Annotated in this window: 55 protein-coding genes and 1 pseudogene (1 of these 56 running past the window's edge); 20 read left to right on the top strand and 36 right to left on the bottom strand. The window is 40.7% G+C overall.

Annotation, left to right across the window (positions count from 1 at the left end):
- Positions 1 to 959, top strand: partial view of a LysM peptidoglycan-binding domain-containing protein gene (locus ACED29_RS17920; RefSeq protein WP_124018161.1) — the 3' portion only. Its footprint begins 595 nt before the window's first position; 959 of the gene's 1,554 nt are visible here — the last part of the coding sequence; its start codon lies beyond the left edge, outside the window; the stop codon is at positions 957 to 959.
- A 261-nt stretch (positions 960 to 1,220) separates the two neighbouring features.
- On the opposite strand, the gene ACED29_RS17915 is transcribed toward ACED29_RS17920, so the two are convergent.
- Positions 1,221 to 3,044, bottom strand: a complete 1,824-nt coding sequence (locus ACED29_RS17915) for an AsmA family protein (protein ID WP_371698279.1) — start codon at positions 3,042 to 3,044, stop codon at positions 1,221 to 1,223.
- Between the two features lie 25 nt (positions 3,045 to 3,069).
- A complete protein-coding gene (locus ACED29_RS17910) occupies positions 3,070 to 3,564 on the bottom strand; it encodes a putative 4-hydroxy-4-methyl-2-oxoglutarate aldolase (RefSeq protein ID WP_124018159.1) in 495 nt (164 codons plus the stop codon).
- 194 nt (positions 3,565 to 3,758) lie between these two features.
- On the opposite strand from ACED29_RS17910, the gene ACED29_RS17905 reads away from it, so the two are divergent.
- The gene (locus ACED29_RS17905; RefSeq protein ID WP_124018158.1) at positions 3,759 to 4,073 is read left to right on the top strand and encodes a hypothetical protein; all 315 of its coding nucleotides are present in this window, start codon (positions 3,759 to 3,761) and stop codon (positions 4,071 to 4,073) included.
- A gap of 84 nt (positions 4,074 to 4,157) precedes the next feature.
- On the opposite strand, the gene ACED29_RS17900 is transcribed toward ACED29_RS17905, so the two are convergent.
- Complete coding sequence (locus tag ACED29_RS17900) at positions 4,158 to 5,807, bottom strand: methyl-accepting chemotaxis protein (RefSeq protein ID WP_182756139.1); 1,650 nt, start codon at positions 5,805 to 5,807, stop codon at positions 4,158 to 4,160.
- A gap of 593 nt (positions 5,808 to 6,400) precedes the next feature.
- Here ACED29_RS17900 and ACED29_RS17895 point away from each other — a divergent pair.
- Positions 6,401 to 7,150 carry an SDR family oxidoreductase gene (locus ACED29_RS17895; RefSeq protein WP_182698545.1) on the top strand — a complete coding sequence of 250 codons (750 nt, stop codon included), beginning with the start codon at positions 6,401 to 6,403 and terminating at the stop codon, positions 7,148 to 7,150.
- A 460-nt stretch (positions 7,151 to 7,610) separates the two neighbouring features.
- Here ACED29_RS17895 and ACED29_RS17890 read toward each other — a convergent pair whose 3' ends face one another.
- The 3 genes from ACED29_RS17890 to ACED29_RS17880 all read right to left on the bottom strand — a co-directional run bounded on the left by ACED29_RS17890 (position 7,611) and on the right by ACED29_RS17880 (position 9,397).
- The gene (locus ACED29_RS17890) at positions 7,611 to 8,057 is read right to left on the bottom strand and encodes a YcgN family cysteine cluster protein (protein WP_124018155.1); all 447 of its coding nucleotides are present in this window, start codon (positions 8,055 to 8,057) and stop codon (positions 7,611 to 7,613) included.
- 61 nt (positions 8,058 to 8,118) lie between these two features.
- Entirely contained in the window at positions 8,119 to 9,087 is a 969-nt protein-coding gene (locus ACED29_RS17885; protein WP_371698276.1) for a lytic transglycosylase domain-containing protein, read from the bottom strand.
- A gap of 31 nt (positions 9,088 to 9,118) precedes the next feature.
- Positions 9,119 to 9,397, bottom strand: a complete 279-nt coding sequence (locus ACED29_RS17880) for a YcgL domain-containing protein (RefSeq protein WP_124018153.1) — start codon at positions 9,395 to 9,397, stop codon at positions 9,119 to 9,121.
- Positions 9,398 to 9,514: 117 nt separating this feature from the next.
- Here ACED29_RS17880 and minC point away from each other — a divergent pair, with 117 nt between their 5' ends.
- The 3 genes from minC to minE are packed head-to-tail and all read left to right on the top strand — an operon-like array spanning position 9,515 to position 11,280.
- The gene (gene minC, locus ACED29_RS17875) at positions 9,515 to 10,180 is read left to right on the top strand and encodes a septum site-determining protein MinC (RefSeq protein WP_182723661.1); all 666 of its coding nucleotides are present in this window, start codon (positions 9,515 to 9,517) and stop codon (positions 10,178 to 10,180) included.
- A gap of 27 nt (positions 10,181 to 10,207) precedes the next feature.
- A complete protein-coding gene (minD, locus tag ACED29_RS17870; RefSeq protein WP_124018151.1) occupies positions 10,208 to 11,017 on the top strand; it encodes a septum site-determining protein MinD in 810 nt (269 codons plus the stop codon).
- A 2-nt stretch (positions 11,018 to 11,019) separates the two neighbouring features.
- Positions 11,020 to 11,280 carry a cell division topological specificity factor MinE gene (gene minE / locus ACED29_RS17865; RefSeq protein WP_124018150.1) on the top strand — a complete coding sequence of 87 codons (261 nt, stop codon included), beginning with the start codon at positions 11,020 to 11,022 and terminating at the stop codon, positions 11,278 to 11,280.
- A gap of 91 nt (positions 11,281 to 11,371) precedes the next feature.
- Here the strand turns inward: minE and rnd are convergent, their stop codons facing one another.
- From rnd to ACED29_RS17810, 11 genes are all read right to left on the bottom strand, one after another.
- The gene (gene rnd / locus ACED29_RS17860) at positions 11,372 to 12,484 is read right to left on the bottom strand and encodes a ribonuclease D (RefSeq protein WP_124018149.1); all 1,113 of its coding nucleotides are present in this window, start codon (positions 12,482 to 12,484) and stop codon (positions 11,372 to 11,374) included.
- Between the two features lie 90 nt (positions 12,485 to 12,574).
- The gene (gene fadD / locus ACED29_RS17855; protein WP_182698541.1) at positions 12,575 to 14,248 is read right to left on the bottom strand and encodes a long-chain-fatty-acid--CoA ligase FadD; all 1,674 of its coding nucleotides are present in this window, start codon (positions 14,246 to 14,248) and stop codon (positions 12,575 to 12,577) included.
- A 198-nt stretch (positions 14,249 to 14,446) separates the two neighbouring features.
- Complete coding sequence (locus ACED29_RS17850; protein WP_182756129.1) at positions 14,447 to 15,340, bottom strand: alpha/beta fold hydrolase; 894 nt, start codon at positions 15,338 to 15,340, stop codon at positions 14,447 to 14,449.
- Positions 15,341 to 15,361: 21 nt separating this feature from the next.
- Positions 15,362 to 16,225, bottom strand: a complete 864-nt coding sequence (locus ACED29_RS17845; RefSeq protein ID WP_124018146.1) for a class I SAM-dependent methyltransferase — start codon at positions 16,223 to 16,225, stop codon at positions 15,362 to 15,364.
- Entirely contained in the window at positions 16,222 to 16,899 is a 678-nt protein-coding gene (locus ACED29_RS17840) for a M50 family metallopeptidase (RefSeq protein WP_371698274.1), read from the bottom strand. Before ACED29_RS17840 ends, ACED29_RS17845 begins: the two co-directional genes overlap by 4 nt.
- The gene (locus ACED29_RS17835; RefSeq protein ID WP_124018144.1) at positions 16,892 to 17,221 is read right to left on the bottom strand and encodes a hypothetical protein; all 330 of its coding nucleotides are present in this window, start codon (positions 17,219 to 17,221) and stop codon (positions 16,892 to 16,894) included. Before ACED29_RS17835 ends, ACED29_RS17840 begins: the two co-directional genes overlap by 8 nt.
- Before the next feature lie 59 nt (positions 17,222 to 17,280).
- Positions 17,281 to 17,982, bottom strand: a complete 702-nt coding sequence (tsaB, locus tag ACED29_RS17830) for a tRNA (adenosine(37)-N6)-threonylcarbamoyltransferase complex dimerization subunit type 1 TsaB (RefSeq protein ID WP_371698272.1) — start codon at positions 17,980 to 17,982, stop codon at positions 17,281 to 17,283.
- 74 nt (positions 17,983 to 18,056) lie between these two features.
- Entirely contained in the window at positions 18,057 to 19,982 is a 1,926-nt protein-coding gene (locus ACED29_RS17825) for an ATP-dependent DNA helicase (protein WP_182723655.1), read from the bottom strand.
- A gap of 397 nt (positions 19,983 to 20,379) precedes the next feature.
- On the bottom strand, positions 20,380 to 20,610 hold the full coding sequence (locus ACED29_RS17820) for a thioredoxin family protein (RefSeq protein WP_182723654.1): 231 nt from the start codon (positions 20,608 to 20,610) through the stop codon (positions 20,380 to 20,382).
- Between the two features lie 25 nt (positions 20,611 to 20,635).
- The gene (locus ACED29_RS17815) at positions 20,636 to 21,646 is read right to left on the bottom strand and encodes a permease (protein WP_371698270.1); all 1,011 of its coding nucleotides are present in this window, start codon (positions 21,644 to 21,646) and stop codon (positions 20,636 to 20,638) included.
- 212 nt (positions 21,647 to 21,858) lie between these two features.
- The gene (locus tag ACED29_RS17810; RefSeq protein ID WP_182698535.1) at positions 21,859 to 22,227 is read right to left on the bottom strand and encodes a Fis family transcriptional regulator; all 369 of its coding nucleotides are present in this window, start codon (positions 22,225 to 22,227) and stop codon (positions 21,859 to 21,861) included.
- Between the two features lie 186 nt (positions 22,228 to 22,413).
- On the opposite strand from ACED29_RS17810, the gene ACED29_RS17805 reads away from it, so the two are divergent.
- Positions 22,414 to 23,757 carry a hypothetical protein gene (locus ACED29_RS17805; protein ID WP_371698269.1) on the top strand — a complete coding sequence of 448 codons (1,344 nt, stop codon included), beginning with the start codon at positions 22,414 to 22,416 and terminating at the stop codon, positions 23,755 to 23,757.
- Between the two features lie 213 nt (positions 23,758 to 23,970).
- On the opposite strand, the gene ACED29_RS17800 is transcribed toward ACED29_RS17805, so the two are convergent.
- Positions 23,971 to 24,840, bottom strand: coding sequence for a diguanylate cyclase domain-containing protein (locus ACED29_RS17800; protein WP_347690048.1), 870 nt, complete (start codon positions 24,838 to 24,840; stop codon positions 23,971 to 23,973).
- A gap of 859 nt (positions 24,841 to 25,699) precedes the next feature.
- On the opposite strand from ACED29_RS17800, the gene hisG reads away from it, so the two are divergent.
- The 8 genes from hisG (at position 25,700) to hisIE (ending at position 33,065) form a co-directional block, all read left to right on the top strand.
- Positions 25,700 to 26,599, top strand: a complete 900-nt coding sequence (hisG, locus tag ACED29_RS17795; protein ID WP_124018136.1) for an ATP phosphoribosyltransferase — start codon at positions 25,700 to 25,702, stop codon at positions 26,597 to 26,599.
- Positions 26,600 to 26,604: 5 nt separating this feature from the next.
- Positions 26,605 to 27,891: a histidinol dehydrogenase gene (hisD, locus tag ACED29_RS17790; protein WP_371698267.1), complete on the top strand. Its 1,287-nt coding sequence runs from the start codon at positions 26,605 to 26,607 to the stop codon at positions 27,889 to 27,891.
- Positions 27,892 to 27,963: 72 nt separating this feature from the next.
- Positions 27,964 to 29,037, top strand: a complete 1,074-nt coding sequence (hisC, locus tag ACED29_RS17785; protein WP_371698266.1) for a histidinol-phosphate transaminase — start codon at positions 27,964 to 27,966, stop codon at positions 29,035 to 29,037.
- Positions 29,038 to 29,158: 121 nt separating this feature from the next.
- The gene (hisB, locus tag ACED29_RS17780) at positions 29,159 to 30,226 is read left to right on the top strand and encodes a bifunctional histidinol-phosphatase/imidazoleglycerol-phosphate dehydratase HisB (RefSeq protein ID WP_124018133.1); all 1,068 of its coding nucleotides are present in this window, start codon (positions 29,159 to 29,161) and stop codon (positions 30,224 to 30,226) included.
- Positions 30,227 to 30,235: 9 nt separating this feature from the next.
- On the top strand, positions 30,236 to 30,886 hold the full coding sequence (gene hisH, locus ACED29_RS17775; protein ID WP_182698530.1) for an imidazole glycerol phosphate synthase subunit HisH: 651 nt from the start codon (positions 30,236 to 30,238) through the stop codon (positions 30,884 to 30,886).
- Positions 30,883 to 31,620, top strand: coding sequence for a 1-(5-phosphoribosyl)-5-[(5-phosphoribosylamino)methylideneamino]imidazole-4-carboxamide isomerase (hisA, locus tag ACED29_RS17770; protein WP_124018131.1), 738 nt, complete (start codon positions 30,883 to 30,885; stop codon positions 31,618 to 31,620). The genes hisH and hisA overlap by 4 nt, the downstream gene beginning before the upstream one ends.
- On the top strand, positions 31,602 to 32,375 hold the full coding sequence (gene hisF / locus ACED29_RS17765) for an imidazole glycerol phosphate synthase subunit HisF (RefSeq protein WP_124018130.1): 774 nt from the start codon (positions 31,602 to 31,604) through the stop codon (positions 32,373 to 32,375). Before hisA ends, hisF begins: the two co-directional genes overlap by 19 nt.
- A gap of 51 nt (positions 32,376 to 32,426) precedes the next feature.
- A complete protein-coding gene (gene hisIE / locus ACED29_RS17760) occupies positions 32,427 to 33,065 on the top strand; it encodes a bifunctional phosphoribosyl-AMP cyclohydrolase/phosphoribosyl-ATP diphosphatase HisIE (protein WP_371698264.1) in 639 nt (212 codons plus the stop codon).
- A 151-nt stretch (positions 33,066 to 33,216) separates the two neighbouring features.
- Here the strand turns inward: hisIE and lpxM are convergent, their stop codons facing one another.
- The 13 genes and pseudogenes from lpxM to speA all read right to left on the bottom strand — a co-directional run bounded on the left by lpxM (position 33,217) and on the right by speA (position 48,376).
- The gene (gene lpxM / locus ACED29_RS17755; RefSeq protein WP_371698263.1) at positions 33,217 to 34,152 is read right to left on the bottom strand and encodes a lauroyl-Kdo(2)-lipid IV(A) myristoyltransferase; all 936 of its coding nucleotides are present in this window, start codon (positions 34,150 to 34,152) and stop codon (positions 33,217 to 33,219) included.
- Positions 34,153 to 34,720: 568 nt separating this feature from the next.
- Positions 34,721 to 35,020, bottom strand: coding sequence for an integration host factor subunit alpha (gene ihfA / locus ACED29_RS17750; protein WP_011637176.1), 300 nt, complete (start codon positions 35,018 to 35,020; stop codon positions 34,721 to 34,723).
- Positions 35,021 to 35,023: 3 nt separating this feature from the next.
- Positions 35,024 to 37,411, bottom strand: coding sequence for a phenylalanine--tRNA ligase subunit beta (gene pheT, locus ACED29_RS17745; RefSeq protein ID WP_182723646.1), 2,388 nt, complete (start codon positions 37,409 to 37,411; stop codon positions 35,024 to 35,026).
- 15 nt (positions 37,412 to 37,426) lie between these two features.
- Positions 37,427 to 38,410, bottom strand: a complete 984-nt coding sequence (pheS, locus tag ACED29_RS17740; protein WP_182698526.1) for a phenylalanine--tRNA ligase subunit alpha — start codon at positions 38,408 to 38,410, stop codon at positions 37,427 to 37,429.
- Positions 38,411 to 38,804: 394 nt separating this feature from the next.
- On the bottom strand, positions 38,805 to 41,648 hold the full coding sequence (locus ACED29_RS17735; protein ID WP_371698261.1) for an ExeM/NucH family extracellular endonuclease: 2,844 nt from the start codon (positions 41,646 to 41,648) through the stop codon (positions 38,805 to 38,807).
- A 206-nt stretch (positions 41,649 to 41,854) separates the two neighbouring features.
- Positions 41,855 to 42,739, bottom strand: a complete 885-nt coding sequence (locus ACED29_RS17730) for a RimK/LysX family protein (RefSeq protein ID WP_124018124.1) — start codon at positions 42,737 to 42,739, stop codon at positions 41,855 to 41,857.
- Positions 42,740 to 42,791: 52 nt separating this feature from the next.
- Complete coding sequence (locus ACED29_RS17725) at positions 42,792 to 43,142, bottom strand: DUF3802 family protein (RefSeq protein ID WP_124018123.1); 351 nt, start codon at positions 43,140 to 43,142, stop codon at positions 42,792 to 42,794.
- Between the two features lie 82 nt (positions 43,143 to 43,224).
- A complete protein-coding gene (locus ACED29_RS17720; protein ID WP_165870182.1) occupies positions 43,225 to 43,800 on the bottom strand; it encodes a YceI family protein in 576 nt (191 codons plus the stop codon).
- A 50-nt stretch (positions 43,801 to 43,850) separates the two neighbouring features.
- Positions 43,851 to 44,348: a YaiI/YqxD family protein gene (locus tag ACED29_RS17715; RefSeq protein WP_371698260.1), complete on the bottom strand. Its 498-nt coding sequence runs from the start codon at positions 44,346 to 44,348 to the stop codon at positions 43,851 to 43,853.
- Positions 44,348 to 44,986 (bottom strand): pyridoxamine 5'-phosphate oxidase, encoded by a 639-nt coding sequence (pdxH, locus tag ACED29_RS17710; RefSeq protein WP_124018120.1) that lies wholly within the window; start codon positions 44,984 to 44,986, stop codon positions 44,348 to 44,350. The genes ACED29_RS17715 and pdxH overlap by 1 nt, the downstream gene beginning before the upstream one ends.
- A 194-nt stretch (positions 44,987 to 45,180) precedes the next feature.
- Positions 45,181 to 45,264 (bottom strand): annotated as a pseudogene (locus ACED29_RS17705) (hypothetical protein); the annotation flags it as partial.
- 198 nt (positions 45,265 to 45,462) lie between these two features.
- Positions 45,463 to 46,392, bottom strand: a complete 930-nt coding sequence (locus tag ACED29_RS17700; protein ID WP_273059164.1) for an adenosylmethionine decarboxylase — start codon at positions 46,390 to 46,392, stop codon at positions 45,463 to 45,465.
- Between the two features lie 73 nt (positions 46,393 to 46,465).
- On the bottom strand, positions 46,466 to 48,376 hold the full coding sequence (gene speA, locus ACED29_RS17695) for a biosynthetic arginine decarboxylase (RefSeq protein WP_371698259.1): 1,911 nt from the start codon (positions 48,374 to 48,376) through the stop codon (positions 46,466 to 46,468).
- Positions 48,377 to 48,963: 587 nt separating this feature from the next.
- Here speA and ACED29_RS17690 point away from each other — a divergent pair.
- From ACED29_RS17690 to ACED29_RS17670, 5 genes are all read left to right on the top strand, one after another.
- Positions 48,964 to 49,797, top strand: coding sequence for a S1 RNA-binding domain-containing protein (locus tag ACED29_RS17690; protein WP_182698523.1), 834 nt, complete (start codon positions 48,964 to 48,966; stop codon positions 49,795 to 49,797).
- Between the two features lie 105 nt (positions 49,798 to 49,902).
- Positions 49,903 to 50,556: a YceH family protein gene (locus ACED29_RS17685; RefSeq protein ID WP_124018116.1), complete on the top strand. Its 654-nt coding sequence runs from the start codon at positions 49,903 to 49,905 to the stop codon at positions 50,554 to 50,556.
- 38 nt (positions 50,557 to 50,594) lie between these two features.
- Positions 50,595 to 51,428, top strand: a complete 834-nt coding sequence (locus ACED29_RS17680) for an ABC transporter permease (protein WP_371698258.1) — start codon at positions 50,595 to 50,597, stop codon at positions 51,426 to 51,428.
- Positions 51,425 to 52,324 (top strand): ABC transporter ATP-binding protein, encoded by a 900-nt coding sequence (locus ACED29_RS17675; RefSeq protein ID WP_371698257.1) that lies wholly within the window; start codon positions 51,425 to 51,427, stop codon positions 52,322 to 52,324. Before ACED29_RS17680 ends, ACED29_RS17675 begins: the two co-directional genes overlap by 4 nt.
- A 780-nt stretch (positions 52,325 to 53,104) precedes the next feature.
- Entirely contained in the window at positions 53,105 to 53,233 is a 129-nt protein-coding gene (locus ACED29_RS17670; RefSeq protein WP_371698255.1) for a hypothetical protein, read from the top strand.
- Between the two features lie 74 nt (positions 53,234 to 53,307).
- Here the strand turns inward: ACED29_RS17670 and ACED29_RS17665 are convergent, their stop codons facing one another.
- The 5 genes from ACED29_RS17665 to ACED29_RS17645 all read right to left on the bottom strand — a co-directional run bounded on the left by ACED29_RS17665 (position 53,308) and on the right by ACED29_RS17645 (position 57,074).
- Complete coding sequence (locus ACED29_RS17665) at positions 53,308 to 53,514, bottom strand: cold-shock protein (RefSeq protein WP_124018113.1); 207 nt, start codon at positions 53,512 to 53,514, stop codon at positions 53,308 to 53,310.
- 253 nt (positions 53,515 to 53,767) lie between these two features.
- On the bottom strand, positions 53,768 to 54,589 hold the full coding sequence (gene rlmA / locus ACED29_RS17660; protein ID WP_371698253.1) for a 23S rRNA (guanine(745)-N(1))-methyltransferase: 822 nt from the start codon (positions 54,587 to 54,589) through the stop codon (positions 53,768 to 53,770).
- 25 nt (positions 54,590 to 54,614) lie between these two features.
- Positions 54,615 to 55,418: a hypothetical protein gene (locus ACED29_RS17655; RefSeq protein WP_371698252.1), complete on the bottom strand. Its 804-nt coding sequence runs from the start codon at positions 55,416 to 55,418 to the stop codon at positions 54,615 to 54,617.
- Positions 55,419 to 55,692: 274 nt separating this feature from the next.
- On the bottom strand, positions 55,693 to 56,007 hold the full coding sequence (locus ACED29_RS17650) for a glycoside hydrolase family protein (protein WP_371698250.1): 315 nt from the start codon (positions 56,005 to 56,007) through the stop codon (positions 55,693 to 55,695).
- Between the two features lie 431 nt (positions 56,008 to 56,438).
- The gene (locus ACED29_RS17645) at positions 56,439 to 57,074 is read right to left on the bottom strand and encodes a hypothetical protein (protein ID WP_371698248.1); all 636 of its coding nucleotides are present in this window, start codon (positions 57,072 to 57,074) and stop codon (positions 56,439 to 56,441) included.
- Positions 57,075 to 57,671: the final 597 nt, after the last annotated feature.

Here is a 57,671-nt window from a genome sequence, read left to right as displayed (position 1 = left end):
ATTCAGGTGAAGGTCGAATTTTAAATGCGATTAAGCACAACCAAGCTCGCGGCAAATCAACAGATTTTTGGTCGTTATCGTTACCCAAAGAAACGGCACATTACGTCCCACAATTATTAGCATTGGCTGATGTCATTAAGCATGCCGATAAATATGGCATAACGTTAACGCCTATCGACAATGTGCCGCAAATAGAAGTTGTTCCTATTGAGAGCCAACTTGATATCAACCTAGCAGCCGATTTAGCTCAAATTGATATAGTAGACTTAAAGGCGCTCAATCCGGGTTTAAAGCGTTGGGCAACTGCACCACAAGGACCGCATCAATTAATATTGCCTAGTGATAAAGCAACAAACTTTAAACTTGCATTAGCCACTATAGAACCAGACTCTCGTATTAACTGGGTTCGCTATAAAATTAAGTTTGGTGACAGCATCAGTCGAATTGCTGACCAATTTGAAACAACGGCATCTTTAATTAGAAGCAGTAACGGTATTAAAGGCAATAACATTATTGCTGGACGATTTTTAATTATTCCGGTTGCTGCGAAAGACCCAGATTTAGCGACTATGACAGCAGACCAAGTTCTCGCTCGTAAAGCGGTTGTGAAATCTAGCCCCAACAAGCAAAGCTATACGGTAAAGTCTGGTGATTCATTATGGAAAATATCTCAGTCACAACAAGTGACAGTGGCACAATTAATGAAGTGGAATAACCTGACAAAACAGTCAACGTTATCAATAGGTAAAAACTTAGTTATTTATCCAAATGAAATGACAGCAAGCACCAGTAATAATGAAAAAACGGTTAACTACCGTGTTCAATCAGGTGATTCATTGGCGCGTATAGCAGTAAAATATAAAGTGACGGTGGCAGAGTTAATTGAATGGAATAGTTTGCAAAACAGCAAGTTAATTCAACCTGGTCAAATATTAAAATTGATTATGACCAATAGCTAACTAACAGTGCTTCTAAGATGATTATCATATAACAGTTTTCACCTTAGTACTGATTTTGGATTATAAAAAAGGACAAGTATGCACTTGTCCTTTTTTTATGTTTTAAGATTAATAGCCATGCTAACTTATTAGGCGCTTATATCTGTGTGGCAACAGATATTCTAGGCAAACTTCACCACCTAAGTACCTTGTAGCTAACGTTATAATTCAAGGCTGTAGTCACAATAAGCGACGACAGCCTTTATTCTCAACAAGAATGAATTAAATCCCTAACTTCTTAAATAACCCCTCTTTTAGCTTTTCTTTAGCTTTATCGGTTTCACCTTTAAGCTTGCCTTCCAATAATGCCTTCGTATCAATGCCAAACTTAGGCTCTTGGAATGTGCCTTTTATGGTTAGAGGAATATCAACACCTTTAAGCGACTCATCATTAGCGTCACCCTGTCCTGACAACGACCCAACGACACTCGTTGTTAATGCATAATCTAAGGTTTCTGACGCGATGTTTGCCGTCCCTTTACCCGCTAAACGAATTAAGGGGGCAGCCATGGCCAAATCAGGATTAGTCACAACGGCATCTTTCATGGTGAAACTGCCAGTCAGGCTGGTAAAGTCAGTTTTTAACTCTTCTTTATTGGATTCAGACAAGTCGCCTTTTAATTTTTGCTGAGCACTACGGATCATCTGTGGAATGTTAACCCCATAAAGCGAACCATCAGCGACTTCAAATTTACCAACGGCATCAAGGTTCTTTTTCAGATTATCAGCAATTAAACTCGAGCCGCTGCCTTTAACTTCAAAGCTTGCAGTACCTGAAATTAAATCCACTTCAGCCGCATCGGTTAAAAGTGGACGAATTTGCACACCAATCAATTTCTTATCAAATTGATATGTTGGCACTGCCTTGCGAGCATCCAATTTTGCACTTAGTGCTAACTTGCCTTGGTATAAGTCAGCGGTAAGCGACGACAAGTTCAAGATACCTTTATTGATAGCCATTTTCATTTGCCAGTTTTGCGTGAGCATATTGCTGACTTTAATTGATTTAGCCGTTAAACTTAGGGTGAGATCTACTGATTTAAGTGCTGACAGATCAGGCTCTTGAGTCGATACTGTGTCGGTCTTTGTGGCAGACTCTTCAGTATTACCTTCTTGCTTTGGGAACAGCGCATCAAGATCAATATCACCCACGTCTAAACTCATCGCAATTTTAGGAACGCTATTAGCATAGTTAACCTTAATGTCCCCGGTGGCAGCCAAGTCCATAGCAGACATTCTAGTCAATTGCAGATTGATAGTTTTGGCATCCAGTGCCATTGTCATTTGTGTCGTGAGCTCAGCGGTAACCGATTTATTCGGCAAGCTGTCACCTTTGGCGTTATGTACCATAGCAAAATCATTAATAGTGACATGATTCAATGCTTGATCAATTTTGACTTTACCTTGTCCAGATGATGCAAGCTGCATATCTGGCAATGTCGCAGAAAACTCATAAGCAAAATCAGCAAACTGACCCAGGCTAAACTGACCTAAGGTGAAGCTTTTTAAATTAAAGGTCTGCGTCGTATTGCTGGCCATATCAATGAGGTTAATATTGGTATTCGTCAGTTCAATACCACCTATATCCAATGTCTCTAATGACATAGGTTTGGCATCATTGGTTGCTGCAGTTTGTGGTTTATCCGCCGTACTTTTTGACACTAATCCATCAAAACTGGTTGTACCGTCTTTTTGCGTAACCAGATTCAGCGTTAAACCATCAAGCTTTAATAAATCTACTTCAATCTGTTGGCTAAATAATGGCATTAGCGCCACATTCGCAACAGCCTCATTCACATTGAGCATGGATGCAGGAGTAAAGCCATCTGGGTTAGTAAGAGTTATACCACCGAGCTTAATGCCTAAAGAGGGAAACACACTCCAGCTTAAGTCTTGGGTAATTTGTAAATCACGACCGGTTTGTTTTTTAACGGCATCAACTATTTGCGGTTTAAAGTTATTAAGGTCGAAAAACATTGTTAAGTAGACGGTCACACCTACTACTAGAGTTAGCACAATTGCTAATAACCATTTTACTACTTTCATTGTTGCTTCCTTGTCTGTTGATTGTTTACGCTAAAATAGTAAGATCTAATGCCTGCTTACTGACGGCAACACCATTTAAATCAGCATAGATCATCATTCCAGGAAAGATGCTGACACCCGCAATCTCAATAGCTACATTGACATCACCAACATCTTTTTTATCCGTTTTAATCGGATTTGTACCTAATGCTTGCACACCGATCTGCATAGTATTAATCGTACCTGCATCACGAATACAGCCATTAATAATGATACCTTCCCAACCATTGTCATATGCATTGAGAGCTATCATGTCACCTAATAGCGCACGTCTAGTCGAACCGCCGCCGTCCACAACCAATACTTTTCCTTGACCATTTTTGGCTAATTCAGATTTAACTTTGGAATTATCTTCGAAGCATTTTACCGTCACTACTTCACCGTAAAATATCGGCTTAGCACCAAAGGACTGCCATGGATTAGGCAATAAAACTAATTGCTCAGGGTAATGATCGAATAGATCAGGTAATAAATCTAGCATAAGTCCTCCTTGAAAATCAGAATCTTAGATTACTAATTATTAGGCAATTCAACAAGTTTTGTTAACGATATATTATTCACTTTAAAAAGTACTGCTAGTCCAGACTATCAAGCGCTGTACAAACCAAGTTAAAGAGTGACTTATACAATAAAAATGCATATAATTTCCGAAAAATAACGTAAACAATCATACTTATGAGTGACGATTTAAATTTACAGAAAATGATGGATGCGTTTGACGAGCTAGACTTCGAACAACGCACAACAACAAACCTTGAAAATGCACGTAATAAACAACAAATGACAGCGTATATTGATTCGTTGGATTTTAGTTTGCGTCGTTTATTAATATTGCAAGACACGGTCAATTCAATTGTTGAACAAAAAAAATTAGACCTGCTTAAACAAGAACATATCCAAACCTATAAAACAAAAATCATCAATCTATCTCGAAAATATAATATCTCATATCAAGATGTCATCGATATTATGGTGCAATTGCCACGTTAATAGTGATGCTCTGCCTCTTTCGCTTTGGTTGTAAAATATAAACGTTCAATCGGACTAAAAAACATTAGCCCGATTGACAATGTATTATTTTACTCTAAATTGCTCCACAAGCTGATGCAACTTGATCGCACCTTTTTCAATATCCATACTGCCTTTATTGATCAATTCATTTTGAGTTCTGTTATCTAATGACATGTCATTGATACGGGTAATATTCATATTAAGCTCTGTAATAACGGTACTTTGCTCCTCTGTTGCCGCCGCAATTTGAATATTCATTTGCGAAATCTGATCAATGGACGATTTAATGTTATTAAGTGCTCCAACGACTTGCTGAGTTTCATTAACGGTTTCTGATGATTTAGTTTTAGCTCTTTCAACAGAGGAATTAACGCTATCGATGGCACTTCTGATGGCATCGATAATAAGATTAATCTCACTTGTTGATGCTTGGGTACGACTTGCCAGCGTTCTAACCTCATCAGCCACGACGGCAAAGCCACGGCCAGCCTCACCGGCTCTGGCAGCTTCAATCGCCGCATTCAATGCGAGTAAATTAGTTTGATCGGCAATCCCAACGATAACATCAAGAATTTGCCCGATTTTACTCGAACTCACTTGCAAGCTTTTAGCAACCTCTTCTGTCGCGGCTAATTCTGTCGATAGCTCTGATATTTTTTGCATTGCATTATCGACAACGGCAGCGGATTTATCTGCTTCAGTATCTGCATTATGGGTACTTTCGGCTGCCAACTGTGCGTTAGAGGCCACTTCAGATGCCGTTACCGACATTTGGTTAATGGCAGTGGCAACATTAGTTGTTTCGGCTTGTACGTTGGATGAAATTTGATTAGCCTGCTGTGTAATCGTTGACATATTCTTCGCCAAGCGGCTTGATTCATCGACTGAGTCGCTGACAGAGATAATCACTTTTTGGACTTTTTCAATAAAAGTATTGAAATGATGAGCAATTTGTTTGAGCTCATCATTACCCTCTTCGGACAACCGTAGGGTTAGATCCCCCTCACCCTTAGCAATATTCTTAAACGCTGCAATGGTCTCAACCATTGGTCCTGAAATACTGCGAATGATAAAAAATAATAATAAGATGACCGGCAGCCACACCAGTGTCAGTAATAATAGGTATTGGGTTATAAATTGGTTTCTATCAGCTTGAATGTCATCAACATAAATACCTGTACCGATGATCCAGCCCCAGGGTTTAAATCGCTTAACTACAGACATTTTCGGACTTGGGTTTTCCTGCTGGGGTTTATTCCACATGTAATCAACCCGAGCAACATCTTTTTGTTCCGTACCTTGGATCATTTTTTGAAACAGTTTTACCCCATTTGGATCTTGCATTGCTAATACCTTGGTATTAACTAACTGTTTTGCAAAAGCATGCTGGATCATGGTGCCTTGAATATCAATAGTGAAATAATACTCGTTACCTGAATAGCGCAGTTTATCTATTGCAGCTAATGCTAAAGTTTTAGCCTCATCTTCAGCCATACTTCCAGACTGAACACCTTGATAATATTTATCAGTTATTGCGATTGCAACATCGACTAACGCATTTAACTTGGCTTCTTTTTCATTAATTAACACACTTTCAACTCGCGTTAATGAAAACCAGAAAACAATCACAGTAGCGATAATGGCTAGTGCCAACATGCCGAGTAAACGGTTAGAAATAGTGGTTTTACGAAAAAACATATTTGTTGGGTTCATACGGGCACCATGACATTATAATTAAAATGGTTTGAAATGATTATTAACTCAGACTCAGCAATAATATGTATAGTATAAAATCAATTGAATTAAGCTACTGTTTTGTAACTGTTGTGCCTTACTGGACAGTTGTCAATATTTTCACTTAAAAATCGCAAAAAAATAAATGCTTAGTGGTAAACAGTGATAAATAAACACTGGCGAAACTCTCACTTTACGAACGCAGATACTGAGAGTGCATTTGGGTAGTATTTTAGCCATCGAATGACGACTGGCTTAGCACAATTTATCGCTCAAACCAAACACATGACTCGCTATTGGTATTCGTCTCTTGCGGGAAAATAACTCCTACTATATATACAAATATAATCAATAAATGATCAACCAATATTTAGTCTTAATAAATCATTAGTCAGTTTCTGCCTGACTCAGTTACAGCGAAAGTAACAGTGCTTAAGCTTACTTAGCATTAATGAACATGGCTTTTTGATGGTTCGCTAAAACATTTACGTCGCTTAATGTAGGCTTGATGCCAGCGTAAGTGATCATTGTTTATCTCTATTATAAACAACGTATTAATAAAAGAGCACATTATGAAACGAACAAACATTCTCATAACAGGGGCAAGTTCAGGTTTAGGGCGCGGCATGGCAATTGAGTTTGCTAAACAACATCATAACCTTGCACTATGCGCCAGACGTATGGACCGCCTTGAAACATTAAAACAAGAATTACTCGTCATTAATCCTAATATCAAGGTGATAATTAAGTCACTTGATGTAAATGATCACCCACAAGTTTTTGAGGTATTTAATCAATTTAAGCAAGAGTTTGGACAGCTGGACCGAGTCATTGTAAACGCAGGCATGGGTAAAGGCGCATCTATAGGCACTGGCTTTTTTGCTGCTAATTTGCAGACTGCGCAAACTAACTTTATTGCCGCTATCGCCCAATGTGAAGCGGCGATGACAATTTTTCGAGAACAAAACAGTGGGCATCTAGTGACTATTTCGTCTATCAGTGCTGTTCGTGGATTTAGACGTGCAATGACTGTTTATGCTGCCACAAAAGCCGCCGTGACTTCATTGTCTGAAGGTATCCGCATCGATGTACTAAACACACCGATTAAGGTTACTTGTGTACATCCAGGATTTATTCGCAGTGAAATTAACCAAAAGGTAAAAACGGTACCGTTTATTGTTGATACTGAAACGGGCTGTAAAGCCATGGTGAAGGCTATTCAGAAAGAAAAAGCCAATGCATTTGTCCCTAGTTATCCTTGGGCCATTTTACACTGGGTATTACGTATTGCTCCGCTGAGCATGCTCCGCAACATGAGTTAAGTTAATCATAGTCACATAGCAACACAAGCACCTAGCGACGAGGGTAACTTAATCACTCATGATTAACTCATCATGGCCGAGTTTTATTTACCCAAAGAGAAATAAGCTCAGTTGGGGATAGAAGTGATTATCAAATCATTTTTTGTCTGGCTAACCTTATTGAATTAACCTGTAATGGACTCACATGACCCTGTTTGTAATACGAGAATCCGCTTTTATTAGCCGAAAAGGGCAAATCTGATACCAATAAGGACAAGTATGGTTACATGGCCTCATTTGTCCAATGTATCAAGCCAAGCAGGGTTAACCATCTTACACGCTTAAACTGTATAAGATTGTGGCCAAACATAACCATAAATTGATTCATTATAGATTGGATATGAACCACATTACTTTTCCATTAACCGATAATGCAATATCTTAATACATTGATTATTAATCACTTATACAGCAACGCTGACTATTCAACATCTAACATAGGCCACAAAACAATACAGTCTTCTAAGTATTTCACTTTCGTTTCGTTAACTGTTTTCCCTTGTACCGAAATCCCCGCCGCATGCATGGCATCTTTATTTCCTGTCAGTAACGGATGCCAACTCGGTAATCCTTTGCCAGCATATACGCGCCGATAAGCACAACTATCAGGCAACCAAGTCAACTCAGCGATATTAACGGGTGTAATTGCTGTACATTCAGGTACATAGGTGAAGCGTTCAGGATAACGACGACAACCACAACTGCTGTCATCCAGTAGATGGCATGCAGCATTAGTATAATAAAGCTCGTCAGTTTCATCGTCGATGATTTTATTTAAACAACACTTACCGCAGCCGTCACACAGCGATTCCCATTGTTCGGTGGTCATGTCTTCTAAGGGGGTAGTAGTCCAAAACTGAGTCATCATTGGTTATCTAATGTAGCTTTTATCGAAATTTGCCTGCATTTTACACCCAATGGGCCGCAATTTACTGCTTAATTTTTTCAGACAAATAAGTTATCGCCAAAGTATCATGCAAAGTCGGGTTAAATTGATGTAATAAAAGGAAGTTATCGTAGACTAAATAAAAACGCCCTTTCGATCCATCAGGTGCAATTAAGAATACATTCATGTCACTGCGTTGTGGTAAGTCTGCGCCATTAAAACGCCTAATACCATAAGCCTGCCACTGTACAAATGTGTGATTGACTCTTAAACCAAGCAAACCAGGATCGAGTGCCATAGTGGGTTTCACCTGTCTTCCCCATGTAGAACCGGACTGCCAACCTTGTTGATGCAACATATTCGCCAGCGATGAAAAAGCATCATCCATACTGTTCCAAACATCAATCCTGCCGTCTTTATCAGCATCAACAGCATACTTTAGCAACTGGCTCGGCATCATTTTCATCTGCCCCATCGCCCCAGATGAAGAACTCAGCAATGCATCTTCACTGATATTTTTTTGCTCAATTAACTTAAGTGCAGCAATAAATTCAGCAATATAAAATGCTTCTTCATCGCCTTTGTAGGCAAGTGAGGCTAAAACTGATAATCCAGGGAAACGCCCTGGCTGCTCACCAAAACGAGAATTCATCCCCCATAATGCCATCAAAAAACGCGACTGCACTTGATACGTGTTACTCAACTGTTCGAGTTTAGATTCATGCTGCAATAACATTGCTCTTGCAGTACTGACGGTGATTTCGGGTACAGCTTGTGGGATGAAGTCTTCTAATGTCTTAGGTTGATCGACTGAAGGGTTGAGATTGGCTTTCTTAAATATCTTAATCGTCGCAATATTGCGTTCTGCTATAGCTTGGTTAACGCCTGCAGCGATTGCTTTTTGTTGTAGCAATAATAGATAGTCATCAAAATTGTGATGGCTGTCTTCAGCCATCACAACATGAGAGCAAAAGAAGTAAAAAAAAACGCTTAGAATGATTCTGGGGATCATATTCGTGTTGATTACTCCTTTAAGATTATGCTTATTTCTTAAGCGCTAATTCTTGTTTATGCTGTTCGAGTAAATTAACCGGCGGTGGTGGTATTTGTAAGTAATAACCCTGTTCAACTAATGCAGACTTCACTTTATTAATATCTGCGATGCCCAAGTGATCTCGTTTAGATAGTGGGACAATCATGATTAATGACGGAGTACCAAACATTGCCATTAAAGGCTCAGGAACGTCATCAAATACATCACGTTTTTTGACAAAAAGGTAAGTATCCGCTCTTCGACCGCTTTTATATACTGCACATATCATTTTAGTGTAAATTTCCAAAGGTTCAAACTTGATAGTCAACTAAGCACACTATAACATGGTGACACAAAAAATAATTGTAAATCAGTTTATCGCTGAAGTATGGAGAATCACGCCGGGATGGCTAAACAAAATCTCGAATTAAAGGCTACGTCTTTTACATTATCAGTGCTGCATATTAATCATCACGATCTCGATATTATTGCTGCTGAATTAGACAACAAGCTGGCACAAGCGCCGCAGTTTTTTTTGGGCGCACCATTGGTATTAAATTTATCAGCCATTCAGCATATCCAAATTGATTTTAATGCCCTAAAACAATTATTGATTGACCGTAACCTTATTATTGTCGGCATTACCGACGCCACCCCAGAGCAAGTTGAACAAGCAAAACACATGGGGATTGCAGTGGTAAAGTCTGGCAAACAAGCGCGTAAAGCAGAACTTCCTGAACGAGCAACTAAAATTGTTAAGCAAAATGTGCGCTCTGGACAACAAATATACGCACAAAACGCTGATTTAATCATTTTTGGTGCAGTTGGTAATGGCGCTGAAGTCATTGCTGATGGTAGCATTCATATATATGGTGCTCTTCGTGGTAAAGCCATGGCGGGTGCAGCGGGAGATAATCAAAGTGTGATTATCGCTAACTCGTTAGAAGCAGAATTAGTATCGATTGCTGGACAGTATTGGTTGACTGAACACTTGCAACAATACGACTTAAGCCAAAGAGGTTGTATTCGCCTTGAGGGCGCATCCCTTACTGTTGAAACATTGCCCCAATAATCGGCAAACACAAGGATATAAATATAAATGGCGCAAATTATTGTTGTCACATCAGGTAAAGGTGGTGTGGGAAAAACAACATCCAGTGCAGCAATTGCCACCGGATTGGCTTTAAAAGGACACAAAACAGTCGTTATCGACTTTGACATTGGTTTACGCAATCTTGATCTGATTATGGGTTGTGAGCGCAGGGTCGTATACGATTTTGTTAATGTCATCAATGGTGAAGCCAATTTGAATCAAGCGTTAATTAAAGATAAACGCTGCGACAAATTATTTATCTTACCCGCGTCTCAAACACGAGATAAAGACGCGCTGACCAAAGAAGGCGTCGGCCGAGTCCTTGAAAATTTAGCCAAAGATTTCGACTTTATTGTGTGTGATTCACCAGCAGGTATTGAACAAGGTGCAATGATGGCACTTTACTTTGCCGATATTGCCATTGTCACCACCAATCCAGAAGTGAGCTCAGTACGTGATTCAGACCGTATTTTGGGCATGCTGCAGAGTCGCTCGCGTCGAGCTGAATTGACTTTGGAACCTATCAAAGAATATTTACTATTAACTCGCTACTCGCCGGCCAGAGTTAAAACAGGTGAAATGCTCAGTGTTGAAGATGTGCAGGATATTCTTGCTATTGAATTGCTGGGGGTTATCCCTGAATCTCAGTCGGTATTGAAGGCGTCAAACTCAGGTGTACCTGTGATTATTGACCAAGAAAGCGATGCAGGCTTGGCTTACGGCGATACCGTTGCGCGTTTATTAGGCGACGATATACCAATTCGATTTATTACAGAAGAAAAAAAGGGATTCCTTAAAAGGATATTTGGGAGCTAATTATGTCGATACTTGATTATTTTAGAAGCAGTAAAAAGCCCAATACCGCGTCATTGGCAAAAGAGCGATTACAAATTATTGTGGCTCATCAGCGTGGAGAACGTGGTGCACCGGATTACTTCCCAAAGATGAAACAAGAAATCATCGAAGTGATCCGTAAATATGTGCAAATATCAGATGACCAAGTCTCTGTGCAGTTAGACCAAAATGATGACAACTTATCTGTACTAGAACTTAACGTCACCTTACCGGACACTAAGTAACGCTCATCTTTTTAGATTGACTGACTTAATATAACAAAAAGGATACTGGCATTGCTGCCAGTATCCTTTTTCGTTTAATGACGCTATTGAATTAATTAAACTTAACTTGCGCAAGTAAATTACCGACCAATTGTCCGCGCCACCCCACAAAGAGTAGTGGTGTTGGTGTTTGCTTGTTGTGATACAACCAGAGCAAAAACTCGTGAATATGGCGCTTCGAACCAACAAATTCTAATGCAACGTTTTCACGCTCACATAGCTCAGTTAATATCGTTTTAACTTCTTTGAAAGCCGATTTATAACCAGACTTTAGTGCCACAACATCTACCTCTTCAGGTAGATCTGTTAAATCTGCAGTCGCCATTACCGCTAATAAATCTTTACCGTGTATGCGTTTTTCTTGATCAGTTAAATCATTTAAACTGTTGAGCTCAGACAATGTTGTGGGCTGCTTTTTGGCCAATGCAATTAATGCATGGTCCTTGACCACAAAGCCAAGCGCAAGATTACGGCTCACAGCTTTGGTCAATCGCCACTTAGCCAATACCTTTAAGTAGGCTAACTGCTGACTTGATAACTGAAAGGCATTTTTAACTTTAAGGTAAACACTGTCACCTTCTGGCAGTGACAAACGTCCCTCGGTCATACGCTGACCTTCTTCAAACAGCCATTCGAGACGATTTTCTGCTACAAGCTTCTGTTGTAACTGAGGATATAATTTATACAAATAAAATACATCATTAGCAGCATACTGCAATTGTGAATCAGACAATGGACGATTCATCCAATCGGTTCGTGATTCACCCTTATCAATTTCAACTTGCAAGCATGCATCTACAAGTTTGGCATAACCTAAACCATGACCTAGGCCCGCAAAACTAGCCGCAATTTGGCTGTCAAATAATGGACTCGGTTGGCATTCGCCATAATGAGCAAATACCTCAAGATCTTCGCTACATGAATGCACTAACTTAACAATATTGGGGTCAGTTAATAGCTGCCAAAATGGGCTTAAGTCTTTAATCGCAACCGGATCAATTAATGCTAGGGTTTTACCATCATAAGCTTGGATGAGGCCTAATTTAGCATAATAGGTTCGAGTACGGACAAACTCAGTATCAAGCACCAATAAGGCGCTGTGTTGGTATTGTTCAACTAATGACAACAAACTGGCATCATCGCTGATATATTCAAACGTTAACAAAATAGGCTCCGCTAAAAAGGGATGTGAGTAATGGTCATAAACTGAGAATTGCCAAGTATAAAAAAGCCGGCTCAGTTGCCGGCTATCATTTTATGCTTTGTTAACTTCATCTCGAAGTTGTCGGCGTAAAATTTTACCCACATTGGTTTTCGGTAATTCGTCCCTAAATTCTACCAGTTTAGGAATTTTATATCCCGTTAAATGATGACGACAATGCTTAATCAACTCTTCTTCTGTAAGTGACTTGTCTTTTGCGACCACAAAAATCTTCACTAATTCACCGCTGGCATCATTAGGAACGCCAACCGCAGCGACTTCAATAACCTTGGGATGTAACGCGACAACCTCTTCCACTTCATTTGGGAACACGTTAAAACCAGACACTAAAATCATGTCTTTTTTGCGATCGACAATGAAAAAGAAACCTTTTTCATCCATATAGCCAATATCGCCAGTCGCTAACCAACCATCTTTATCAATCACAGTGGCAGTTTCTTCCGGACGTTGCCAATATCCCTGCATGACTTGCGGACCTTTAGCAAATAACTCGCCGGTTTCACCCTGAGCTAATACTTTTGAATCTTCATCTCTAATTTGAATCGTGGTCGATGGTGCAGGAAAACCAATAGAACCATTATACCCACTGAGGTTGTATGGGCAGCATGTAACTAATGGTGAAGCTTCAGTCAAACCATAACCTTCGAGTAAGCGTGTCTTAGTAAGGTTTTGCCATTTATCCGCGACCGCACGCTGCACCGCCATACCACCGCCAATAGACAATTTTAAACCAGAAAAATCAAGTTGAGTAAATTCTTCATTATTGACCAAAGCATTGAATAAGGTATTAACACCGGTTAAGACAGTAAACGGGTACTTTTTCATCTCAGCAACAAAAGCAGGAATGTCACGAGGATTGGTGATCAATAAATTTTTGCTGCCTTTATGTAAAAACAGTAAACAATTCACTGTTAAGGCAAAAATATGGTACAGAGGTAATGCTGTCACGACAAACTCTGCACCATCATCAAGGGCTGGAGAATAAGCACCACTGGCCTGCAAAACGTTACTGACCACGTTTTTATGGCTTAACATGGCACCTTTAGAGACCCCAGTCGTGCCACCGGTATACTGTAAAAAAGCCAAATCCTCGCCACCAATATCGGCCTTAATGTACTGTAGGCGTCGACCTTTAGAGAGCGAGTCACGAAACGATAATGCATGTGGTAAATGGTATTTTGGTACCAATCTTTTGATGTATTTAACCACAAAATTAACTAGCGTGCGTTTCGGAGCACTGAGTTGATCGCCAAGATTGGTAATAATCACCGACTCAATCGGTGTTTGATCCACAATCTCTTCTAAGGTGTTAGCAAAGTTTGACACCACGACGATAGCTTTAGAGCCAGAATCAACCAATTGATGCTTTAATTCACGTGGGGTATAAAGTGGATTGACATTAACCACCACCATACCAGCGCGCAAAATACCAAACAGAGCAATAGGATATTGCAGTAAATTTGGCATCATAAGGGCGACACGGTCGCCTTTTTTTAAATGTAATTCATTTTGTAAGTAGGCTGCAAATGCTCGACTTCGTTCTTCGAGTTTTCGGTACGTAATGGTCGCGCCCATATTAATAAACGCAGGCTGATCAGCATATTTTGCTACTGAATCTTCAAACATATCGACTAAAGAACTGAATTGAGATGGGTCGATTTCGGCCGGAACATGTTCAGGTAAGTTATTAATCCAAGGCTGGTCCACAGGTGTCTCCTAATAATACCCACTGTGCTAAGACGTGCATTCCCCGTCAGTGGTAAAATATTTTATTGCCCACGTATCATTAATATTGTTATCGCAGGCTTTATTATGATGCTCGTAGTGACCTAAATCATACAAGTGTTTTAATTTTCGACTATAGTCACATAAATAAAACAAAAATAACAGCGATTTCAGCCAGTGCTACTGCCTATTTAGAATAAATGCTCCAATCGATTCAGCGACGCGATAAGCATTACCCATATGGAGGTGATGATCTCCACTTAACTGAATGATTTCAATATTAGAAAACCATTTATTAGCCTGTTCTGTTGAGGCGGTTAGGTGTTTGTATCCATCGTGACCAACCATGAGTAAAGTAGACGTATTACTGGTACTCATCAGTGCATCAACCTGCTCAAAACTAAATCGGTTAAGTGAATCTAATTTTAATCTAGGGTCACTTCGCCAATGATACTGCCCATCTGTTATTGCCATATTTCGCTTAGTAATAAGCTCACACCATGGAATGGCTAATCCGGTCAGTTTATGGCGGGCTTGTACCGCCAAATCCATAGAAGAATAAGTCGAAGAGTCTCTGGTTACTTGGCGATTAAAACGTTGTTGTTGCAGCAAACCTTTACGCAGGCGATCTTTGGCTTTAGAAGCAGACTCAGATAAAGGGGCAAGCGCTTCAATTAATATGAGTTTATGAATATTTTCAGCAAGACAGGCATTATAAGCCGACGCAATTATGCCGCCAAGAGAATGCCCCAATAAAATAATAGGACCTGTATCTTGTGAAAGTGTATGGATGACGGCTTGCAGGTCATAAATATAATCAACCCAATGTAATGGATAACGACCCGGGCGATGATCTGATAATCCATGCCCAGGCCAATCAATACATACGAGTTGAAATTTATCGAATAATTTTTGCTGTGCAAAGGCATGCGCTAGCGGAACAAAACTGTCAGCGTTATCAAGCCAGCCATGTAAAGCTAATATTACTGGCTTGTCAGCATGACCATAACGTTTTGCAGCAAGCGTAATATGAGCCAACGGCAATTGAATTTCTTCTACGTTAACATTCAACATTGTTGACTCACTTTGCAAAAATTATTGAGCTGCTGTTTTGGTAAACTTAAGTGTCATGCGATCACTTTCACCAATATCAAGGTACTTTTGCTTATCTTGATCGCCCTTGGCCAAACTTGGGGGTAATGTCCACACACCTTTGTCGTAATCCTTTGTATCTTTAGGATTAGCGTTTATTTCAGAGCTAGCCGCTAATTTAAAACCATATTTATTAGCAAGTTCAACCATCTGGTTTTGTTCCATATAACCACTTTCAGCAGCCATATCTACATTGGCTCGGTGTTCAACAACGCCGAGTGTACCACCAACCTTTAATACATCATGGGCGGCTTTAAACACACCTTCTAACTCGCCTTTCATGGCCCAGTTGTGCAAATTACGGAACGTTAATACATAATCTGCCGAGTTATCTTTACCTAATGACAATTTAGCCGGTGGATCGAGAGTAACAAACTGAACATTCCCAACACTGGCTTTATTTTCACTGACCCATTGCTCAAACTTCATCCCCGCAGATTTATAATACGCTGTTTGGCGATTATCTTCAGTGGGTTTTGTTTCGAAATTGGCAGCAACATATTGGCCATCAGCGGCTAAATAAGGCGCAAGAATTTCAGCATACCACCCCCCACCTGGCCATAACTCAATCACAGTCTGATCGGGTTTTACACCAAAAAATGCTAATGTTTCTGCTGGATGACGATATTGATCGCGCAGTTTATTTTTAGTCGACCGAAACTCACTGGCCACAGCTTTGGCGAGCGCAGCATTGACCTGCGGCGCAGTAACGGATTTCTCGTCAACACTATCCGCAGCGTATATTACCGTTGACATACCTAAACTTGATAAGCCAATTAAGGCCCCTAACATCATGTTACGTTTCATTTTGACACTCCCTTTTTTCGATCAACTTTACGCCAACAGAGCCATAACATAAACCCACTGAATGCAAGCCATGTCATCACCCATAACCATGCGGGTAGCCAAGTCATTTTAGCTAACATCACCGCATCGCCTTGACCACTTAGCCCCAATAACACCATAGGACTAGCCATGGCATTAAGGATAATCATTAGGCCTAATATACGCAGTAAGGTGTTTAGCAGACTACTATTTTTTAATTTAAGTGGTAACAAAAAAAGTATTATTAATACGCTAAGAATAATGATCGTTAATACATCACGCGCCCAGAAAAGCAATGACGCAGCCACAGTGAGGGCTAACAAGGTTAAGGTAAATCTAATCGTTTGCTTTTGAGTTGCCATCAGAAATATTGAGTATCCCCATAGCGCCGCACCAAAATAACCAGCGTAAGCAATAAGTATACTGCTACCACCTTGACTAAAACAAAAGCCCGCGCCATTTGGAAATAATTGAATATGACTCACAGAGCCACCAGTCAATAACGTTGCGATACCATGAGATAACTCGTGAAAGTAGCTTTCAAACCATTTAAAAGGGATAGAGATATAAGGAAATCGAGTCAGTAGGAAAGCTAGCAGTAATTCAATCATAAAACGGCTGCGACTGGGTGTTGCAAACAACGGAACATTAGGCATATAAATCAATACCAACCATTTGTTGAATTTCATCTCTTTTAGCAGAATGCTGTGTCGATAAATATTGCGCGATAGCCCCCCGTTGACTGTAAGTATCACGGTCATATTCAACCCGAGCTTGCTGTTTAGCCGACAAAGTTGAATCATCAACTATGGCCATATTGCGCGCTTCAATGCCTTGAATTTGTTGCTCGGAAGCAGAGACATTAACAACAATAGGCTCAATGGCCGCCGTAATAGGCCGATTACCAGCAACAGCTTGACTCAGGGTTATTGGACCTGATTGATTATTTGCCATTGATAATGCAGCATTTATCGCCATTAACGACACCATTTACCTATACTTGTATCTTATACTCTATGTCAAATTACCTTTAATGGCTATTCTCGACCAGGAAGTTTTTTCCATGTAACGGTATCTCGAAGGTACACTGGTGCCAGTTCATCAACACTGGTCTGTAATCCATGTTGGTACCCGTGCTGCGCCAGAATTAACATGGCTTTCGCATCTGGATAAGTCGCTTCTGCACATGGTGTCATCTTTGGCGCAATATTGAGTAACTCTGGATAAGCTTCAAAACCGGTACCGCATACACTAATACTTTGCTGGGTATCGAGTATTAATTCAATTGCCTCTGGTACGCTAACGTGTTCTTCACCCACTAATGTCGCTATGCCGTCTTTGGCAATGTATTGGCCCCAATAGACTTCGTTCATGCGGGCATCAATACAACATAGAACTTGGCAGGCATTGTGTTGTGATATTGCTAACTGAGCCATTGCGGCTAACGTTGAAATACCAATAACGGGTAAATCAAGGCCTAACGCTAAACCTTGCGTCATACTGGTACAAATACGAATACCGGTAAAACTACCAGGGCCACGGCCATAGGCAATCATGTCCACATCGGCCAATGTCACTTGGGCTTGGGCCAATACATCATCAACCATAGGCAATAAACGTTGGCTGTGTTCACGAGGAGCATCGGCAATAAGTGCAAACACCTTACCATTGGTGGTTAACGCAGCAGAGCAAGTTTCGGTGCAAGTATCAAGAGCGAGGATGGTTAACGGCTTTGGCATTATGATGGGTTACCCAGTAAAAAAGCATCAAATTAGACTTAATATGATAACTGATGCGCACCGTTTTAAAAAGCTTAAGGAATTTGTTTTAAAAATTGCAATGCACGGTCTAAGTCACGTGTACGCTGCATTGGCGGCAGAGAATTAATAAAAGCTTGCCCGTAAGCCCGATTAACAATGCGGTTATCGCACAAGATAAGTACTCCGCGATCTTTTTCATCGCGAATAAGCCGCCCGACGCCCTGCTTTAAACTAATGACTGCTTGCGGCAAAGAAATATGACTAAAGGGGTCAAGTCCCTGACGCTCGGCATTGGCGGCACGGGCTTTGTATAAGGCATCATCTGGTGACACAAACGGCAGCTTATCAATAATCACGCAGCTTAATAATTTACCTCGAACATCGACCCCTTCCCAAAAGCTGCTGGTACCGAGCAAAACGGCATTACCTAACTGTCTAAATTTATTTAACAAACTTTGTTTACTCGCTTGGCCTTGTACCAATAAAGGATAAGCCACTTTACCTTGCAATGCCGATGCAACTTGCTCGAGCATTTGATGGCTAGTAAACAAGATAAACGTGCGGCCTTGCGCAGCATTGATTGCTTGAACACATACATCAACCAGTTGTTTAACCGTATGCTGCGACTGCCCCACTTTACCTAAATGACGTGGCACACAAAATACTGCCTGATTAGGATAATCAAACGGGCTATCTAAAATAATTTGTTGTGCCGATGATAATCCTAGCTCAGTCGCAAAATGAGCCAGGCTGCGGTTCACCTGCAAGGTTGCCGAGGTAAAAATCCACCGAGTATTGGCATCAAATAATTGTTGGCATTGTTTAGCGACATTGATAGGACTAAGTCTTAACATGATAAAACGCGGACCTAGTTCAACACTGTAAGCTGCTTGAATATCTTTACATTCAAAATAATCTTGTAGCTTTTGAGACAATTCATACAATTGCTCGAACGCTAAATCGAGTTGATCATCGCGACCAAGATGATGGCGCATAGAATTGGCCAGATCAGTCAACGCTTGCTGTAATGCCCACGACACTGTCGCTAAGTGTTTATTGGCAAGTACTTTTCGCCAATCAGATACTTGACTGTCGTACATGGCATTATGCCAATCACTTAACGCTAACAAACCACGTTGCGACAATTGCTCTAGTTGAATGCTGTCGCGGATCACCTCTTTGTGAATTTTGATGATGCCATTTAATAACAGATCAATTTCGCGGCTGGATATATGACTACCAAAATAGTTGATGCAAATATCCGGCACCAAATGGGCTTCATCAAAAATGACCACATCAGGATCTGGCAGTAACTCGGCAAATCCGGTGTCTTTGAGTAATCGGTCGGCAAAAAATAAATGATGATTGACCACCACCACTTTGGCCTCCATCGCCCTAATCCGCGCTTTACGGGTAAAGCACACGTCATAATGGTCACATTTTTTACCCGTACAGGTTTCTTTGGTGCTAACAACACTAGGAATAACGTCAGAATGCTCTGCCACCGAGGTTAAATTGCCTATGTCACCATCTTTGCTTAAATGTGCCCATTGGTTAATCTTAAGCAAATCATCAATATAATATTCGCTTAATTGGCTGGCCATTTGCATCTGTTTTTCAAGGCGTAAATGGCATAAGTAATTATTACGCCCCTTAAGTAATGCAACAGGCACATGGATATCGAGCATGGTTAACAATGCTGGTAAATCTTTGAGGAATAACTGTTCTTGTAGATTTTTACTGCCAGTACTCACCACCACTTGTTTGCCACTGAGCAAGGCTGGAATTAAATACGCGAAGGTTTTTCCTACGCCTGTGCCCGCTTCTAAAATGAGATTATGCTTTTTAGCAATAGCATCGCTTACCGCAACAGCCATATCAGTTTGAGTTTGGCGATTATGATAATTGTGTACATGTTTGGCTAACGCACCACGCTCGCTAAACTCATGGATTACAGATTGGGTCAATGTAGAGCTCAAAGCATCCTCAAATTATCGCGCTAATGCTGATGTAGTGTGATTTGGGCTATTATGCTTATAACGGCATCATGTTCCAACTGTTTATCACCAAAAGTTGTAAAGGCAGTTGTATAAACAATATCGATGATTTGACTAAATTTAGACCAGAAACAAAAATGCTGGCCACCAGCGTGACTCAGCATTTCTTGACTCGTATAAAATATAATCAAAAGTTTATTTTTTAGTAATTCAGAGAACTGGTTTTGAATGTGGTGTTCAGGGGTGAATTCAAATACCACTTTTTCATTGGTAACCTTGCGTTTAACACTTATGCTCGTGACTTTTTCTGCCGATTTTGACCGAATAAGTCAAATGACAATATATCAGGCATCACAAAGTCATCCGTAAAACATATCTTCTATATCCACATTGCCACTTGCTCCTTGGTGGGTTTACTGCCTTTGTGGACCACTTTTTCATCAATCACCACTGCTGGTGTACTCATCACCTCATAAGCCATAATTAGCGCCATATCGGTGACTTTTTCGATTGTTATCGTGACTCCTTTTTCATCCGCAACCGCTTGAACAAGTTCCGCAGTTTCAAGGCATTTTTTACAACCAGAACCTAAGACTTTAATGATTTTCATTTTTTACTCCTTGCGACTAGCCTAATTAATTAGCAGACAATAGAAACGGTGCAACCCCATTAAATATCCACCCCACTAAGGTGAATGCAACCAACAGTAAACAAAATAGGATGACGAGCAATCGCCATTGCATGACTTGCTTTAGCAAAATAAACTCAGGAAAACTGGCAGCCACCGTGCTCATACAAAATGCCAATGTGGTGCCTATTGGCAAACCATTAACAATCAGGCTTTCCATGACCGGAATAACTCCGGTCGCATTCGAATATAACGGAATACCAAGTAACACAGCGGCAGGAACAGACCACCATTGTCCGTCACCCAAATGCGCGGCAATCCAGCCGTCTGGGACAAAGCCGTGTAATACAGCGCCCAAGCCCACACCAATAATGACCCATTTCCACACTCGGCCAAATATATCTAGCATCTCAGTTTTGGCAAATTGATGCCTTTGCCTTAACGACATGGCTTGCACATTGGCACTATCATCAACTGTATTGCCAGCCTTCTGCTGACCACGTTTTAATGCTTCTGCTGCAAATGATTGTAACCAACGCTCAGCCTTAATGCTGTCAAGAAACAAGCCGCCCAGCATACCGACACTCATGCCAACGGCGATATATAACAAGGTAAACTTAAGCCCTAAGAGGCTCATTAACAGCAATATCGCCACTTCGTTGATTAAGGGTGAGGTAATCAAAAAGCTCATGGTGATCCCCAATGGGATCCCCGCAGAGGTAAAGCCTAAAAATACCGGAATACTCGAGCAAGAACAAAATGGCGTTACCACACCAAAACCCGATCCCATTAGGTACCCTAGCCCTCTGTGCTTGCCGGCTAAATAATCTCTGACTCGCTCAACATTTAACGATGCTCGCATTAAAGCAATGAGATAAATCATCACCAATAACAAAGCAAAAATTTTAGTCACATCTTCAGCAAAAAAATGCAGGGCATCGCCGAGTTTTGTCTCTGGAGACAATCCCAATACGCTGTAAACAAGCCAAGAGGCAAAATCTGAAAAGACCTGAAACATAAGTCGGTAACCCCAAATTTACTTGATATTAGGATAACGGCTTTTACTCAGGCGATATAAGCGCTAGATCTCGCTTTTGCGGATAGTAGAAATAAACTTAAACAAGCTAGTACGGGAAATGTTGAAATGGAAAATCTTAATTCAATCAATGAATGATATGCAACATCATCTTATAAGGTGTGCTAACAGATAAAAGCAGCAGACATAATCAATTAGTGTAAGCTAGCACTATGCTTTCTTTCATTTAATCGCAATGCCCAGTTTCCCTTATGTTGCTGCTCACAGGCGGTTTCTGTATCGAAGCTAACATGTTGATTAATATTTTTAAACTCAATGCCATCTTTAGCTAAAGTACACTTAATTAAGTCTAATAATGCGGCTTTATCACCATTTTGGCTACATTGTCTTAGTTGTGTTTCAGTATCAAATATACACACTATCTGAAGGCTTTTAGGATACAAATCATAGTCAACAATATGGGTAATCCATGCAAAGCCAGGATAGGCATTTAATGCATGTTCGCATACGGCCGTTAACCCCAGCCTTATTTGATTGTCTCTTTTTTTGTCATTTTTACGCATAAATACTCGCTTGGGGGCCACATAGTCTAGATACTAATGATTAATTCAATATAAAAGTTAGTCAGTTAACAGTCATTCTATCATATCAGTGGCGGAACAATTTATTGCAATATTAACAGCATCATAATAACGTAACCTAAATGAGAATGAATCGAGCAAACACAGTAAGCTTAAGGAAAAGCAGTAATGAAATGGTTAATCGTGGTGGTAATAAGTTGGTGTATCGGGTTTATCAGTTATCCACTGATCTGGCCGAGCGACGTCATAGACACAACTAAAACCCCAGAGGAGTTGACTCAAACTCAACAAACCAACACGCTAAATTCGCTATCGGCAGACAAACTAGCTTTGCATTCAGTAAATTATCCTTCGCAAAACTCTCTAGACCGCGATGCCTTTAAGGCGTCATTAAACAGCGATGAAACACCTTACATGTCGATTTTTCGTATCATGCAATTGGCTGAACAAGATCCCCTTGAAGCATTGCTCGTTGCCCAAGAAACGCAACACGAAGACTTATACGGTTTAATTTTAGAAATCGCTGGGAAAATGCAATTTTCGAACGTGATCTCATGGTTAGAACACCAGAAATCCACTGAGCTATACGAATCATTACTCGACAGTTATTTGCGCGGTCTAGCGACCGTTAATCCACAGCAGGCGTTAAACGAGATTGATTTATTAGCAGTAGAGCCGATGAAGTCATCGATAATGATGTCGATTGTCGATTCATGGGCAAGCTCAGATGCAATAGGGGCATTTGAATGGCTAAAGTTACAACCTGAAACGCAATCGACCTTAAAAATGTACTTAAATACTATGTATTATTACATTGAACAATCACCTAATGAGGCTGCAAATCTTATTGCATCGTTACCATTGAATGAGTCGACAAATTATCTGATTACCTCGATGGTATATCAGCTAGTTGAAAAGAATATTCAAGAAGCAGTTGATTGGTTAGACGGCATTGCCGTTGAACAACGCGCCAGTGGCGTTTTCATTATTTCACGCAAAATGGCAGAAACTGATCCAGAAGCCGCGTTGATTTTTTTAAATAATCAAAAACAAAGCTACAATTTAAACCAAGACTATTTCAATAGCGCCCTAGCAGAAATCGCCAGTGTTGAACCTAACATGATGTTAGCCAGACTTGATAACTACGAGGCTAGAGTGCAACGCGATATTATTATTAACGCTAGCTATGCCCTAGTAGAATATTCTGAAAACGATTTTTTACAATTGATTAATCCATTGTCTGATAACAACAAAGATATTGCATTAAATCAACGTTCAGCTCAGCTGAATCAAACAGATCCTCAGCAAGCGTTTAATGTAGCCGAACTCATTAATGACCCCGCAACACGACTAGAATCGATTATAAATACTATTACTGTGTGGAGTGGATTTGATAAGCGATCGGCGCTGGCAGCCATTGATAACTCAAGCCAACTAACGGCCAATCAAAAAGGTGAAATCAGCACTCAAATACAATTACAGCTGACATCGTCAAATATTATTTATCCATAAATGCCCATTATGAGATGGCCTCAATGACTTGCTGAGTGACTCTATGTGATAATTTAACAATACCAGTATGCTGTTATCAATTCATGATAAACAAAACAGATTAAACACTAGGTGTGTTGAAAGAGGATGCGGGTTATATGCGGTTTTTTGCTTAAAAAGGGTATGATTTAAACTGACGATATAGGCTAAGTAACCAGCTGAGTTAGCACTATATCAACTGACATTGACTCTATTTCCACCCGCATTTTTAGCACTATACATAGCCTTATCTGCATGTTGAATCAATTGCTGTTCATCATCACCATCATCAGGATAACGTGCCATACCAATACTAGGGGATAGCTGCAGAACGAGATCATCAAACCGATAAGGTTTATCGAGTTCAGAACGAATGTTTTCAGCAATAACAAGCACTTTCTCTAGAGAATTAATACAGTTTAGTACAACTAAAAACTCATCGCCGCCAAAGCGTCCAACCGTATCCGATTTACGAACACAATGGCGTAAACGTTGAGCTATACTCTTTAACAGTTTGTCACCAACCAAATGGCCATAACTGTCATTGACATGCTTAAATCCATCAATATCAATAAACAGTAATGATAAAGATGCTCCCTCACGACGCGCTAACCCTAATGACGTTTGCAAGCGTTCAAATAACAATGCTCTATTGGGCAATTCTGTTAATGGATCATGTCCTGCAATGTAATGAAGTTGTTGTTCCATTTTTTTGCGCTCAGTGATGTCGTGAGCAATCGCAATCCTCAACTGGTGATCTTCTGACCACCTTGCAGACCACAGAATATCAACTATGTTGCCATCTTTGCGGACCCAACGATTTTCAAAACGCCGCTGGTGCATGCCACTCATCAGTGTTTCAACAACTTTAAGTGTTTTTAGTCCATCATCAGGATAAACAAAATCAATCATTGGTTTATTGATGACTTCAGCTGGTGCATAGCCAAATATATCTTCAAACGCTGCACTCACAAATACAAAACAACCACTTTTATCCACTACACAAACAGCATCAAGCATTAAATCCATAACTTCCCTAAGCGCAGCTAGGTCAATGGTCTTCATACAATGCATACCCCGAGAACGTTGTTTTATCACTAATAAAGCAATATATAATATTATGAGCTTAGTTAAATATACTCAATGACTTTAATGAATATCCTTTAATGACATCCATTAAAGGAGTGTAATGTGTGAAGCCATATTAGCAACAAAGTATAGTGTATCGATTCAATAAAAAACAAATAAACCATTAACAATATTCACTTTCCACTCCAATTTTGAGCTATTTTATCATCAGCTTATGACCTTTCCGATGTATTGAATGAGTAAAATTAATACAACATAGTATTTACTATCATTAGATAATCAACGACTCAATGGTTACAAAAAAGTTAACCCACAGATAACACCATTCTGTAAATTTTGCTGACTGCTGTCCTAACGGTGAACAAATAAACTCATACCGCTTTATTAATAACCAATAAATATCTTGTTATTGGCTTATTTAGGTAACTTGACATTAAACTTATAACTTATGCAAAAATTTTGACCTGTAAATCGCATTTTATGTTTATCGACTATTGCAAACTGTTATAAATACGGTTAAGTTTAATCGCATAGTTTTTAGCGAATAATTAATGTAAACGTAATGGTTAATAGATAGTCAATAACAACCATTACAGCAAGCATACTTAAAGAGTAATTAATATGAACATCCAAGTGACTACATTCCACCATCATCACCATATGCGGTAGCCTTCGGATGCTTACTGCCGAAGGATGTTATCCTTCTGGTGGTGAACAAAATTTCACATAAACCCCTGGAAGGAATTTCAGGGGTTTTTTGTTTTTCCAAATTTATATTTTTATTTAAGCTTTTAAATTTACAGAATTTTATATTTAATACATAAGGAAGTATCACATGAGTGAGTCAAAACGTTTACGTATCGCCATCCAGAAATCAGGCCGTTTATCAAAAGAGTCTCAACAGTTACTAAAAAGCTGTGGGGTTAAATTTAATGTAAATGAGCAACGCTTGATTGCACACGCAGACAATATGCCAATCGATTTATTACGCGTTCGTGATGATGATATCCCAGGCCTAGTAATGGATGGTGTTGTTGACTTAGGTATTATCGGTGAGAACGTTCTTGAAGAAGAGCAAATTGAGCGTCAACTCGCAAATAAGCCTGCTGAATGCACTAAATTACGTGAGTTAGATTTCGGTTCATGCCGTCTATCATTAGCTGTACCCAATGAGTTTGAATACAAAGATGCCAACTCACTTGAAGGCTTGCGCATTGCGACCTCTTACCCGAATTTACTGCGCCGTTTTATGCAAGAAAAAGGCATTAACTACAGCGATTGTATGCTAAAGGGCTCGGTTGAAGTAGCGCCACGAGCAGGATTGTCAGACGGTATTTGTGATTTAGTCTCTACAGGTGCCACCCTTGAAGCGAATGGCTTGTATGAAACTGAAGTGATTTACCGTTCAATGGCGTGCATCATTCAATCTAATACAACTCAATCAACTGAAAAACAAGCACTAATCAATAAAATCCTATCGCGTGTTAATGGCGTTATCCGTGCTCGCGAAAGTAAATACATCTTATTGCACGCGCCAATTGAAACCTTAGATCAAATCGTTGCCCTACTCCCTGGAGCTGAAAACCCAACCGTATTACCACTAAATGACGACACTAATCGGGTGGCAATTCACGTTGTAAGTACTGAAGATTTATTCTGGGACACAATGGAAGAATTAACTGCGCTAGGTGCAAGCTCAATTCTGGTCATGCCTATTGAAAAAATGATGGGGTAACACAAATGCAAATTCTCGATTGGGCTTCTTTATCTACCGAACAGCAACGACAAACCTTAGCGCGTTCACCATTAGTGGGTGACGCAAGTGTTGAGCAAGGTGTTCGCAACATTATTGAGCAAGTAAACACTCAAGGTGATAGCGCATTATTGGCTTATAACAAACAATTTGACGGTGTTGAGCTAACAGAATTAGCGTTATCAACTGACGCCATTGCTGCAGCATGTGCTCGAGTGAGTGACGACGTTAAGCAAGCAGTTGCACAAGCGGTCAACAACATTGAAACCTTTCATAAGGCGCAAGTGTTTCAGGGTGTAGATATTGAAACTCAAGCAGGAATTCGTTGTGAACTCAGAAGCGAGCCTATCGAGCGTGTTGGCTTATATATTCCAGGCGGTACGGCACCATTAATCTCAACGGTCATGATGCTAGCCTTACCGGCAAGAATAGCCGGTTGTGGCAAACGCGTATTAGTCAGCCCTCCGCCAATTAATGATGCAATTATTTATGCAGCCAATGTTTGCGGCATTACCGATATTTTCCAAGTCGGCGGCGCGCAAGCCATAGCCGCACTGGCTTTTGGAACAGAATCCGTACCAAACGTTGATAAAATATTTGGTCCGGGTAATCGTTACGTGACTGAGGCGAAACGCTTAGTGTCACAAGACAGCCGTATTAGCGTATCAATTGATATGCCAGCGGGTCCTTCAGAAGTACTCGTGATTGCTGACAAAGATGCTAATCCTGCTTTTGTAGCATCAGATTTATTGTCGCAAGCAGAACATGGTGTTGACTCGCAAGTGATGCTAGTGACCGATTCATTAGCACTGGCAGAGCAAGTCAACCAAGCATTAATTGAGCAATTAGCACCATTGAGCCGTAAAGACATCGCCGCAGAAGCGCTTAAATGCAGCAGAAGTATCATTGTCAGTGATATGGATGCGGCCGCTAAAGTGTCTAACTTGTATGGCCCGGAGCATTTGATTATTCAAACAGCTGCACCTCGGGAAGTACTACAGCAAATTCGCGGTGCGGGTTCTGTGTTTTTAGGCGCATTCACCCCTGAATCGGTTGGCGATTATGCCAGTGGCACCAACCACGTGTTACCGACCTATGGTTACAGCCGTTCGGTATCTAGCTTGTCATTAGCCGATTTTAGTCGCCGCTTTACAGTGCAAGAACTCAGTCAGCAGGGATTACAAACCTTGGGGAAAAGTGTCATGGTATTAGCAGAGAATGAGCTTTTAGATGCACATAAAAATGCTATCGCAATCCGTTTAGCCAGTATTTAACTGTTAAGCCTAGAGCAAAATCTGTCGTGTTCAGTTAACACCTTATTAGAGTTGAAAGTAGAGAGCATAGCCATGAGCCAGACCCAAGTAGCGACTTTTGATCCAAACACCTTGGCCAGACCCGAATTACTCACGTTAACACCTTATCAAAGTGCCAGACGTATTGGCGGTAGAGGTGATATTTGGATCAATGCCAATGAATCGCCATTTAATAATAGCGACCTTGATAAAGTGAACCGTTATCCAGAATGCCAGCCACCTGAACTCATCAATGCTTACAGCAGTTATTCCGGTGTGAAAGCCAGTAACATAATTGCCAGTCGTGGCGCTGATGAAGCGATTGAATTACTCATTCGCACCTTTTGTATCCCTGGCGTCGACAGTATTGCTTGCTTTGGACCGACTTATGGCATGTATTCAATTAGTGCCGCAACCTTTAATGTGGCTGTCACAGCGCTAAGTTTAACCGACAACTATCAGTTACCGGACGCGTGGCCAACCCAAATAGGCAATGCAAAAGTAGTGTTTATTTGTAATCCCAATAATCCAACCGGCACCGTACTTGTTAAAGACAAGATTGAACAAGCCATTCAAGCGGCGCCAAACTCGATTGTAGTGGTCGACGAAGCCTACATTGAATTTTGCCCAGACTACAGTGTGGCTGATTTACTTGCTCAGTACCCTAACCTTGTGGTGTTGCGTACCTTATCAAAAGCATTTGCCTTAGCTGGTGCTCGTTGTGGCTTTATGCTTGCGAGTGATGCCATTATCGATTTAGTGATGCGAGTTATCGCACCGTATCCAGTACCTTTGCCAGTATCTGAACTTGCGGTAAGAGCCTTAAGTCCAGCTGGCATCGATACTATGCGAACTCAAGTCGCCAGTTTAATTGAACAAGGCCAACGCTTAAGCGTTGCGTTAACTGCCTATGGCGCTAAAGTGCTGCCTGCTAATGGTAACTATGTGTTAGCAAAATTTGACGATGTTAGCGCTGCAGCCAAACGATTAAGTGATTCCGGCGTGGTTGCCCGTGCATACAAAGATCCACGCCTTGCTGATGCAATTCGCTTTAGCTTTACCAATGAACAACAAACCAATTTGATTATCGCTTTGTTTGAAAAAGCGCTGTCAGAGTCAGTAGCATAAAAGTTAAAGCCGTATCAATAGATACTGTGATTAACCTATTGATAAACACATAGATCAAATTGAATAGATAAAACCAACAGATTAAAACAAATAAAATTACACCCTATTTAAGGCATTGAACATGAAACAGAACATATTATTCATCGATCGCGATGGTACATTAGTGGAAGAGCCTGCCATCGACAAGCAGCTCGATAGTTTGGCAAAACTAGTGTTTGAACCACAAGTGATCCCAGCGTTACTTAAATTGCAAAAAGCCGGTTTTCGCTTGGTGATGGTCAGCAACCAAGACGGTTTGGGCACACCTTCGTTTCCAAAAGAAGACTTTGATGCCCCGCACGACATGATGATGCAAATTTTTGCAAGCCAAGGTGTGGTATTTGACGATGTGGTTATCTGTCCACACTTTAATGATGAAAACTGCAGCTGCCGTAAACCTAAACTAGGTTTAGTAAAAGACTACTTAACCCAAGGCAAAGTAGATTTTACCACTTCAGCAGTGATTGGCGATCGTGAAACCGACGTTGAACTTGCCAATGCAATGGGCATTAAAAGCTTTAAATACAATCGTCAAACGCTCGACTGGGACGCTATAACCAGTGCTTTATTAAGTAAAGGTCGCGTGGCAACAGTAGTGCGTACCACCAAAGAAACCAACATCAAAGTGACCATAGACTTAGATAATCAAAGCAAGGGAAAGATTGAAACCGGAATTGGCTTTTTTGACCACATGCTGGATCAAATTCAAACCCACGGTAACTTTAAAATGGACGTGCATGTTGACGGCGACCTAGAAATTGACGACCACCACAGTGTAGAAGACACCGCACTGGCCATTGGCGACGCGATTCGTCAGGCCCTTGGCGACAAGCGCGGTATCGCTCGTTTTGGGTTCAGCTTACCTATGGATGAAGCCAGCGGCGAGTGCCTAATGGACATTTCTGGTCGCCCATTCATAAAGTTCAATGCTGACTTTGATCGTGAAATGGTCGGTGAAATGGCTATCGAGATGGTGCCACACTTTTTCCGCTCATTCGCTGATGGCCTACGTTGCACCTTACACATTGGTTCGCAAGGCGATAACGATCACCACAAAGTAGAAGCACTGTTTAAAGTGTTAGGCCGTACGCTTCGCCAAGCGGTGAAAGTAGAAGGTGACATACTGCCATCAAGCAAAGGTGTGCTGTAAGGAGTTCATGTGACACAAGTATCGAACGCTTCAAGCTCTACCAATGATCTTACCGTGATTATTGATACCGGCTGTGCCAATTTAAGCTCTGTACGGTTTGCTTTTGAGCGCCTTAACGCCAATGTCTTAGTCAGCGCTGACTTTGATGTGATCCGCAGCGCAGCAAGAGTGGTATTGCCAGGTGTTGGCACCGCTGGTGCGGCTATGGACGCCCTAAAACAAAAACACCTAATTGAGCTGATTAAAAGCTTAACGCAACCCGTTATGGGCGTATGTTTAGGCATGCAAATGCTGGCATCCTTGTCTAATGAACATGGTGGTCGTAGCGAACAAAATATCACCTGCTTAGGCCTAGTGCCGACTGATATTGGTGACTTAGACAGCAAAGGTCTGCCCTTGCCGCACATGGGCTGGAATCAAATTGAGGTGAGCGATCACCCATTATTTGTCGGCATTGAAAATGGCAGCTACGTGTATTTTGTTCACAGCTACCGTGCGCCAATCAGTGAATATACCCTAGCCAGTAGCACTTATGGCGAGTCATTCAGTGCCGCCATTGGCAAAGGTAATTTTTTTGGGGTGCAATTCCACCCAGAAAAAAGTGCCAAAGTAGGCGCACAAATTTTGCAGAACTTCTTAAACATGGGGACACCACAGTGATTATTCCTGCCATTGATCTAATTGACGGCCAAGTGGTGCGTTTGTACCAAGGTGACTATGATAAGCAAACCACCTTTGACTTAAGCCCTCTGGCACAATTGCAGTCTTATCAAGCCCAAGGGGCAAAACTGCTGCATATCGTCGACTTAACCGGTGCAAAAGATCCTAATAAACGCCAAACCCAATTAATCGCTGAACTTGCTGCAGGGCTTGATGTTGATATTCAAGTCGGCGGCGGTATTCGAACTGAAGCGCAAGTCGCAGAATTATTAGCTATCGGTGTTAAGCGTGTAGTCATTGGATCACTTGCGGTTAAAGAGCCTGAGCTGGTGAAAAGCTGGTTTGTAAAATACGGCAGTGAAGCCATTTGTTTGGCTCTGGACGTCAACATCAACGATAACGGCGAAAAAATTGTCGCGGTATCGGGTTGGCAATCGGGTGGTGGTAAGTCATTAGAGTCGTTAGTGGCTGAATTTGAAACCGTCGGCCTTAAGCATGCTTTGGTGACTGATATCAGCCGTGATGGCACCTTAACTGGCGCCAATACGCAGCTCTACACTGAACTTGCCGCGACTTACCCTACTATCCTTTGGCAAGCCTCTGGTGGCATTGCTACGCTCGATAACGTTGCCGCAGTTCGCGACAGTAAAGCATCGGGCATTATTATCGGCAAAGCTTTATTAATTAATCAATTTACCGTCGAGGAGGCAATACAATGCTGGCCAAACGCATAGTTCCGTGTCTTGACGTTCGCGAAGGTAAAGTGGTTAAAGGTATACAGTTTCGCAACCACGAAATTGTCGGTGATATCGTTCCCCTCGCCGCGCGTTATGCCGAAGAAGGCGCTGATGAGTTAGTGTTTTATGACATTACCGCCAGTGCACACGACCGGGTTATCGATAAATCTTGGGTAAGCCGCGTTGCTGAACAAATTGATATTCCGTTTTGCGTCGCCGGTGGAATTAAAACCATCGAGCAAGCACGCGAAAAACTTGCTTTTGGTGCGGATAAAATATCAATTAACTCGCCTGCATTAAGCGACCCGAGTTTGATATCACGCCTACAAGATGAGTTTGGCCGCCAGTGTATCGTTATCGGCATTGACTCATTTTATGATGCTGCAACTGACAGTTACAAAGTAAAACAGTTTACCGGCGATGAGGCAGCGACCAAAGACACTCAATGGTATACTCAGGATTGGGTTGAAGAAGTACAAAAGCGCGGTTGTGGCGAGATTGTATTGAACGTCATGAACCAAGATGGCGTGCGCGGTGGTTATGACATCAAACAACTTAGCATGGTACGCGCTATTTGCGATGTGCCGTTAATTGCTTCTGGCGGTGCAGGTACTATGGAGCACTTCAAACAAGTGTTTGAACTTGCCAAAGTTGACGCCGCATTAGCAGCAAGTGTGTTTCATAAAGGCATCATTGATATTGGTGAGTTAAAACGATACTTGCACACCAATAACATCGCGATTCGTTTATAAGCTTAGATTTTTACGAGACTAAACATAGCCTCACCCAAAAAGAGATTACAAATGACAGACATCAAATTTGATAGCACAGGCGTAGATTGGGACAAGCAACAAGGCTTGATACCAGCAGTGGTGCAGAACCACCTAACGGGCAAAGTGCTTATGCTAGGTTATATGGATCAAGCGGCATTAGAGAAAACCTTAGCCACTAAACAAGTGACCTTTTTTAGTCGCTCTAAACAACGTTTATGGACCAAAGGCGAAACCTCTGGTAACACGCTTGATCTCATCTCTATCGACAAAGACTGCGACAACGACAGCTTTTTAGTGCAAGTGATCCCTAACGGCCCAACCTGTCATACAGGAACAGAAAGCTGCTGGAAAGATGGTAACGCACATCCTTTTATCGATAATCTGACTAAACTGATTATTTCCCGTAAAGGCCAAAGTGCTGATTCAAGCTATACTGCGTCACTATTTGAACGTGGTACTAAACGCATTGCCCAAAAAGTCGGTGAAGAAGGCCTTGAAACAGCCCTTGCCGCAGCCACTCATGACAAAGAAGAGTTAGTCAATGAAGCATCGGATTTGATGTATCACTTAATCGTGTTGCTTGAAGATCAAGGTTTGTCGATGGCCGATATTAATCAAAACTTACTAGAGCGCCATACCAAAGCCAGCAAGTCTGCCACCGGTCAGTAACGTTTTAGCCCATTTTATTAGAAAAAAAGACGCCGAGGCGTCTTTTTTAGTAATATTATCAAAGTCATGGTTGTCATTAAGCAACTGATACACACTACAACGAATGAGTAGAAGATCATAACCGATAATAATGCATTCAAATCGTATATGATTAATAAAACTCTTTTTCACCCGGAGGGCGAGTTTTAAGTAGTTTTAAAAACCACATGTATTGTTCTGGATAGGCATTAATCACTTGCTCAACCACTTTATTTAATGCAATAGCTTCGTTCTCTTTACCAACCATCTCTTGGGGATTCACCGCTGGCATCACAGTCATGATAAATTGCTTAGCTTGTTGATCGTAACCAATCTTAACTGGCATGACTTGGGCATTACCTGCTTGAGCTAAGCGCCCTACGACCGGTAATGTGGCTTTCACTGTGCCCATAAAAGGCGCAAATATACTTTTATCAGGTCCGAGATCTTCATCAGGCAAATAGAAAAAACTATTATCGTTTTTTAATTCGGCTAACAAGGCTCTGATCCCTGCTTCACGCATATACACACGTCCACCTTGACTGCTACGCATTCGGTTACTAAACCAATTAAATAATCCATTTCGATGTGCTTTAACCATAGTCACTAACGGAATTTCTAAGTTGATTCTCAGGCCCGCGTATTCCATCGGCCAGACATGCGGCATAATAAAAATGATCGGTTGCTTAGCATCTCGAGCAGCTTGCACATTTTCGAAGCCATTAAGTTGAATACGGCGTTTTAAGTAGGCTTTAGACCGAATAAGCAACTCAGCTTGTGACAATAAGGTAATCACAAAAGTCTCAACATTTTGTTTAATTAACTCATCGACTTCGTCAGGCGACTTATCAGGGAAACAATGGGTAATATTAACCTTTGCGATTCGTATTGGTTTACTGGCAACTTTCATCACCACGCGGGCCAATAATTTCGCAATAGGATCTCTTACAGTTGCGGGAAGAACACCAAACAGAAACAACACGGCGATAGCTAACCATGTTCCCCAGTAACGAGGATGCAGTAATGATTGCTTAAAACGAGTGTCAAAATATTTTGCTTGTCGTGCCAAAAGAATCTCCAAATAAACTGACCGTGAGCCACGGCAAAAAATAATATGCTAACAATGTTATTATACTCGTGATTAAGGAGTGCAAACCAACATTATAATCAACAATAACAAAACGACAGTATCACCTATAGCATCGCTCTAACGCATAAGACAGCGTCAATAAGATTATCCGATATAACAATTTGAAATACCAATTCCATTAATTACGTGCTCAATCAGAGTCACTGAGTTTTTTCAGTTTGAGGCGCATTGTTGAAATAATGCTTGTCCCTTATAAACAATGCCACAAAAAATGGAAAGCTTAAGTGAGTCCCAAGGGCGGGTTTTGCACCATCTACACTGCTTAATATGATTTTGACGAAGAACAACTATGCCTACAATCCTATTACTTGCCTAAAAGGCACAACACTCCCACTGAATGACCAGATAAATATTGGAATGGGTATAATATCCATAATCAATACAGACGATAAACGGTATTCGTCAAACTCAAAAACAAAAGAGCCACTCAATTAAGAGTGGCTCTTCGTAATACAGATCCGATCGGATTGGCGTATTAACTAGTGAATTATTTTTTACCCGAGTTTGCCGCTTCAACTCGTGATTTTAGCTTCTGTCCAGGACGGAAGGTAACAACACGACGTGCGGAAATCGGAATATCTTCACCAGTTTTCGGGTTCCTTCCCGGTCTTTGATTCTTGTCCCTAAGGTCAAAGTTGCCAAAGCCAGATAACTTGACCTGCTCACCACTTTCGAGTGCTTCACGAATTTCTTCAAAAAAAGACTCGACCATCTCTTTAGCCACACGTTTGTTAATGCCTAATGTTTCAAAAAGATGTTCTGCCATTTCGGCTTTGGTAAGTGCCATACTTTAATCCCTCAACGATGCGTTGAACTCGGTCTTTAGAGCCAATACCACTGATTCCATAGCCTCAGTAATATCTTTATCTTCAAGTGTGCGAGTAGTGTCTTGTAACGTAAGTGCGATGGCTAGGCTCTTTTTGCCAGGCTCAACACCTTTACCTTGGTATACATCGAACAAGTTTAAGCCAACCAACTGATTTTCGCCAACTTTTCTTATCAAATTCATAACATCAGTTGCAGAAACAGTTTCATCTACTACTACCGCGATGTCGCGACGATTGGCAGGAAACTTAGATACAGCTTGGGCTAGCGGCAAACGGGCGTGCAATAATGCATCCAGTTCTAACTCAAAAACAATTGTTTTACCATTGAGGCCAAACGGCTTTTCCAAACTAGGATGGATAGCACCGATGTAACCAATGACTCGATTATTTCTCAATATTTCAGCACATTGACCTGGATGCAGCGCAGGATGTGTTGCCCCTTTAAAACTAAATTCTGTAGAGGCAACTGTCAAGCCGATTATTGCTTCTAAATCACCTTTTAAATCAAAGAAGTCGACAGTTTTCGATTCCATTGACCAATGTTCGTCATTTTGAACACCAGAAATAACCGCGCCCAGCATAGCTTGTTGACGAACACCAGAATCTGCTTGCGCATCAGGAACAAAGCGTAAACCGGTCTCAAATAAACGTACTCTATTTTGCTGACGGCTTTGGTTATAACCTACAGCAGTCAATAATCCAGTAAACATCGACAAACGCATGGCTGACATTTCAACTGAAATCGGGTTTGGCAACACCATGGCTTCTTCGCCTGGGTGCACAATATTCTGCATTTTGGGATCAACAAAGCTGTAGGTCACCGCTTCTTGGAAACCACGTGCAACAAACACACTGCGCACACGCTTAAGCGAGATATCAGCTTCTTGGTGATCAGACATGCTTAACGCAGCCATAGGGGCAACGTTAGGAATGTTGTTGTAGCCGTAAATACGCGCCACTTCTTCGATCAAATCTTCTTCAATCGCCATATCAAAACGATAAGTCGCAGTAGTCACATTCCATACATCAGCGTTGGTTTGCACGCTAAAACCTAAACGTTCTAGTATTTCAACCACGTCAGAGTCAGGAATAAAGTGACCTAAGGTTTTATCTAACTTGCTACGCCGCAAAGTAATATTAGCCGCTGTTGGTAAATGCTCCGCAGACAAAGCTTCAATCACTTGCCCTGCTTCACCACCACAGATATCTAATACTAGGCGAGTAGCACGATCCATCACCTTATGTTGTAGCTCAGGGTCAACACCACGTTCGAAACGGTGTGACGCGTCTGTGTGTAAGCCTAAACGACGTGATTTACCCATAATGGCTAGTGGTGAGAAGAAAGCACATTCCAAAAGGATGTTTTGGGTGTGTTCACTCACACCGGTACTCTCACCACCAAACACGCCTGCCAATGCAACAGCTTGTTTATCGTCGGCAATCACTAAGGTGTCGTTGGGGACAGTAATTTCGTTACCATCTAGCAAAGTTAACTTTTCAACACCATCTGCCAAACGCACAGTAATGCCGCCATTTAAGGTAGCTAAATCAAACGCATGCATTGGCTGACCAAATTCGATCAACACATAGTTGGTGATATCAACAATTGGATCAATTGAACGAATACCGCTGCGACGTAGCTTTTCTTGCATCCATAATGGCGTAGCAGCTTTAACATTAATGTTCTTAACCACACGGCCTAAGTAACGAGGGCACAAATCTGGCGCCACAACATTAATGCTAAACGGTGCGTCAATAGTCGCTGTAACAGCTTGCCAAGAAGGCTCGGTCACTGCTTGGCGATTTAATACGCCCACTTCGCGCGCGAGCCCTGCCATGCCTAAACAATCAGCACGGTTAGCTGTTAAATCAACATCAATAATGGCGTCATCTAATTGCAAGTATTCACGCACATTTACGCCTAAAGGCGCATCTAGTGGTAATTCGATAATGCCATCACTTTCGATGTCCATACCTAACTCGCCATACGAGCACAACATGCCCATTGATGGTTGACCACGTAATTTGGCTTTTTTGATTTTAAAATCGCCAGGCAATATTGCGCCGACCATGGCTACCGCAACTTTTAAGCCTAAACGGCAGTTTGGTGCGCCACAAACGATGTCGATAAGTTCATCGCCGCCAACATTAATTTTGGTAACGCGTAGTTTATCGGCATCAGGATGCTGGCCACATTCAACCACTTCACCAATGATCACGCCGCTAAAATCGCCAGCCACAGGATCAACACCGTCAACTTCAAGGCCGGCCATGGTAATTTGGTGTGATAATGCGTCACGACTTACTGATGGGTTAACCCACTCACGAAGCCAAGATTCACTGAATTTCATCTAATTTTTGCTCCGTTATTTGAATTGCTTAAGAAAACGTAAATCGTTCTCGAAGAAGGCACGTAAATCATTTACGCCGTAGCGCAACATGGTTAAACGCTCAACGCCCATACCAAAAGCAAAACCAGAATATTTTTCAGGGTCAATACCCACACTGCGCAGTACGTTTGGATGTACCATGCCACAGCCTAATACTTCTAACCACTTACCGTTTTTACCCATCACATCCACTTCGGCAGAAGGTTCTGTGAAAGGGAAATAAGATGGGCGGAAACGCACTTCTAAATCTTGCTCAAAGAAGTTACGCAAAAAGTCATGCAAGATACCTTTAAGCTCAGCAAAGTTAACATTTTCTGCAACCATTAAGCCTTCAACTTGGTGGAACATTGGCGTGTGTGTTTGGTCGTAATCGTTACGATAAACTCGGCCTGGAGAGATGATCCGTAGCGGTGGCTTTTCATGTTCCATCGTGCGAATTTGCACGCCAGAAGTTTGGGTGCGCAACATCACTTTTGGATTAAAGTAAAACGTGTCATGATCGGCACGAGCAGGATGATGCTCAGAAATATTTAACGCATCGAAATTATGGAAATCATCTTCGATTTCGGGACCTTGCTTAACAACAAACCCAAGTTCACCAAAGAATGTTTCGATACGTTCGATTGTACGCGTAACCGGATGTAAGCCACCAATATCTAACGTACGACCAGGTAAAGTGACATCGATATTTTCAGCAATTAATTTAGCTTCTAATTCTGATGCTTTCAATCCGTCGATACGCTCTGTCAACTGTTGTTGAACGGCTTGCTTTGCTTGATTGACTGCGGCACCAAAGGCAGGTTTTTCTTCTGCGCTTAATGACCCCATCATTTTCATCATGTCAGTGATTTTACCTTTTTTACCAAGGTAATCGACACGGATATCATCCAATGTCTTTAGATCACTGGCCTTATCAATGACCTCTAAGGCTTGTTCTACGATCTCGGTTAACTGCTGCATGTTATCATCCACTGCATTTGTGCATATCAATGCGATTGGGCGTCTGGTCGACTATTAACAATCAATAGTGACGACGCGGTAGTTTAACTCTTGTCAAAAGCCACAAAGAGCTAAAACTAAGGTTAAAAATAAAGACTGAAATTTTACGTTAGCGACTACCATTTTACTAGTCATTATTGGACTTTTTAATGCCAAATAGTTGTATTTAACTACAATTTCGACGTCTATGTTGCTAGTGATTGCCTATTGCCTATCATTCTTATTAACTGCAGGGGAATTTTTACATGCCAGCCACAAATCATTTGGCATAATTACGTAATAAAAAAGGCGCGTTATGCGCCTTTTTACTGAGACTAACTCAAATAGATACTCATCGATAATCAGTCAAATCTTATTATCTAAAGCGCATCGTTGCTGAGCCTGTTTCACCGTCATTATCAACCACAGTTAACTCAACGGTATGTTCACGACGGCTGAAACTAAAGGCCACAGGTCCGCGCGCTTTGCGGCCATTATTAAAGGCCCATTGCTGGCGCTTAATGACACCGTCTTGGTCATAGCTAGTTGAAATAAATAACTGCATAAACCATAAATTTACTCGCTGAATTTGCGCAATGGGGGCCATGTTGACAGGCTCGACAATACTTATGCTGCTAACACTCGTCGCAACATCACCTTTGTCATCGGTAACGGTTAATTGCACTTGGTAATCGCCTGATTGCAAATACTGATGCGAAGCCGTCACGCCAGATGCCACTGTGCCATCACCAAAGTCCCATTGATGCTGAACAATTTGGCCGTCACTATCAGTTGAAGTTGACTGAACGTGCAATACACTGCCATTTAATTGTTGCTCAAAGCTGGCCACAGGTAACGCATTTGCTGGAGCAAATTTAAACGAGATAATCACAGGATCATGATCGGATGAACGAAATGCATCCGCTTGATACAATTCTTGCAGTTGTGTTGCCGATTTATACTCTTCGTTATAATCCAGTACGATAGGCTCATCGGCGTTAATGTGCCATTGAGTAATGCCGACTAAGTTACTGACTAATTCATCATTGGCTAAAGCATGATCTAGCTGACCTGACTCACCAGAAAACACATAAGAGTAAGGCTTTTGGGCACCGACATAGCTGGTTAATTCATTATAACCATGACTTGCTAGCATGGTTAACGGATCTTCTTTTGCGTAGGCATTTAAATCGCCTATTACCAGTACTTTGCTATCAGGGTATTGCGCCGCTAACCATTGGCCAATAGCATCACTTGCTCGAGTTCGGGTTTGATTACAATTACCTTGACCATCTTGTAAGTCAGGATCACCAAGACTATCACAGCTGCTGCCTTTAGATTTTAGATGATTCACGGCAACCACAATATTCTCGTCTGTGCCATTGACCGTAAATTGCTGAGTGAGCATTGGACGATTTTTACTGTCATCAAACAATTGCACGCCATTATCATCAGCGGGTGAATTTGCTGATGATAAAATCCCAGCCTCACCAGATAGCGTCAGTTTATCAGTGCGATAAATCATTCCCACAGTAATTGCATCGGTGCCGATTTTTGCCACGCTAGGCACTACATACGCATAAGTTGTTGTGCCTAGTGCCGCATTTAAACCGCTAACAAGATCACTGATGGCCGAGCTAGTGTCATAGCCATCATTTTCAATTTCCATTAAACCAAATACATCGGCATTGATCGTTTGCATGGCATTGATAATTTTTGCGCGTTGACGCTCAAATTCAACGGCTGAATCAGCACCGCGATCAGTTGGAAAACCGTTACCGTTACCATCGCCATTGAAGTAATTGAGCACGTTAAAACTGGCGACTCTTAAATCGGCATCGGCAACCACTTCTGGTGCCATTTGACGTGGATTACTTTGGATAACATTTACTAAACTGGTCGGCATAATGCGGAATTGATTAAAGCCATAATGCATTACCCCTTCAAGCCTAGTCACACTATCACCCACTCGTAAGGTATTATTAGCCGATAGCCCGGGCGCAGGATACGGGATCACTTCAGGATTTTGGCGAGTTGAACCATCATCTAAAATAATGCTGTCACGGGAATTCGCGGCTGTAACGGCAACAGCATCAGCACCTGGAGTCGCGACCTGAGTTCCAATAAAGTGGCGGCTACTGCCTAATAACACTTCCCCATAGCGGCCTAAGCTGTATACCTCATTGACCACTAAATCCTGGTCAAAATACACACGCATACCTTCAACACGCTCAAGCTGCTGATTGTCATTTATTGGCAAGGTAACCGATGAGACACTTGGCAGCATTTGCTGAGTAGCACAAAGCGCAAATTGGCTAACGCCCGATAACTGAGTCACACCGTTATATTCTGCTACATTTGCGGCTAATCGAATCCTATCGCCCGCATTAACTTGTAACGCCTGAGTGCCGGTATAGACAAATATACCTTCCGAAGTGTCTATATCAGCATCAGCTTCAAGGTCAGCCATTTGCAAGAACACGCCTTTTAAACCCGCTTGCTGATCGCTGGTGACAATAGCTTCAACAACCACTGTATTCCCTATCAATGCACTGGCTTGTGCATTACCTTGTATTTCATGAATAGCGACAGCTGATTGACCACAGACAAACTCAACAGGGTCAACTGGATCAACAGGATCAACTGGATCCGTTGAACCATTGGCTGAAAATCGACCTAAGTCACTAATGTCATCTTGCGCAAAACCTTGCCAGCCCACAAATGTTACGGCATCGTCAATCACTTGATCTGCAGTTAAATTATTTGTATCACGGCGCAACGTATTATTTTGGGTCGAGATATCGCCACTGCCCCATTCAGCACCGGGATCGACGCCTACTTGGCCTAAAGAATCGATAACATTGTCGCTATGAGTCAGCACAATGGCATCATCACCATTAAAAAAACTAGCATTAGAATTCAACTGGGCCAATGCTAAAATGTCTGCTGAAGCATTATTGTTAGTAATCACAAAAGTTGAGTTAGCAGCAATGTTGCCTGATAAATTAATCTTGGTTGACGCAGAAGTATTACCATTAAAATAAAATGACAATACATAATCACTTAAATCAATATTGGTGCCTGTTGGGTTATATAACTCGATAGCTTTATTATTACTACTACCTTCCACGTATTCTGAAATAAGTAAATCTTGTGCGCTGACTTGAAAAGCCATTAATGTTGATATTGATGCCGCAAGCAAGGTTTTATTGCTTAACATAATAGACCCTTATTATTATCCATAATTTTAGTTAACTGATTTATATCGTAAACATATTTTTATCGATTTATAGCGTAAATCGGCTGTTACTATATCGGTAACCGATGACAGTTAGGTTGCAGGTATGTTGCAGGATAAGATAAAAGTAATAAAAAAATACCGCTCATAATGAGCGGTATTAATAAGATGAATTGGTTTAACTGTGATTAATGTTTTTTGGACACATCGACCATATAATGACCTTGCAGCCAATTGCGGCCAATTAATAATTTGTAACCCATTTTGCTGCGGTCTTTAAGGTTAACGTCAACAACATATTCATGACGAGGTTCACCAACATTTAACCTCACCATGTATCGTCTTTCTGTACCTTGTGCATTACGAATTAATGAGGTACCACGAATTTTGGTGCGAACCTCAGCTTGCTGACCTTTTTCGTTAGCTGTGGTGAATGTGATCATTTTACCTATGTTATTTTCGATATTAACTGTGTCTTCTTTATCGACGCGAATATTCACCGCATGTAATGAATTTTCAACAGCCCCCGTATCAATGCGGGTATTATACAACAAGCCAGTTTGCTTAATACTCAACTCAGCTAAAGGCCCAATCATTTTTTTATCTGAAACATCCACAATATAATCATGCTTTAAAAAATTACGCCCTATGAGTAATTTATGATTCATATGGCTACGATCACGTAAATTAACATGAATATTATGAAACTCATTGGCAAAACCGACGTCGAGTTTCACCATATAACGTGTTTCAATCCCTTGAGAATTTTTGACTCTAGATGTGCTGACTATTTCAGCTTGAATACGTTTTTTCTCACCACGCTCATTTTGTGTAGTAAATTCAACAATTTTACCGACATCGTTTTTCATTTTCTTAGATGCACCGCCAATAATATCTATATCGACTGCGTGTAATGAGGTATTGGCTGCACCGGTATCAATGCGGGCACGATAATGAAGTCCAGACTTAGCAACAGTCATGGTCTCAACTTGTCTTAAAACGGTTTTATCACTTGCAAATACGGATATAGAAAGGAAACACAATACAGCGGCAATCACAATTCTTTTAAACATGATCAATTCCAAAAATCCACAAATCGCTTTAATAGCGGGCGTTTAGCTGCGTTTAACGCAACAAATGATCAACTTCTTGATCAAATAAATTTTTAATTAAACCAGAAAACTCAGTAATAAAAATACTCTGTTCAGGGGTGGCTAAATGATTAGCGACAGAGGCTAAAATCTCTTCTAAATCGTATACAATTGCGTCAATTTCACGGATCACCATATTGCGCTCAGCAAACGATAACTGTGGGTTCTGGCCGCAAACCATAATAATCTGAGCAGATAACTGCTCTTCAAACAATTCCATGACAGTTTCAGTTGCCGCTACATTATTCTCAGATGACTCAAACAGCCCTAAATGTTCAGTTAAATACTGAATTAAATGTATGTACCCTTCTTTGTCAGTAACCATTTTATCCTACCTTTCTTGAAACGACTTAACCGAAAATGGCTTTCAATCGTGATGATCGAATGCCATTTTCAATCACCGATAACTACTGCGCTAAGGTTAGCACAAATGACACAGGCACTGCTAAGCTGATGCTCGGTAAACCGGCCAATTCTTTGAGTTTTTCGACACCTGCCACAAGACCGAATTCATTTGCTTGTACAATCACAGGCGCTAAACTTGAAACCACCATTTTCTTATCAGATAATTTTGCCACTAACACATCAAAGCTCTTCTGTTGTTTCTGACCATGTAACATAATGGTCGCTTCAACTTGGGTAGTTAATGTGTCACCGACTTTTAATCCGGCAAGCAATTTAGGATTGACCACCGCATCTATCGTTAATGTTGGAAACTGCGCGACTTCAAATAACACTGACTGCAAACGCTGATCACGAATTTCAACACCAGTATCAACACTGGTTAAATCAATCGATAAAGAAAATGCACCCGCATCCGTTAATGAACCAGCAACGTGTTTAAAATGATTCACTTCAGCAATATCAGTTTTCTTAATCGAAATAAAGCTTACTCGAGAATGATCTTGATTGACTTGCCAGTCGCTTGCCATCACAGATGTGCTGAGCAAGCTAGCGGCTAATAATGGTAACCATTTTTTCATCATAAAGTCCTTAGTATAGAAAGTCAGATTAAGTATAGAGTAATATTTGCTTATATTTTGCTGGGGATCAATTTAGCCAGCCATTTGTCTAATGCTTGTGCAAATGCATGTTTATCCGTTTGCGAAAAACTATTCGGGCCACCAGTATGAATACCACTGCTGCGCATTTCTTCCATAAAGTCACGCATAGTCAGGATCTGTTTGATATTTTCCACGGTATAAACCGTTCCTCTGGGATTTAATACAAGCGCACCTTTATCAACCGCATCCGATGCAAGGGGAATATCAGCAGTAACCACCAAATCCCCTTGTGCCACTTGTTCGACAATGTAGTTGTCGGCCTCATCAAAACCTGAGCTCACTCGGATCATGCTAATTAAAGGTGATATTGGTACTTTAATCATCTGATTAGCAACCAGCACAAGTTGAATCGATTTCCGCTCAGATGCCCGAAATAACATCTCTTTAACCGGATTAGGGCAAGCATCAGCATCAACCCAGATTTTATTCGTTATCACAGTTAAAAGCTCCTGTTCATTAACACTCATTAAGGTGCCAAACGATCAATATTCCAATCAGCATCGGTTTTGGTGTAAATAAATCGGTCGTGTAATCTGTGTTCACCACCTTGCCAAAACTCAACGCTGGCAGGACGAACTAAATATCCGCCCCAAAACTTCGGCAGAGGGACTTCACCTTGGGCAAACTTTGCTTTCATTTCTGCAAATTTTCCTTCAAGGGCCTGTCGCGCACTAATTTTGCTTGATTGCTTAGATACCCAAGCAGCAATTTGGCTGTCTTTGGGTCTAGACATAAAGTATTTTGCCACATCTAACATCGATAATGGCTCCGCTTGACCTAATACCGCGACTTGGCGATCAAGTGGATGCCATGGAAACAATAAACTGATTTTGCTATTAACGGCTATTTGTTTAGCTTTGCGGCTTTCTAAATTAGTAAAAAAAACAAAACCGTTGTCATCAAATTTCTTCAGTAACACAATACGTTGAAATGGCTGACCATCTTCATCAACCGTAGCAACGCACATAGCAGTTGGATCGGAAAGCTGAGCATCTTTAGCTTGCTGCATCCATTGTTCAAACAGATCCATTGGGTTAGCAGGTAAATTAGCCCTTCTTAATCCACCTTGGGTATATTCACGGCGAATATCACTTAAATCACTCATACTGGCTCCTCATTAAAGCTTGCAAGTTGTATTCTACGCTGAGCAGACACAAAAAAGCCAACGTCAACACGTTGGCTTAGGTGTTTAATAGTAAAGTTAAAATTACTTTTTAATTAAGCCTTTACCTTGGGTGCAAACATACAGTATTTCAAGGTCCAATGTTGCACCTGCAAGCGCGGTAATTTCAGCAGAATTTATGATGCTGCGACTGCAACAACATCTATCGCAACAAGACTCATACTACGTAAACTGCGCATCATTGCCATTGATTTATCACAGGTTAAGCCACAACACTCTGAGGTACCCGTAGCGGATGAAAAAGCAGCATCTAAGTAATCACGATGACAGTGTTAGACTCAATGGGTTTAAAATTAAGCGTTTGGCGTAAATAGCTGAATACTTTTGAATAAAGCCAATAATCAGCTTTGTCGTTGAAAGGCGTCATAGGCTATCCAAAACATAGCTAGCACCGATAATTACAATAAAATAGGCTTCAGCACTTCTAAGCAATCTTGCTGATAGTGGCTAAAATGTATGTTGTAACCTTGCTCGAGAGTCATCGCACAATGACTTAAACACACATAATTTAACATTGGCTTATTGGCCATATGACTATTAAAGCCAATAATGTCGCAGCTGTTAGGCTGTAATAATACGATAAGCTCAGCAAAAATATCGACTTGATTTGAGCTGATATCGATGTTGGTTTCAACACTCACATAAGAGCTATTTTCCTGCGGCGTAATGTGTATAGTAAAATATTCAGCACCTCGAATACCATTAATTGAATACCCTAAAGGACTGAATAAATATTGATCAACACTAAAACCGCTGAATAATTGTTCCAATTGTAACAGCTGACTAATTTGTTCTGTTGATTGATGCTCGCCACGTAAATAGTCTGCTACGGTACCAGAAATATGATACATCAGTAATTCATTGGTGGTATCAAGTGGACTGGCTTGATAATGCTTATCTGTGGTAAAAATATAATGGTGATGGCTATCTAAATGACCCATTCTGTAGGCCTGCCCACCAATAAAATCTCTTAACCTAAGCACATCATCGCCAAAAGAGCTGGCTTGTAAATGAGCATAATATTCATTTTTACGCTGATAACACACATAGGAAATCGCTTGTTCGCCTATATGCTCAATGAAGTAACAGGCTGATTCGACTAACGTACTAGCCCCGCATGTGAGCACAACGATACGATCATCCCAAACAAATAAGCTTGATTCACTCAATAAATAAGCATCACAAAAATCATTGCTTATGCTAGATAAAATGTCTGCATTTGAGGCAGCAACAAGCCCCTGCCAAAACGTTCGATCTAAAGACCGTAATTTAGGCGCGGCTGCATCAACAATAATCTCTAACTTTTTCTCTGAACCTTCAAAAAACATCTTAGCAACTTAAAAGCCTAGCCACCTGAGGGTGCTAGGCTTTTTGGATAACAAGTTAACCTAATAGAAGAGATTAAAAATCTTCTAAGTAAGTGTAGCCTTTAAGACCTAACTGCAATTCTTCTAGAATACTAGCTCGCTCATCTTCAACAATATGCTGATTCACAAGCTCTTCATATGTGCGCATAAAGTCAACAGCATCTAGATTCACATAGCGTAATACATCTGCTACCGTGTCGCCTTGTAAAACAGACTCAATCTGGCTTAATCCACGCTCATCGATACGCACTACTGCTGAGTTAGTATCACCAAATAAGTTATGCATATCGCCCAAGATTTCTTGGTACGCACCCACCATGAAGAAACCAATCAAATACGGGCTGTCAGCACTCCACGCAGGTACAGGTAAGGTAGTTTCAATACCTTGACCATCAACATATTGATCCACAATACCGTCTGAGTCACAGGTAATATCTAACATAACCGCACGGCGCTCTGGTGCTTTATCTAATCCCGATAAAGGCAACACAGGGAACACTTGATCAATACCCCATGCATCAGGTAATGACTGGAATAATGAGAAGTTAACGAAAAACTTATCGGCTAATTTTTCATTTAATTCATCAATCACTGGACGATGATAACGGTTATTGTTACTTAATAATCCCTTCACTTCATGGCAAACACGTAAATTAGCTTGTTCTGCCCAAGCTCGGTCAGCCAAACTTAATTGACCCACAGCAAACAATGAGTGTGCTTCAGAAATATCACTTTGGCTATCATGATAAATTTCAATAATCGCACGTTGATCATAACGACCGCTGATTTCTAACCAAGATTGCCACATATTGTGGAGCAATTGCGGTGCATCTTCACTTGGTTCCTGAATATTTTCAGGAAGATAGGCTTCAGTACCTATAACATCCGTAATCAACACTGCATGATGCGCCGTTAAATGGCGACCTGATTCAGAAATAATACGCGGCATTGGTTGATCGTATTCATTACATAAATCGGTTAATACATTGACGATATTGTTTGCATACTCATTTAAACCATAATTCATTGAGTTGTTGCTTTGGCTACGAGTACCATCGTAGTCAACCGCTAACCCGCCGCCGACATCGAAACAATCAATACTGGCACCCAGTTGGCGTAATTCACAATAAAAACGACCAGCTTCACTTACGCCTTGGCGAATGTCACGGATGTTGGCAATTTGCGACCCTAAATGGAAATGTAATAACTGTAGAGAATTAAGCATGTTAGCACTTTTCAATTCAGCTATAACTTTCAACACCTGCGCTGCAGATAAACCAAATTTGGACTTTTCACCACCGCTGGCTTGCCATTTGCCTTTACCTTGGAAAGCCAAACGTACACGTAAACCTAAACGAGGTGTAATACCGAGCTTTTCAGCTTCAATTAATACCATTTTAAGTTCTGACATTTTTTCCAGAACGATATACACCTTATGGCCAAGCTTTTCGCCGATAAGTGCTAAACGAATATATTCTTTATCTTTATAACCATTACATACAATGACTGAACTGGCTTTTTGTGCCATAGCCAATACAGCCATTAATTCAGGCTTACTACCAGCTTCAAGCCCTAATTGAGGGACTTCTTTCGATTTTTGGCTAGCTAAAATTTCTTCAACTACCGTTTTCTGTTGGTTTACTTTAATTGGGTAAACTAACAAGTAATCATTTTGATAATCGTACTTCTTAATTGCATCATTAAATGCTTCGCATAAACTTTCCACTCTGTGGTGCAAAATCTGCGGGAAACGGACTAAAACCGGTAACGAAACGCCTGCTTCAACCATACTTTTAGCTAATTCATTTAAGCCAACTTTATGATCAGGATTTTGTGGGTTAGGTGACACTGTCACTTCGCCATCTTCACGAATACCATAAAAACCTTGGCTCCAGTGAGTCACGTTATAACCCGAGCGAGCATCTTCGATAGACCAATCAGACATAATTATTTTCCGTATTTGTATCAAAGTTAGCAGTGCCGCAATAGGGGCATCTGCTTGTTAAAAATCCAGATAACACAACAAGGTTATCTCAACAGTAAAAGAGTGTGCAGCACGATTGAAGCTACAAAACTCTTGACTAAAAAGGCACTGCCAAGTGCCCTAATGTCATCTCATCTTTATTTATCTATTGCACAACATCTAATGCTAATCATCTTACGCAGATATTCACAAATCATGCAAATTTTACTAACAGAGTATCGACTAGTTGCTGTAACAGGTTTTTTACTGATTTCGCGCACGGTTAGATCACTTTTTAATCCCAAAACCAGTAACATTTTCAGCCTTTATAAAAACGGCGCAATTAAAACCTGCAATTGCGTGTAATGCAAGTTAATTACCGAATAATTACCAGAAAAAAACGCCTATAATCGATGAGTTAAACATCAATAAACAGTACCTCAACCATAAATGATTTTTAATCGTGCTTAATTGGCACAACGTCAGCTAAATTTACGTGTATAATTAAGCGGATTTCCAAAGATCGTCTTTTCATTTTTATCTTTCATTAAAGTAGAGCAGAGTCATTCATGATACAAATCGGTAAACGTTATTCATTAGAAGTCGTTAAACAAGTTAATTTTGGGGTTTATCTAAATGCTCAAGAGCTTGGGCAAGTCTTGCTTCCTAATAAATTTGTCCCTACCGGTTGTAATGTCGGTGATATGGTCGATGTATTTCTTTACTTAGACTCAGAAGACATTGTGATAGCTACCACCCAAAAAGCACTTGCTCAAGTAGGTGAATATGCTTACTTAAAAGTGGTTGCAACAGGCCCATATGGTGCCTTTTTAGATTGGGGATTAGATAAAGATTTATTACTGCCTTTTGGCGAGCAACACAAACCTGCCGAAGAAGGCCACTCATATTTAGTGTATGTTCATGCTAACCATGCCGATGAACGCATCATGGCCTCCTCTAAACTGGATAAGTTTGTTGATAAAACAGAAGCTCATTACACCGAAGGCGAACAAGTTAACTTGATCATTGGCGGCACAACAGATTTAGGCTACAAAGCTATTATCAATCACCAGCACTGGGGAGTGATATACCAAAATGAAGTGTTTCAAAAACTTCGCTTTGGCCAAAAAGTCACCGGTTTTATTAAAACGATGCGCAGTGATGGCAAAATTGATCTTGTGCTGCAAAAAGGTGACAAAGATGAGCTCGATAAAAATGCTCGCTTGATCATCAATAAACTGCGCAGCGCAAACGGCTTTTTACCTTTACACGACAAAACTGATGCCGATGTTATTTATGACAAACTCGCTATGAGTAAGAAAGCCTTTAAAAAATCTATTGGTGGTTTATTTAAAGCAGGTGAAATCACTATCGAAAGTGACGGTATTCGCTTAACTGTGTGAACAATAATCGATTAACCTCCCTAAACTAGTGCAATCCTTTGAGAAAAAGCATGGCTCTGTTATAAAAGTAATAGAATCATGCTTTTTATTAAAAGGATACTGTTTATGGAATTAACCCCGCTAGAAGCTCGAGTTATCGGGTGCTTGCTCGAAAAAGAACTTACAACTCCTGATCAATATCCCCTGTCATTAAACTCACTTACCCTAGCATGTAACCAAAAAAGTAGCCGTGAACCGGTTATGTCACTCAGTGAATCTCAAGTACAAACGATACTCGAAGACCTCACTAAAAAACGCTTAATCAGTGAGCAATCCGGTTTTGGTAGTCGCGTCGTAAAATATAAACATCGCTTTTGTAATACTGAGTTCAGCGAATTACAGTTAACCAGTGCTGAAGTTGGATTAATTTGTGTGTTGTTATTACGTGGTCCTCAAACGCCAGGGGAACTCAAAACTCGATCAAATAGACTGCACGAGTTCACTGATGTATCCCAAGTTGAATCCGTATTACTGGCATTAAGCCAAGGTGAAAAACCCTTAGTAGTACAACTTGCTCGAGAGCCGAATAAACGTGATTGCCGCTTTCTTGAGTGCTTTAGTGGTAATGTTGACGACTATGATGTTAACAGTAGTGATGCCATTGTGGTTTCAGGCCACACGCAGCAAACATTACAGCAAGATACTCGGATTGCAGAATTAGAGCGTAGAGTAGAATTGCTGGAACAAAAGCTCGCACAATTAGAACCCCTATTAGACTAACTTATGCTTTTCGTTAAACGGTAAGCAAGGACAATATTATGGAAAGTACTGCCTCCCCATCAACATTGACTCATATTTGGATATTAGCCAAATATGAGTTAAGCAAACGCTTTACCAATAAAAGCGGCATGATTTCATTAATTGCCTTTATGTTAATTTGGGCAATTTTATTACTGTATCCAATTAAGAGCGCATCTGAATTTATTATGCAGCCAAACTTCAGAGACTTTACCGAAGCACTCTTTGGACCTGGGAGTTTACGCCATCTATTCGAATGGCCAGTTGAAGAATTTGCAGTGTTCTGGCTAGCCGCACTATATCTGTTTCCCATGTTCAGTATTTTTATCGCCGCAGATCAATTCAGCTCAGATAAGCAACGTGGTAGCTTGCGATTTTTAACCTTAAGAGTTAGTCGTAGCAGTTTGTTTTTTGGACGTTTTCTAGGTCAAATGCTGATCCAATTAATGCTTATTGTGTTAACACTATTGGCCACTATCGCATTGGCTCTTTCGCGTGATATGTCATTATTACTGCCATCGATCACCACCAGCCTATTAGTGATGGTGAACTTAGTCATTGTATTATTGCCCTACACTGCCGCCATGGCTGTGCTGTCATTACATGCCAACTCGGCCAGACAAGCGAGTATCTTTGCGGTTATCTTGTGGGCTGTGGTATCGATTTTTATTGCCTTGATCAATATGAACTTCCCCCAACTGAGCTGGTTAAATTGGATATTGCCAGGTTCGCAAATTTCTAATTTAATTAATACTCAAGGGCTAAGCTCTTTCGCACTTGCTCCCATCCCATTACTGCAAACTGCGGTTATTTTATTTGTCGGTAAACACTTAATGAGTCGGAGCGCACTATGAGTATCATTCAATGTGACAACCTTTCTAAACAATATGGTAATAAGCTGGCGCTCGACGCAGTATCGTTAACGTTGACACAGGGCGCACCCATTGCATTAGTTGGTCCTAATGGGGCAGGTAAAACGACCTTATTCAGTTTATTATGTGGGTATATTCAACCCACCAATGGCAGCATTAGTATTTTAGGCCACAAGCCAGGTAGCAAAGCGCTGCAAGGACTATTATCGGCATTACCACAAGATGCAGCATTAGATCCTAATTTTAGTATCGTGTCACAACTGCAATTCTTTGCCCAATTGCAAGGCATGACAACAAAAGCCGCCAAGCGAGAAGCATTACGAGTACTCGCGCTTGTTGATTTAACCGATTCTGCTGAGGCTAAGCCCAAAAGCTTAAGTCACGGGATGAGCAAACGAGTCTCAATAGCACAAGCGTTAATGGGTTCACCTAAAATTGTCTTACTCGATGAACCAACAGCTGGACTTGATCCTGCCAATGCGAAAAAAATCCGCCAGATTGTTAAAGATTTATCAGATAATACAACTTTTGTGATCAGCTCGCATAATCTTGATGAACTTGAAAAGTTATGCGACCAAGTTGTCTATCTTGAGCATGGCAAACTACAACAATCTGTATCGATAAAAGCCAGTCAAGCGACTGACTTTATTACCCTAACAATGAAACAATGTGACATGGATAGCCTCCACCAAAAACTATTGGGGCTAAACGATATTATTCAAGTTAGACGTATCGGTGATGATCAATATGTTATTGAGTACCAAAAACAATCTGGCTTCGCCATTGAAATACAATTATTTGAACTGTTTACGGTGAATCAATGGCAATATAAAGCCTTACTGAAAGGCAGAACCTTAGAAGAAACCTTATTCTCTTAATATTTAAAGATTATTCAGAATATGACTTATGCTCATCAGCTTCGCTAGTGATGAGAAAGCGACTCACTGCACGTTATTGCAATAGTATGTAGTCCCCTTATTTATGATTAACTAGCACTTTTCATAAACAAGGGGATCCAAAAATGTCACTTCTTCATCCCCTCTCAATTCCGCGATAGTCTCTTTATATTAACAATGCTCAAACACTATACATTCCCCAAAAGGCTCTTAAACTCGCACTCCTTAGTCACTCGCTTGGACTAGCAGGCATAGACTGTATTAACCAAGAGTAAATTAATCACACAGCGGCACAACTTACATCAGCCAGTTATTGTCATTACATCTAGCGGATCAGTTTGAGCAAATTTTTAATTACTCAGGTTAAGCTATGGGAAGTAAGTAAGCTAAATACACCCCATTCGGCCTATTTCATTAACCTAGCATTTGTTTTGTTAGCAACACCGATCAACACCTTAATAACCAGCCCATTGCAAAACAATGAAATCAAATCCGCGATACAACCTACTGTTTGATAATCGTTTATTATCCCGAGTCGAGCTTATTCTCTATTAAATGACAAGCCTCAAGCCCATAGCGGCGAGTAATCGATGATTAAACAAACCCTAATGAAAGATGATTAACGCGATACCAGGTCGAAGCATCAGGAAATAATATAATAAACCTAAGTAAAACTGAGATTTATGATCGTAGAAGGTGGATGGTGGATGAAGGATGAAGGACAGTAATTGATCATGACTTGATAAAAACAGATAGTTTTTGATGATAACAACCGATAGCAAGAGCTGGTTGATGATGATTGATATGGGTATGGGTATGGGTATGGGTATGGGTATGGGTATGGGTATGGGTATGGGTATGGCGACAATACAACAAGAGTGTAAAGAGTAAACTTTTAAATAAAAAAAACTGCAGCAATAAATTGCTACAGCTTTAAAGTCCTAACATTTAGCTCGAGCTAAATATTAAACTACTGAAACGTTCTCAGCTTGAGGACCTTTCTGACCTTGAGTCACAGTGAAAGAAACTTTCTGACCTTCGTCAAGAGTTTTGAAACCGTCTGAATTGATAGCACGGAAGTGAACGAATACGTCTGGACCAGACTCTTGCTCAATAAATCCGAAACCTTTATCAGAGTTAAACCACTTAACAACACCAGTAACTTGAGACATAATATAAATCCTGTAAAAAAATAGTTAAAGCCTTAACGGCGGTAAAGCTGGAAAATGCCGGTATTACTTATGTTTACAGGACGAAACTGTTCGTATTGATAAATATAAGCCCAACCTTCAAGCTGAGTAAACTATAAACCATTTTAGAAATAAGTCAACAAACATCGGCAAAACAACCCTATTTATTTAATGCCATCACAAAACGGTTTATCTTTGAGCATCAAATAGTTATTTATATCAATTATCTGATTGTTTATTGTTCGCGTTGATGAATTTCGATTTTAAAGTCTATCTCACATTCGAGCCCTTGCTCTATTATTTGAGACTTTTGTGAGTCACTCAGCTTCCAGGCGTAAGGCGTCATATTAAGAAAATGATCAATATCTTCTGTACGCGTCAGTGACAACGAATAACCAAGCTCTTCATGTGCTAAATAAGTAAATCCTGCTAATACTATCGACTCTTCAGAGTGTAGTTTGGGTTCACTGTAGATCTTCTTCTTTAACGCATAGTGATGCATAGGACCTGGTGACACAGTAATGAGTATTCCTCCTGGTTTTATCACCCTTTGTAACTCTTCAATTTTAGAGGGCGCATAAATACGGATGGCTAAATCAAAACTGTCGTCTGCAAAAGGCATTTCAAATGCACTCGCAACGCAAAAATTCATTGTTGAATAGCGTTTTGCGGCATAACGAATGGCAAACTTAGAAATATCCAGCCCGAAAAGTTCAATATCGGATGGCGTGGCAGATTGTAGTGTTTCAAACAACCGATGACTGTAATATCCCTCACCACAGCCTATATCAAGGATTTTGTTTACATCAGTAGTATATTCAAGCGCTAACTGATTTACCTTGTCACTTAGTGGTTGATAAAAACCTTGATTAAGAAACTCCCGCCTAGCAAACATCATTTCTTTGTTATCACCAGGATCTTTGGTTTTCTTCTTCTGTACTGGTAATAAATTAACGTAACCTTCTTTAGCAAAATCAAATTGATGGCGTTGTTCACATTGCAATGATTTTTGATTTTGTACTAATGGGGCATTACAAATAGGGCAAATATAAGACATGTTGGACTCTAGAGTTACTGAAAAATTAAAGATCGTCTTCACACAGCTTATTGACCATTTCCGACACGTCTTTAGGGGCTAATAGTTCAAAACAATCTAATTTACGTTGTAGTTGTTCATTACTAACAATCTGTTCATTTGATGAATATCCTAAGTTGGTACGCTCTAATGACTGATGATAGGTGCGTAACAACCATTGGTGCTTATTTTGCAATAAATGATCAAGTTTTAATAGCTCGGTTGATACACCAGGGTGGATTTTCCCCGACTCACCCCGCAAATAATCACGTAACTCTCGTCGTACTTGCTCTAATTCACTAATATGAACAGCAAGCATGTTAGAGGGCTCATCATGATCAAACTTACGGCCTAATATCGCTTTAGCCATAACAAGAACTTGAGGTTCGCTCAAAATCCGTAAATCATTCTCTAAGGTTACTAATTCAAAACGAGTTTCGGTAGATAAACTAAAATAAACACCCGCATCGATGTTAATGCTAACCGTTACGCCACGTCTTAGCTGTTCAATACACACCCGAGGCGCAACACCTGTTAAAGGATATAACTTTATCCCCTGCCCCACACTACGTCTTTGCTGTGGAGTGTTGGTAGTCGGCGGCATCGTTTCAAAAGCAAAACTCAAGAACGGCTGAATTCGGGTGATCAGAGTCGCTTGAGTATGACTAACTTGGCTAACCACAAACTCAACCAAAGGACTACTCATCGCTGATAACACTAATAAGTCACTCACACTATCAGGTAAGTGAAGCGTCAACGCAGTAGGTTGAACTATTTCACTCACACAGGGTTGAGTAAATACATGATGCATAGAATATCCCTTTATTACGTTATTGAATTTTAATCAGCAAATCCTCATTAGTCACGAGTAAACGAGTCAATATTAGAATTAATTTAATTGTAGATTAACTCATCATCATTTTTTTATGCTGATAAATATTAACATGATTTTACTCGGGAAAAGGATCTTATATTTACTATTGCTAACGCAATTCAACCGTCCTTATTTTGAGGTGTACACGCCCGTTTTATCGCATATCCATAAAGCGCTTGGGTGCTCTTTCATGTGGTGCAGTTGATTGTTTTCAATGCAGCAACCACAGTGTTCGCACACGTAATAGGCTGTTAATGTGTTCACCCTCGCTTAACGGCGGGGTGAGTGTAACCAGTTCACGGTCAAAGGTTTTCAGGCTAGTAGCCAGCATGTCTAAACACTGTTGGTTGGTGAACACCATGCCAAGTTTAATGTTGTGGCCAGTTTGGCCAAAGCAGGCAGTTTCAATACCTGCAGGGTCAACATAGGTACGTAATACTTCACCTTCACCCGTAGCAACCAATACGCCACCAGTGAGGATGGCACCAGTAAACCCCAAGCGCCATAAGCCTTGTTTAATATTCATGCTGCACCTGGTAAATATGAGTAAAAAAAAAGGGCTCCAATACAGGAGCTCAATGGCGATGATATAACGGGATAGTATGCAAAGAGGAACAAGAGAGAAAGCAAAGCCAGTTACGCAGTGGTATCAAGCTTATATAAACTGTAGCTGTTTTTAGAGGTGAAAACACGCCATATATGGCGTTGGTCGAATTGACTTTGTGTGATATGTAAAACCGATAACTCTTAAATTTGATTTAAAAGTTATCGGTTAAGTGAGTTGCTGCAAATAGAAATTATGCACAAGCTATCGGCAAACTTATTGATGGACAAAAAGGTTACCCACTAAGCTTTAACCCGCTGAATCACATTATGCGAACTATAGTGGGTTGAGATTCACGCAGCATTAAACGGTAATAAAAATGACGCATTTTTTTAGTGTCTGATTTAATCGCCTTAGCTTTCGTAGCCTAACTCTGACCTCATTAAAGCAATAATATCATCTCTTGTTTGTTTGATCTTATTTCCCAAATCTATCATTATCACTTTTGTCGGAGTTTCAAAATTAAAATCACCGGTAACGAACGCCTCTGGTGTCATAGATTCCTTGATCTCTTTTAGCATTTGCGGTTGCATGGCCATCAAGTTTGTATACTGCTTTTCAAAATCATCTAATAAAGTGGCTAAATTCGGAGTGCAAACTATACGGAGGCTAGTTAACTCCGTTGTTGCTTTTTGAAAGCCTTGATTAATACCTTTTGTAAAGTCGTTCATTACCTTTTGGTACTCAACCATTGCCTCTGGAGATGATCCAGACTCATATAAATTGCGACTAGCATTAGGCAAGGTCACCGATAAATACTCATCATAATCTTGAGCAGTCAACCGAGCTGCATCTTCCATTCTTTTGAAGTATTCTTGATATTCTTGTTTACGAGTATCAAAAAGTTTTTCAGTTCGCTCTCTGTGCATTTTGTATTTATGAAGAAGAAATGGTAGTAAACCAGAAGATATAAAAACCATGAATGCTGGAATTATATATTTAGGCTCAATCCATATATCTACTAAACTACAAGCTTCTGCTATTGCCAATAGTATCTCCTAGAAAGTTAACGGCTTATTGAACGGATCGCCCGATAAAGCCGACCGTTTAAGTTATTGATTAATTTCACCCTATATTCCCTATACCTTTGAAGTAAAGCAACTTAATTACTATTACACTCAAATATAAAAATTTAAATTACGAGTTAAAAGTGTCAACTTCAAATGTTAAAACAATTGTGGGTGGCCATGTTTTTCTCAACCGCTGGTTGGACTTGGCCGATGCCGAGTCCAGGTTAATAGGTACACATTATGCTATAGGGATTTGCTTTTTTTGATGCTGGCTCTGAGCTGTAGAGCAGTTTTAAACGGGTAATATGGCTTGATTTGTACGTATTTCATTGCAATTCCTTTGTCATTGTGGTGCTCCATCACATCTTTTTAAAGTCTAACTGATTCAATGAGGTTAATACACTCGATTGAATCAACATTTGGCTCCGCGCAGCGGCTTAGTTTAGCGCTTTGCTAAGCGGCTAAAAATGGCTGGCTATAATAGCGAGGAACGAGCAAAGCCAGCTGTTTGTGTCCGTTTAAGCAACTTGATACTCATTGAGCCTCCTCCCTAGCAAGCCGCATCAGCGGTATGCT

It is taken from the genome of Shewanella sp. 5S214, from assembly GCF_041439795.1.
GTDB lineage: Bacteria > Pseudomonadota > Gammaproteobacteria > Enterobacterales > Shewanellaceae > Shewanella > Shewanella vesiculosa.
The sequence above is the reverse complement of the archived record's forward strand: the minus strand, read 5'-3'. Positions and strand labels throughout refer to the sequence as shown.

Coding starts and splice junctions, on each gene's coding strand:
- ACED29_RS17915 (WP_371698279.1), bottom strand. CDS start 3,044: ATGAAAGTAGTAAAATGGTTATTAGCAATTGTGCTAACTCTAGTAGTA.
- ACED29_RS17910 (WP_124018159.1), bottom strand. CDS start 3,564: ATGCTAGATTTATTACCTGATCTATTCGATCATTACCCTGAGCAATTA.
- ACED29_RS17905 (WP_124018158.1), top strand. CDS start 3,759: ATGAGTGACGATTTAAATTTACAGAAAATGATGGATGCGTTTGACGAG.
- ACED29_RS17900 (WP_182756139.1), bottom strand. CDS start 5,807: ATGAACCCAACAAATATGTTTTTTCGTAAAACCACTATTTCTAACCGT.
- ACED29_RS17895 (WP_182698545.1), top strand. CDS start 6,401: ATGAAACGAACAAACATTCTCATAACAGGGGCAAGTTCAGGTTTAGGG.
- ACED29_RS17890 (WP_124018155.1), bottom strand. CDS start 8,057: ATGATGACTCAGTTTTGGACTACTACCCCCTTAGAAGACATGACCACC.
- ACED29_RS17885 (WP_371698276.1), bottom strand. CDS start 9,087: ATGATCCCCAGAATCATTCTAAGCGTTTTTTTTTACTTCTTTTGCTCT.
- ACED29_RS17880 (WP_124018153.1), bottom strand. CDS start 9,397: ATGATATGTGCAGTATATAAAAGCGGTCGAAGAGCGGATACTTACCTT.
- minC (WP_182723661.1), top strand. CDS start 9,515: ATGGCTAAACAAAATCTCGAATTAAAGGCTACGTCTTTTACATTATCA.
- minD (WP_124018151.1), top strand. CDS start 10,208: ATGGCGCAAATTATTGTTGTCACATCAGGTAAAGGTGGTGTGGGAAAA.
- minE (WP_124018150.1), top strand. CDS start 11,020: ATGTCGATACTTGATTATTTTAGAAGCAGTAAAAAGCCCAATACCGCG.
- ACED29_RS17850 (WP_182756129.1), bottom strand. CDS start 15,340: ATGTTGAATGTTAACGTAGAAGAAATTCAATTGCCGTTGGCTCATATT.
- ACED29_RS17845 (WP_124018146.1), bottom strand. CDS start 16,225: ATGAAACGTAACATGATGTTAGGGGCCTTAATTGGCTTATCAAGTTTA.
- ACED29_RS17840 (WP_371698274.1), bottom strand. CDS start 16,899: ATGCCTAATGTTCCGTTGTTTGCAACACCCAGTCGCAGCCGTTTTATG.
- ACED29_RS17835 (WP_124018144.1), bottom strand. CDS start 17,221: ATGGCGATAAATGCTGCATTATCAATGGCAAATAATCAATCAGGTCCA.
- tsaB (WP_371698272.1), bottom strand. CDS start 17,982: ATGCCAAAGCCGTTAACCATCCTCGCTCTTGATACTTGCACCGAAACT.
- ACED29_RS17820 (WP_182723654.1), bottom strand. CDS start 20,610: ATGAAAATCATTAAAGTCTTAGGTTCTGGTTGTAAAAAATGCCTTGAA.
- ACED29_RS17815 (WP_371698270.1), bottom strand. CDS start 21,646: ATGTTTCAGGTCTTTTCAGATTTTGCCTCTTGGCTTGTTTACAGCGTA.
- ACED29_RS17810 (WP_182698535.1), bottom strand. CDS start 22,227: ATGCGTAAAAATGACAAAAAAAGAGACAATCAAATAAGGCTGGGGTTA.
- ACED29_RS17805 (WP_371698269.1), top strand. CDS start 22,414: ATGAAATGGTTAATCGTGGTGGTAATAAGTTGGTGTATCGGGTTTATC.
- ACED29_RS17800 (WP_347690048.1), bottom strand. CDS start 24,840: ATGAAGACCATTGACCTAGCTGCGCTTAGGGAAGTTATGGATTTAATG.
- hisG (WP_124018136.1), top strand. CDS start 25,700: ATGAGTGAGTCAAAACGTTTACGTATCGCCATCCAGAAATCAGGCCGT.
- hisD (WP_371698267.1), top strand. CDS start 26,605: ATGCAAATTCTCGATTGGGCTTCTTTATCTACCGAACAGCAACGACAA.
- hisC (WP_371698266.1), top strand. CDS start 27,964: ATGAGCCAGACCCAAGTAGCGACTTTTGATCCAAACACCTTGGCCAGA.
- hisB (WP_124018133.1), top strand. CDS start 29,159: ATGAAACAGAACATATTATTCATCGATCGCGATGGTACATTAGTGGAA.
- hisF (WP_124018130.1), top strand. CDS start 31,602: ATGCTGGCCAAACGCATAGTTCCGTGTCTTGACGTTCGCGAAGGTAAA.
- hisIE (WP_371698264.1), top strand. CDS start 32,427: ATGACAGACATCAAATTTGATAGCACAGGCGTAGATTGGGACAAGCAA.
- ihfA (WP_011637176.1), bottom strand. CDS start 35,020: ATGGCACTTACCAAAGCCGAAATGGCAGAACATCTTTTTGAAACATTA.
- pheT (WP_182723646.1), bottom strand. CDS start 37,411: ATGAAATTCAGTGAATCTTGGCTTCGTGAGTGGGTTAACCCATCAGTA.
- pheS (WP_182698526.1), bottom strand. CDS start 38,410: ATGCAGCAGTTAACCGAGATCGTAGAACAAGCCTTAGAGGTCATTGAT.
- ACED29_RS17735 (WP_371698261.1), bottom strand. CDS start 41,648: ATGTTAAGCAATAAAACCTTGCTTGCGGCATCAATATCAACATTAATG.
- ACED29_RS17730 (WP_124018124.1), bottom strand. CDS start 42,739: ATGTTTAAAAGAATTGTGATTGCCGCTGTATTGTGTTTCCTTTCTATA.
- ACED29_RS17725 (WP_124018123.1), bottom strand. CDS start 43,142: ATGGTTACTGACAAAGAAGGGTACATACATTTAATTCAGTATTTAACT.
- ACED29_RS17720 (WP_165870182.1), bottom strand. CDS start 43,800: ATGAAAAAATGGTTACCATTATTAGCCGCTAGCTTGCTCAGCACATCT.
- ACED29_RS17715 (WP_371698260.1), bottom strand. CDS start 44,348: ATGAGTGTTAATGAACAGGAGCTTTTAACTGTGATAACGAATAAAATC.
- pdxH (WP_124018120.1), bottom strand. CDS start 44,986: ATGAGTGATTTAAGTGATATTCGCCGTGAATATACCCAAGGTGGATTA.
- ACED29_RS17700 (WP_273059164.1), bottom strand. CDS start 46,392: ATGTTTTTTGAAGGTTCAGAGAAAAAGTTAGAGATTATTGTTGATGCA.
- speA (WP_371698259.1), bottom strand. CDS start 48,376: ATGTCTGATTGGTCTATCGAAGATGCTCGCTCGGGTTATAACGTGACT.
- ACED29_RS17690 (WP_182698523.1), top strand. CDS start 48,964: ATGATACAAATCGGTAAACGTTATTCATTAGAAGTCGTTAAACAAGTT.
- ACED29_RS17685 (WP_124018116.1), top strand. CDS start 49,903: ATGGAATTAACCCCGCTAGAAGCTCGAGTTATCGGGTGCTTGCTCGAA.
- ACED29_RS17680 (WP_371698258.1), top strand. CDS start 50,595: ATGGAAAGTACTGCCTCCCCATCAACATTGACTCATATTTGGATATTA.
- ACED29_RS17675 (WP_371698257.1), top strand. CDS start 51,425: ATGAGTATCATTCAATGTGACAACCTTTCTAAACAATATGGTAATAAG.
- ACED29_RS17670 (WP_371698255.1), top strand. CDS start 53,105: ATGATAACAACCGATAGCAAGAGCTGGTTGATGATGATTGATATGGGT.
- ACED29_RS17665 (WP_124018113.1), bottom strand. CDS start 53,514: ATGTCTCAAGTTACTGGTGTTGTTAAGTGGTTTAACTCTGATAAAGGT.
- rlmA (WP_371698253.1), bottom strand. CDS start 54,589: ATGTCTTATATTTGCCCTATTTGTAATGCCCCATTAGTACAAAATCAA.
- ACED29_RS17655 (WP_371698252.1), bottom strand. CDS start 55,418: ATGCATCATGTATTTACTCAACCCTGTGTGAGTGAAATAGTTCAACCT.
- ACED29_RS17650 (WP_371698250.1), bottom strand. CDS start 56,007: ATGAATATTAAACAAGGCTTATGGCGCTTGGGGTTTACTGGTGCCATC.